The organism is Streptacidiphilus melanogenes, from assembly GCF_000787835.1.
Taxonomy (GTDB): domain Bacteria; phylum Actinomycetota; class Actinomycetes; order Streptomycetales; family Streptomycetaceae; genus Streptacidiphilus; species Streptacidiphilus melanogenes.
Genome location: NZ_BBPP01000054.1, coordinates 1 through 45,164 on the forward strand (window position 1 = coordinate 1; position 45,164 = coordinate 45,164).

Sequence of the window (45,164 nt, forward strand, 5' to 3'; positions counted from 1 at the left end):
GCTTGATGACGGGCCCTCAGAAGGCGGCGCGGACCTCGCCGACCGGGGTGCCGCCGCCGAGGAGCGGCGAAGCCGCGATGCGGGCGAGGGTGTCGTCCTCGGTGGTGACGCCCATGCGGCGCAGGGCGCCGGCGAGGACGGGGCCGAGGGCGCGCTTCGCGCCGTCGTCGATCTTGAAGGCGAGGGCGCGGCCGTCCGGGAGGGCCACGGCCTGGACGGACTCCGCGCCCATCTTGGCCATCGCGCCGGGGACCGCGCGCATCAGCCAGGTGTCGATGCGGCGGGTGCCGGCGACGTACTCGGGGTGGGCGCGCATCGCGTCCGCGACGCGGCGCTGGGGGGTGCCGGGGTCCGCGAGGACGTGCGCGCGGAAGGCGCGCGCCAGGCCGACCAGGCTGACGGCCATCAGTGGCGCGCCGCAGCCGTCGACGCCGACGGCGGCGACGGACTCGCCGCTCAGCTCCTCCAGCGTGGTCCGGGCCTCCACCTGCACAGGGTGGTCCTCGTCGAGGTAGCTCGCGGTGTCCCAGCCGTTGCGGACGCAGGCGGCGAGCATCGCCGCGTGCTTGCCGGAGCAGTCCATCAGGATGCGCTCGCGCTGCCCGCCGGCGCGTATCCAGGCCTCGGCCTCCTCCTCGTCCAGGGAGAGCGAAGGCGGGGTCAGGAGAGCGGACTCGTCGAGGTCGGCCGAGGCGAGGATCTTCCGCACGGCGTCGAGGTGAAACGTTTCCGCAGAGTGGCTCGCCGCGGCCAGGGCGAGGAACTCGCCGTCCAGCTCAAGGCCGGTCCGCAACACCGCCGTGGCCTGCATGGGCTTGTTGCTGGACCGCGGGAAGACAGGACGCTCGGGGCTGCCGAGGGCGAAGTCGACGGAGCCGTCGGGGGCGAGGACGACCAGCGAACCGCGGTGGTGGCCCTCGACGAAGCCGGACCGGACCACCTCGGCCAGGACCGGCAGGTCAGCGGCGGCCGAGGCAGTCGCGGATGCGGATGCAGTGGGAGCAGACATGTGGGTGTGCCTCGGTGCCTTCCAGGGAGCCCGCCCCCGGTTGGAGATCACCCACCGGAGAGCAGGTCGTCGACGCGTGCTTCCCCTTCACGGTACCTGCGGGCGATCTCCGCGCTGCACTCGTCCACCGTCCGCTGGAGACGGTGACGTCGCCGCGAGATGCCGCGTTCGTGTGCGGTGAGCCGACGGCAGGCGGCGACGAGCTGCTCGTCGCTCTGTCCGGTGAGGTCCGCGAGCCGGGCGTCGCCCATGAGTTCGTCCGCGAGCGCGCCGTACTGGCGGCTGCTCGGCGTCGAGACCGTGAGGTGCCGGGCCGAGTGACGGACCTGGGACGGGATGTCCGCGAGGATCTCCGGCAGGTGCTCCAGCAGCGTGTCCGCGGGCTCCTCGGCCAGCGCGCTGCGGCGATGGAGCTCGGCGCGCAGGATGTCGACCCGGCCCTGGAGCAGCCGGCGCAGGTAGGAGAGGTCGGCCTCCTCCTGCTGGGCGTCCCGCCGCAGTGTGCGCAGCTCGTCCATCTTCAGCCCGGCGAGCATCTTCGGCCCGGCGGGGCCGGGCGTGACGGGGCCGGCCACGGAGGGCCCCGGCCCGGGCGGTGCAGCGAGCTCGTCTTGGTGTCCCACGGGTGCATCGTGCCACCGTCGGTCGAAGGTTCGTCGACGCCTGCACCCGATCGGGCCCGTGGCGAATCTCGGTGATAAATACGACCGCCGCATATCCCCAGCGCACGGCCCCGGTGACGCCGCGGTGGGGGCGCGCGGACACACAGCGCGCGCCCCACGAACCGGCGCTCTGCGGGCGTGCCGGAGAATGGGGGCATGCGTGCAGTGGCTCAGCGGGTGACCGAGGCAAGCGTGACCGTCGACGGCGAGGTCGTCGGCTCGATTCTGGGACCGGGCCTGTGCGTCCTGGTGGGCGTGACCCACGAGGACACCCCGGAGCAGGCGGCGCTGATGGCGCGCAAGCTGTGGTCCCTGCGCATCCTCGAGGGCGAGAAGTCCTGCTCGGACCTGAACGCCCCTCTGCTGGTCATCAGCCAGTTCACCCTCTACGGCGACGCCCGCAAGGGCCGCCGCCCCACCTGGAACGCCGCAGCGCCCGGCCCGGTGGCCGAACCGCTGGTCGACGAGGTCGTCACCCAGCTCCGCGCGCTGGGCGCGACGGTCGCCACGGGCCGCTTCGGCGCGGACATGAAGGTGTCACTGACGAACGACGGCCCGTTCACCGTGCTGCTGGACTTCTGAGGTCGGAAGCGCGCGAGGAGCCGTCCCCACCGCCCCGTGTCGTGGCGGTCAGGCCTCGACGATCAGCTCTTGGGACGCTGCGACCTGGCCCGCCAGGAGGGTGGCGTCCGGGGCCGTGTTGCGCTTGACCAGGCCGAGGGCGATCGGGCCCAGCTCGTGGTGGCGGACCGCCGTCGTGACGAAGCCGACCGGGCGGCCGTCGGGGCCGTCGGAGGCGAGGCGGACCGGGTCGCCGTGGGCGGGCAGGGACTCCTCGCTGCCGTCGAGGTGGAGGAAGACGAGGCGGCGCGGGGGGCGGCCGAGGTTGTGCACGCGGGCGACCGTCTCCTGGCCGCGGTAGCAGCCCTTCTGCAGGTGGACGGCGGTCTCCAGCCAGCCCAGCTCGTGCGGGATGGTGCGGTGGTCGGTCTCGAAACCCAGGCGGGGGCGGTGCGCCTCGACGCGCAGCGCCTCGTAGGCCCACAGGCCGGCCGCGGGCCCCAGGCCCACGACCGCGTCGGTCAGCGAGGCACGCGGCACGAACAGGTCGCGGCCGTCCGCGAGCCGGCGCTCGGCCGCGGCCTCGGGGACGGCCGGCCCCTCGGCTCCGGCCGCGAAGACCACGGCGTACTCCTCGGTCGCGTCGGTGATCTCGACCTGCGCGAAGAACTTCATCTTCTGCAGGTAGGCCACCAGCTCGGGCGTCGTCCCCGGCTCGACGTGGATCCACACGGTGGCGCCGTCGTCGACCAGGTAGAGGGCGTGCTCGATGTGGCCGTTCGGGGAGAGGATCAGCGCCTCCGTCGCGCGGCCCGGCGGGAGCTCGCTGACGTGCTGCGTCAGCAGCAGGTGCAGCCAGCTCAGCCGCTCCGGGCCGGAGACGGTCACGACGCCCCGGTGCGAGAGGTCGACGAAGCCGTGGCCGGAGGCCAGCGCCCGCTGCTCACGGAAGAGGTCGCCGTAGTGCGCGGCGACGCCCGCATCCACGCCGTCGGCCGGGACCGCACCGGGCAGGCGGTCGAGCAGCGGGCTGCGGTAGGCGGAGTCGGTCGTCGTGTCGCTGGGAGTGGTCACGCGTGGTTCTCCTGAGCCTGGTCGGCCTGATGGGCGTGATCGGCCTGGTCTGCCCGGTCGGCCTGGTGCTGGGCCTTCGCCGAACAGGCCGCGCAGCGACCGAAGATGGCGAAGTGCTTCATGTCAGTGTCGAAACCGTGCGCGCGCCGCAGGGATTCCACGAACGGTTCCGCCAGCACCACGTCGGTCTCGATCACCGTGTCGCAGTCGCGGCAGACGAGGTGCATGTGCTGGTCGCGGCTGGCCAGGTGGTAGGTGGGCGCGCCGTGCCCGAGGTGGGCGTGGGTGACCAGGCCCAGCTCCTCCAGCAGGTCGAGCGTGCGGTAGACGGTGGAGATGTTCACGCCTGCCGCGGTGCGGCGCACTGCGGTGAGGACCTCCTCCGGGGTGGCGTGCTCGAGCTCGTCGACGGCCTGGAGCACGAGTTGCCGCTGCGGCGTGAGCCGGTAGCCGCGCCGGCGCAGGTCGGTCTGCCAGTCGATGCCGCTGCCGCTGCTCACAAGAAACAAACCCCTGTCTGGTCCGCGAACACGTGAGTCCCGTACCCCCGAGTCTAGGGGGGTACGGGACTCACGCCGTCGGAGCAGCGTCCTCGGCGGACGAACCTCAGCGGAAGAAGGCGATGCCGTCGTCCGGAAGGTCCGCGATGTCCTCGATCAGCTTGGCGGGGCTGAGCACCTTCTTCAGCTGCGCGGACATGTAGGGCCGCAGCGGGACCTCGGCGGCGGCCTTCTCGCCGACCCACATCAGGTCCTCGTTGACGTAGCCGTACAGGCGCTTGCCGCCGGTGTACGCGGGCGCGCCCTCGATACGGGCCACCGCGTCCGTCGCGATCTCGATCTGGGGCTTGCCGTCGGCGAGCTCGCCGTACCAGATCTCGACGGTGCCGTCGTCGCGGACGGAGGAGAACTCGATCTCACGCACGCCGGAGGTGCCATGGGCGTTGCCGGTCACCCGCCAGAAGCCGTGCTCGTTCTCCAGCGGCCGGACCTTCTCGCCCTGCTCGTCCAGCACCCAGGTACGGGAGCGGAACTCGAGGAAGGGACGGCCGTCGTGCCGGAAGACGATCTCCTGGCCGAAGTTGCACTTCTCCTCGCCGGGGCTCGCCTGCCCGGGCAGCGGCTCGAAGACTCCGGCGCCCTCCCAGGTGCCGAGGAGGAAGGCGAGGGAGACGACGTCCTTGTGCAGGCCGGAAGGGATCTCGATCATGATCAGCGCTGGCCCTGGTAGAGCTTGGTGACGGAGTAGTACGCGAACCACACGATGGCGACCGCGATGACGCCGAGAAGGGTGTCGAAGAAGATCTCAAGGCCAGACATTGCGCGTCCTCACCAGTGGGGAAAGCATTCCTGCGCGGCAGTCTAGTGGCCCGGCCACGCCCACTCACGGTGAGGCCCGCCATACGAGAGACGGCGGTTCGGCCAGTGGACGGCGCTCAGTGGGACCGGGGCTGCCGCGGGCGCCGCGGCCCGGGGACGTGACGGCTCACCGACGGGTCGTCCCACCACACGTCGTCGGGACCGCGCCGGTTGGCGACGATGGCGGCGACGGGCGGGATGACCATGGCCACCAGGCTCATCACGACGGCCGCCGGCACCGACCACAGGCGCACCACGTTCCACGCCAGCAGGATCAGGACCACACAGATCCCCATCAGGGCGTAGTACCAGTGCCGCCGTCGTGACTGCATGCCTTCAGTCTTCCCGCGCAGGCCGTTCCGGAACGCCCGGGAACGGACGAGCCCCCTCCCGTCGTGGCCGGGAGGGGGCTCGCGGTGCCCGTTCAGGCGTCCGTTCAGACGGTGATGGCGACCTCCGTGAACTGGCCCTGCTGGGCCACGACCGCGCGGTCGACCGTGGCGCCCGGGACGAGCGCGCGCAGCGTCCAGCTGCCCGGGGCGGCGAAGAAACGGAACTGGCCCGTCGCCGAGGTCGGGACCTCGGCGGTGAACTCGCCGCTCGCGTCCAGCAGACGCACGTAACCGTTGACCGGCTCGCCGTCGCGGGTCACCGAACCCTGGATGATCGTCTCGTTGGCCACATCAACTCCTGCCAGCTCGGGCCCTCCGGCCTTGGCTCCACACATGTTCCTGCTCTCCTTGCTTCGCTGGGCGTGGCCTGCTCAGTTGGAGCCGAGCTCGATCGGCACGCCGACGAGGCTGCCGTACTCGGTCCACGAGCCGTCGTAGTTCTTGACGTTGGTCTGGCCGAGCAGCTGGTGCAGCACGAACCAGGTGAGCGCGGAGCGCTCGCCGATACGGCAGTAGGCGATGGTGTCCTGCGCCAGGTCGACGTTCTCGGCCTCGTAGAGGGCGCGCAGCTCGTCGTCCGACTTGAAGGTGCCGTCGTCGTTGGCGTTCTTGGACCACGGGATGTTCTTCGCGGTCGGGACGTGGCCCGGACGCTGCGACTGCTCCTGCGGCAGGTGCGCGGGGGCGAGCAGGCGGCCGGAGAACTCGTCGGGCGAACGGACGTCGACGAGGTTCTTGTTGCCGATCGCGGCGACGACGTCGTCGCGGAAGGCGCGGATGGAGGTGTCCTGGGCCTGGGCCTTGTACTCGGTGGCGGCGCGCTCCGGGACCTTGGCGCCGTCGACCAGCTCGCGGGAGTCCAGCTCCCACTTCTTGCGGCCACCGTCGAGCAGCTTGACGTCGCCGTGGCCGTAGAGCTTGAAGTACCAGAAGGCGTAGGAGGCGAACCAGTTGTTGTTGCCGCCGTAGAGGACGACGGTGTCGTCGTTGGCGATGCCCTTGGCGGAGAGGAGGGCCTCGAAGCCGGCCTGGTCCACGAAGTCGCGGCGGACCGGGTCCTGGAGGTCCTTCTTCCAGTCGATCCGCACGGCGTTGCGGATGTGGTTCTTGTCGTAGGCGCTGGTGTCCTCGTCGACCTCGACCACGACGACCTTCGGGTCGTCCAGGTGGTCCTGAACCCAGTCGGCGCTGACCAGTACGTCACTACGGCTCATGGGAAAACTCCTCCGGGGCAGTTGCGGAAGGTTGGGGGGCGCCGCGCGCGCCGACGGTCCGGAGGGAAGTCCGGATCGTGGGACATGCGGCAAGAGTTTTTCAGGAACGCCGCTCGGCGGTGCGGAGCAGCGCGGGGATGTGCGCGAAGGTGGGCTGGGAACCGCCCGGTCAGCGCATTCGACAGAGGCAGGCAGCGACGCGACACAGGTCTACTGCCCGCCGCTTCGTGAGATCCGCCTGTCGCTTCATGGCAACGATGCTAGGGAACGGGTCGGGCACTGTCACCAAAGTATTGAATAGTGAGACAGATCGATCCGACATGAGAGACAGATCTGCCTTTGCAGGCGTCGCGAGGCTCCACGGGGCCGGTCGGGAGGGCCCACTCCCGCGCTGCGGTGCGCGGGAGTGGACAGTGCGTCTCGACATGTGGATACGGTCGAGCGAACCGGCTGGTCCTCAGCCGTTGAGGCTGACCTGGGTGCCGGACGCCGTGACGGAGACGCCGTCGGCCTCGGCCTGGATCGAGTCCAGCTTCAGGCCGCTGGGCAGGCCGGCCACCGGCACCGACGGGGCGAAGATGGTCGCCCCCAGGTCGAGCAGCGGGTTGCCGGTGTCCAGGTGGTTCAGGCCGATGTTGTTGCCGCCCACGACGGAGATGTCCGCGGTGCCGTGGATCGACTGGCCCTCGATGCTCGTGCCGACCTTCACCTTGCCGGGCTGGCCGCCGTAGGCCACGGTCGTGCCGCCGGGCAGCGCCGCGTTCAGCGATTCGTAGGTGATCAGCACGGTGCCGGTGGCGTGGTCCGCGACCGCACTGGAGTAGTCGCTGGAGATCTTGACGCCGGTCAGGTCCGCGTCCAGCGAGGCCAGCTCCACCTTGCTCTGCGGGTCCTTCACGTCGTTGGCGTGGACCTTGATCTCGTCCAGCTTGGAGCCGATCAGCTGGGTCAGGAACGGGAAGCCCTCGATGGTGACGCTCGGCTTCTGCGCGAGGCCGCGCGCAGACTGGATCTTGGACGCGGCCTGGTCCTCCGCGAAGCGAACGGCGACGCGGTCGACCGCCACGAAGACGCCGAAGAGCAGCACCAGGACTATGAGCAGGCGACGCAGATTGCGCATCGGGTGTCGGATCCCCTCGGTTGCTCTGTCGATGATCGGATGATCCCTGAATGGGACGCGGGGCCGGGCGATGTGGTTGCCCGACCCCGCGCCCACCGGACTCAGCGTGGGACTCAGCGCGCGATGAGGTACACCATCGGCGCGGCGACTGCGAGCGGCAGGGCCACGCCGGCCGTCATGTGGACGAACCGCGACGGGAAGTCGTACGCGGCGACGCGGCGCCCGATCAGGGCGCAGACGCCCGCACCCAGACCCAGCAGCAGCCCCTCGGTCAGCCCCAGCCCCGTCGCGGCGGCCAGTCCGGCGCCCACGAGCAGCCCCAGGAACCCACCCGCGGCGAAGCCGACCACGGGCGGCTTGCGCAGGACGGCCGAGACCGCGGCGCTCACGCCCGCTGCGAGGGCGCCCGCCAGCACGGCCTTGCCCGAGCCTACGGCGAGGAACCCGCCCACGAGGACGGTGACCACCGTGGCGGACGCGCAGACGGTGAGCGCGTAGAAGCGCTCGTCCGGATTGCTGGGCCGGAAGATCTGCAGGATCAGCACCAGCATGAAGAACGCGCCCAGCGTCCCGGCGATGATCGCGGGCCCGCTGGAGTGCGCGGACGCGGCGAGGATCGCCGCGTCCGCGACGAAACCGCCCAGCGCGGCCAGGGCGATGCCCTGCCGCGCGGGCCACATGCCGTTCAGCCGGAACCACCCGGCGGCCGTCACCGCCTGCAGCAACGCCACCGGCATCACCAGGCCGAACTTGCCCGCGAGAGCGGCGACCCCGATCAGCGCGCCGAGCCCGAGCGTGATCACCCCCGGCTGCAGCCCGGGGTCGATGATCGGCGACCCGGTCCGCGCCGCCTGCGGAGCGGCGGGGGTCGCTGTCACGACCGCGGCGGGCGCAGGGCCGGGACCGGTCGGCTGCGCCCCGGCAAAGGCCTCCCGCAGCGAGCCGCCGCCGACCTCCAACGGCGACTGCCCGGGCGCGAGGATCGCCCCGACGTGCACACCCTCGGGCGCTCCCCGCCCCGGCCCGGTCGGCTCGGCCGACGCGAACGCCTCCCGCAGCGACCCCGCGCCTGCACCGAGCGGCGGCTGGCCGGGGGCGTAGCCCTGGGGCGGGTTGGGGCCGGAGAAGGCCGCCTGCGGCGCGGACGCCTGCCCCTCAGGGCCCAGCGGCTGCTGACCGAATCCGGCACTCCCTGCGGGCGCCGAACCGACGCCGGCGAAGCCGGCCTGCCCGGGGGCCCCGGCCCCGGGCGCACCGAACGGCGCCTGGCCCGCGGCGTAACCGTCGGCCGGGTTGGGACCGCCGAACGCGGCCTGCGGACCGGGAACCTGCCCGCCAGGGCCCAACGGCTGCGCCGCCGCAAAGGCCTCACGCAGTGAGCCGCCTCCGGCGGGACCACCGGCTTGGGGCGCGCCGAACGGCGCCTGGCCGGGGGCGTAGCCGTCGCCCGGGTTGGGGGCCTGCTGCGCGGGCGCCTGCCCGTCAAGGCCCAACGGCGGCTGACCCGCGGCGTGACCATCCACCGGGTTGGGACCGACGAACGCGGCCTGCGGACCGGGAACCTGCCCGTCAGGGCCCAGCGGCTGCGCCGCCGCGAAGGCCTCGCGCAGTGAGCCGCCTCCGGCGGGACCACCGGCTTGGGGCGCGCCGAACGGCGCCTGGCTGGGGGCGTAACCCTGGGGCGGGTTGGGACCTGGGAAGGTCGCCTGCGGCCCGGACGCCCGCCCGTCAGGGCCCAGAGGCGGCTGGCCGTAGGCAGGAGCCCCCGCAGGTGCCGAACCGGCGCCGGTGAAGCCCGGGGGCTGCACCGACGGGAAAGGCTCGTGCTGCGGGCCGGTGCCGGCTGCGAAGGCGTTCGGGGCGCCCGGGGACCCGCCCTGGGGCGAGCCCGGCTGCCCAGCTGTGGGAACGCCGCCGACGGGTCCGCCGAACGGCGGCTGGCCGGGGGCGTAGCCCTCGGGCGGCGTCGGAGCGGTGAAGGGGGCCTGCGGCGCGGGTGTGTGGCCGTTCGGGCCCGTGGGCCGGCCGGGAGCGTAACTCTGGCCCTCAGCGGGGCTCGGCGGCTGGGCCGGGGGGAAGGCGCCGTGTGCGGGAACGCCGTGAGGCTGCGGCGCCGGGGCCGGGGCCCAGGTCGGCGGGGGCGCGGCGGGGCGCTCCCAGCCATCGGGCCAGGCCGAGGGCTGAGCCGAGGGCTGAGCGGACGACTGAGCGGCGGGCTGGGCCTGCGGGGCCGCCGCCGGGTCGGGGAGCTGCGGGACTTCGGCGGTGCCGTACTTCGCCTCGATGTGACCGAAACGCGACTGGCCCGCGGCCGAAGGGTCCTGGACCGGCGGCAGCAAGGCGGTCTCCGCAGCGGAGCCGGAGGGGCCGGACGGATACGGCTCCGGGGACGCGGGCGGCGGCATCGGAGGCAGGTAGGCGGTGCGTTCCTGGTCGCCCTCGGCCGGGTCGATCGGGAAGCCCGAGTAGTTCTGCTGGTAGTCGCTCATGGCGTCGCTCATCCTCCCGCGAACGGGGGGAGGACCTCGACCGTGCCGCCCTCCGTGAGGGCGACCTCGGCGTGGTCACGGCTGCCGACCTGCGCGCCGTCGACCAGGAACGAGCAGTGCGCGAGCACCTGCGCGAAGCGCGGGCGTTCGGCGTGGCGGGCGCGCGCAGCGTCCAGCGCCTCCGCGAGCGTCGCCGCCGCGTACGGCTCCTCGGCCGTGCCCGCCTCGGCCTTCGCGGCCGCCCAGTAGCGGATCACGCCGTTCTTGACTGTCTCCGTCGCACCTTGCATGCGGGCCATCATCGCCAATCACCCGCGCAACCGTCACGCGCGGCAGGTCAGCGCCCTTTCGCGCCCTCCCGGGTTGCCTCCTCGCGCCCCTCCTTGCGCCCGTCCTCCAGCACCTCCTCGTGCTGCACCGTGACCCACCGCGCGACACGCTCCAGCAACGGCTCCGGCGCGGCGTTCTCCGCGTGGCCGAAGCCCGGCTCGATCCACAGCTCCGACTTCGGCGAGGACGCCGACGCCGCCTGCGCCAGCGAGCGCGGATGGTCCAGCGGGAAGTACGGGTCCGCGTCGCCGTGGACGACGAGCAGCGGCACGGTGAGCCGCGCGGCCGCCGCGACCGGCGGCAACGGCACCTCGGTCCACTCCTTCGGATCGATGCGGGTCTTCAGTCCGACGCGGCCGACCACCCTCCCGAGCGGCCGCATCACGACCCAGTGCAGCCGCCGCATCGGCACCGTGCCCTGGTAGTACCAGCGGGCCGGCGCGCTGACCGCCGCCGTCGCGGTGACCCCGCCGCTCAGCGCCGCGTGCCGGACGGCCACCGCGCCGCCCATCGAGAAGCCCACCGTGACGACGCGCGCGAAGCCCAGCGACCGCGCCCAGGCGACGGCAGCGTCCAGGTCGAGGACCTCCCGGTCGCCCACCGTCGACAGGCCGCCGGAGCGTCCGTGGCCGCGGAAGGAGAACGTGACGACGCCGCCGTACCGCGCGAAGACCCGTGCCGCGCGCCGCAGCGCGGGCCGTTCCACCGCCCCCGTGAACCCGTGCGCCAGGACGACCGCCACGTCGTCCGACGCGCCGTCACCCGGCGGGAGGTACTCGGCGTGGAGAGTGACGCCGTCCGCCGTGATCAGCTGCGCCTGCGCCGGGTAGCGCCAGGAACGGGAGGTGTCCATGAGACGGACAGCACTCTTCGCTGGGGCGTCCATGTGGGCTATTCTCCTAGTCAAGAGGGATCCGGGCAGTGTCGCCCCCGGGTCCTTTTGTGCTTTGTGAACGCGAGATACGGACGTTCGTGCGAGAGCCGGACGTTACCGGCTGCGCCCGACGACGTGCGCCGTCGGGGTACACCGAAGTGCCACCGGCCCACCCGGAAAGGGGACTAACCGGGTATGAGTTCGCTGCTGCTGCTGACCAACGCCCTCCAGCCGTCGGCGGAGGTGCTGCCCGCCCTCGGGCTGCTGCTGCACAACGTCCGCGTCGCGCCCGCCGAGGGCGCGGCTCTCGTCGACACCCCCAGCGCCGATGTCATTCTCGTCGACGGCCGCCGTGATCTGCCGCACATCCGCAGCCTGTGCCAGCTGCTGCGCTCGACGGGGCCCGGCGCGCCCGTGGTGCTGGTGGTCACCGAGGGCGGCCTGGCCGCCGTCACGGCCGAATGGGGCATCGACGACGTCCTGCTCGACACCGCCGGCCCGGCGGAGGTCGAGGCGCGGCTGCGCCTCGCGATCGGACGCCAGTCCGTCGTCGCCGACGAGAGCCCGATGGAGATCCGCAACGGCGACCTCTCCGTCGACGAGGCCACCTACAGCGCCAAGCTCAAGGGCCGGGTGCTGGATCTGACCTTCAAGGAGTTCGAACTCATCAAGTACCTCGCGCAGCACCCGGGCCGCGTCTTCACCCGAGCCCAGCTGCTGCAGGAGGTCTGGGGCTACGACTACTTCGGCGGCACCCGGACGGTCGACGTCCACGTCCGGCGCCTGCGCGCCAAGCTCGGGCCGGAGCACGAACAGCTGATCGGAACCGTCCGCAACGTCGGCTACCGCTTCGTCGTCCCGGACAAGTCCGACAAGGGCCGCTCGGGCGAGTCCGGGCCGTCCGAACCGGAGACCGCGGCGGCCGAGGCCGACGTCGAGCTCGAGGTCTGACCCCTGTCCCCGACCACGGTGCTGTGCGCGGCCGACGCGCACAGCACCGTCACAGACGGTTCGTGGACCGAGGGCGACTGCAGCCCTCTGGTCCGGACATGCCGTCCTGCAAGTAGAATCCGCCCATGCCCAAGGTGACCCGCGACGATGTGGCCCGACTGGCGGGGACCTCGACCGCGGTCGTCAGCTACGTCATCAACAACGGACCGCGTCCCGTCGCTCCCGCGACGCGCGAGCGCGTTCTCGCCGCCATAGCCGAGCTCGGCTACCGCCCCAACAGCGTCGCCCAGGCGATGGCCAGCCGGCGGACCAACCTGATCGGCATGGTGGTGCCCGACGCACGCCAGCCGTTCTTCGCCGAGCTCGCCCATGCGGTCGAACGCGCCGCGTCGGAACGCGGCAAGATCGTCCTGATCGGCAACTCCGACTACACCGGGGACCGCGAGATCCACTACGTGCGGGCCTTCCTGGGCATGCGCGTCTCCGGCCTGATCCTGATCTCCGAGGGCCCCTCGCAGCGTGCCGAGGAGGAGTTCGCCGCGCACAGCGACGCACGCGTGGTGCTGCTGCACCGCCGCCCGGACAACTCCGACGACATCGCCGTGGTCACCGACGACATCGGCGGATCCCGGATGGCCGTGGAGCACCTGCTGCACCACCACGGGCACCCGTACGTGGCCTGCTTCGGCGGCCCCGTGAACGCGCCCGCGCCCGGCGACCCGGTCGTCGACCACATCGAGGGCTGGCGCCAGGCCATGGCGGCCGCCGGCGTCTCCTCCGAGGGCCGCCTCATCGACGCGCCCTTCGACCGCTACGGCGCCTACCAGGTCGCCGTCGAGCTGCTGGGCACCCCGGAGGGGGAGCGTCCGACGGCGCTGTTCTGCTCCACGGACGACCAGGCGATAGGCGTGCTGCGCGCCGCCCGCGAGGTCGGGCTGACCGTCGGGCGGGACCTTGCCGTGATCGGCTTCGACGACATCCAGGAGGCGGCGTTCTGTGATCCGCCGCTGACCACGATCGCCTCGGACCGGGACTCGATGGCCAAGGCCGCGGTCGACCTGGTCCTCGACGACTCGCTGGCCGTGCCGGGCTCGGAGACCCCGCGCATCCGGAAGTTCCCGAGCCGCCTGGTGGTCCGACGCAGCTGCGGCTGCTGAGACCGCCGTTCGGGCGTCCGCCAGCCGGGCGGCTTGCCGCCCCTCTGGACGGGCTCGACGGGCGCTCCACGGGCGTTCCCAGGGGCCTCAGAAGGCTCTCGCCGGGTTCTGCCCCGGTTCTGACAGTGCTCTCAGGGACCTCTCATGTGCGCGGCCGACGGTATAGCCATGACCGAGACGCCCCGGAACCACGCAGACGACCCGTACTCCTCGTCCGTGCCGCCGCTGCCCGGCTACCAGCCGACGGCGCACGAGACCCAGCCCCTCGAGGGCACGGTCCACCCGTCCTACGCTGCGCAGCAGGCGCCCCGGACGCCCCAGGCGCCGGAGCAGCCCCAGGGCTCCTACTACTTCAGCGCCGAGCAGCCGCAGGCAGGTGCCTACGCTCAGCCGCAGGCCGGCTCCTTCGGCCAGCCGCCGGTCGAGCCGCCGGTCGACCCCGCGGGCGCCGCGTGGCCGCCGCCGGAGCAGCCGCAGCCGAAGCGCCGCATGAAGCGGCCGGTCGCGCTGGTCGCCGCCGTCGCCGTGCTGTCCGCCCTGGCGGGCGGGGTCGCCGGCGGTCTCATCGGCGAGAAGACCGGCGACCACGCCTCCTACGCCACCAACGCGGTGGTGACCGGCGACAAGTCCAGCGGCACCAGCGACGTGGCCACCGTCGCGAAGGCCGTCTCCCCGGCCGTCGTCCAGATCACCGTCGACAGCGGCAACAGCGAGGACCTCGGCACCGGCATGGTGCTGACCTCGACCGGTCAGATCCTGACCAACTACCACGTGATCTCCGACGCCGCGAACGGCAACGGCGGCACCATCAAGATCTCCTTCAGCAACGGCAAGACGGCGACCGGCACCATCGTCGGCACCGACGCGTCGCTCGACGTGGCCGTGATCAAGGCCGAGGGCGTCAGCGGACTGCCCACCGTCTCCCTCGGCGACTCCAGCCAGGTGGCCGTCGGCGACCAGGTCGTGGCCATCGGCAACCCGGACGGGCTGACCGGCACGGTCACCTCCGGCATCGTCAGCGCGCTGAACCGCCCGGTCAAGGTCGACGTCAGCCCCAGCACCGTCCAGGGCAACGGCGGCTTCGGCCTCCCGTTCTGGCAGGGCGACTCCAACCGCTCCTACCAGGGCAACTCCTCGCAGACCGCGTCCTACAACGCGATCCAGACCGACGCCTCGCTCAACCCCGGCAACAGCGGCGGCCCGCTGCTGAACTCGCAGGGCCAGGTCGTCGGCATCAACGCGTCGATGTACAACTCCAGCAGCAACTCCGGCGGCAGCTCCGGCTCGGAGGCCGGCAGCGTCGGCCTCGGCTTCTCGATCCCGATCAACGCGGCCAAGGCGGTACTGCCGCAACTCCAGTCCGGCCAGAGCATCAACAGCTGACGCCGTTCATGGCAGACAATTGCCTCACGGCATGACGTAGCAACCACAGAGCTTCGAGGAGCAACGGGGATGACAGCCACCGAGTCCGACGCGCCGGCCCGGGTCCTGGTCGTGGACGACGAGCCCGCGCTGCGGGACGCGCTGGAGAGCAGTCTGGCCTTCGAGGGCTACGAGGTGCTGACCGCCTCGGACGGCCTCGAAGCGCTGGACGCGGTGGCGGCGGAGCAGCCCGACCTGGTCCTGCTCGACATCATGATGCCGCGCATGGACGGCCTCACGGCCGTCCGCCGGCTCCGCGGCCGCGGGGACACCGTCCCCGTCCTGATGCTCACCGCACGCGACGCCGTCGGCGACCGCGTCACCGGCCTCGACGTCGGCGCTGACGACTACCTCGCCAAACCCTTCGAACTCGACGAACTCCTGGCCCGCGTCCGCGCGCTGCTGCGACGTTCCGCGATCGCCTCCGCGTCCGGCCCCTCGCCGGACGCGGACGAGGTCATGACGTTCGAGGACCTGGTCATGAACACCACGACCCGCGAGGTGACGCGCGCCGGCAAGCACGTGGAGCTGACGCGCACGGAGTACATGCTCCTGGAGATGTTCATGGCCCACCCGCGCCAGGTTCTGACGCGGGAACAGATCCTCAAGGCGGTCTGGGGCTTCGACTTCGAGCCCTCCAGCAACTCGCTCGACGTCTACGTCATGTACCTCCGCCGCAAGACCGAGGCCGGCGGCCTCCCGCGCCTCGTCCACACCGTCCGCGGTGTGGGTTACGCGCTGCGTGCGTCATGAAGAACCGCTGGCGCCGGCTGACCCTCCGCGGCCGGCTGGCGACGATGACGGCTGCCGTCGTCACCATCGCCGTGGTCCTGTGCTGCGCGTTGAGCTGGTACGCGGCCAAACAGCAGATGCTCGGCCAGGTGAAGGACACTCTGCAGCAGTCGTACGCGCACCCCGGGGGCGGTGAGCGCCTGACATTCTTGTGCAGCACGAGTAGCGGCCCCACCGGCCACGGCTTCGAACCGACCGACACCACGCCAACCCTGATCTTCGCGAGCGGACTCAGCTGCCCGTCCTCCGATCCCCGCGCCGTCAAGATCACCCCCAGTGATGTCGCCCTCGCGAACACCGGCACTGGGGGCCCCAACGCTCCGCACACCTTCCGGGAAGGCCGGACGGTGGGGGGCACGCGTGTGATGATCTACACGGTCAGCTACGGCCCGCAGGTCGTCGTCAGCGCGAACGGCACGGAGGTCACGGCCGATGTGGCCGTCGCCTTCGCACAACCGCTCGCCCCCGTGGACCACGCGCTCGCGGAACTCGGCCTGCTTCTGCTCCTCATCGGGCTCGTCGTCATCGCCGGAGCGTTGATAGCTGCGTGGTACGTCGCCCGCACCGGACTGAAGCCGGTCGACAGACTCACCGCGGCGGTCGAGCACATCGCCCGCACCGAAGAAGTCGGCACCACCATCGATGTGAACGGCGACGACGAGATCGCGCGGCTGTCCACGTCCTTCAACTCGATGTCCACCGCGCTCGCGTCCTCGCGCGAGCGGCAGTCGCAGCTGATCGCCGACGCCGGGCACGAGCTGCGGACACCGCTGACCTCCCTGCGCACGAACGTGGACCTGCTGGTCCGCAGTGAGGACACCGGGCGGCCGCTGCCGGAGGAGACCAGGACGAGGCTGCTGCGGAACATGAAGGCGCAGATGGGCGAGTTGTCGACGCTCATCGGTGACCTGCTGGAGCTCTCCCGGCCGACGCGCTCCACGGGCGCCAGGCCGCTGGAGGTCGTGGCGCTGCACGACATCGCCGCCCGCGCGCTGGACCGGGCGCGGCTGCGCGGGCCGGGCCTGGAGTTCACGGTGTCCGTGGAGCCCTGGTACGTGCGCGCGGACGCGCACGCCCTCGAACGGGCCGTCATCAACCTGCTGGACAACGCGGTGAAGTTCTCGCCGGCCGGGGGCACCATCGACCTGGGCCTGCACTTCGGCACCCTCACCGTCCGCGACCAGGGTCCGGGCATCCCGGAGGAGGACCTCGCCCACGTCTTCGAGCGGTTCTGGCGCTCCCCGGCCGCGCGGCAGATGCCGGGCTCGGGTCTCGGGCTGGCGATCGTCTCGCAGACGGTGCAGGACTGCGGCGGCGAGGTCGCCCTCTCCAACGCCCACCCCGGCACCCTCGCCACCATGAAGCTCCCCGGCGCGCCGACCCCTCCCCCGGAGCTCCCGTCCACTATCTGAAATGTTCTGTCCCACCATATGAATACTGGGCCATCATGCTGACATGTCCTCAAGTCAGCGTGAGGCTCACGCGTCCCCAGCCGCCACGACCGCCCCGCAGACCTCCCGGCGCTGGGCGATGCTCGCGCTCGGGACCGCCGCGCAGACCGCGGCGTGCGCGTTCCTGTACGGGATGCCGTACCTGATCCCCTCGCTGCGCGGCGCGGAGGGGCTGACGCTGGCGCAGGCCGGGGTGATGGTCGCGTGTCCGACGGTGGGGCTGCTGCTCGCGCTGTACGCGTGGGGCGCGGCGACCGACCGGTACGGGGAGCGGTGGGTGCTGGCGGGCGGGCTCGGCGCGGCGACGGTCGCGCTGGGTGCGGCGCTGCTGGTGCACGGGCTGGTGTGGCTCGGGGTGCTGTTCGCCGTCGCCGGTGCGGCGGGGGCGAGCGTGTCGGCGGCGAGCGGACGGGTGGTGCTGGGGTGGTTCCCACCCCGGCAGCGCGGGTTGGCGATGGGCGTGCGGCAGACCTCGACGCCGCTGGGGATGCTGGTCGCGGCGGTGGCCATGCCGCCGATCGCGGCCGCGCACGGCCTGCACGGGGCGGTGCTGTTCGTCGGCGTGCTGTCCGGGGTGATGGCGGTGCTGACCGCGCTGTTCGTCGTCGACCCGCCCCGGCCTCCGGCGGTCGGGGCCGCGGACGGCGGCGAGAAGCCGCCGAGTCCGTACCGGGGCGCGACCCTGTGGCGGATCCACGGCGCGAGCGCGCTGATGGTGTGGCCGCAGTTCACCGTCGGCGCGTTCGGGCTGGTCTACCTCACCGACGTGCGCCACTGGCCCGCGGTCGCGGCCGGACAGCTGATGGCCTGCGGCCAGGCGCTGGCAGCGGTGTGCCGGATCGGCGCGGGGCGCTGGTCGGACGCGGTCGGCAGCAGGCTGAAGCCGATGCGGTGGCTGGCGGCGGCGGTCGGCGTCCTGGGCGCGGGCCTGGCGGTGGCGGGCGACAGCGCGGCGGGGGTGACGCTGCTGGTCGTCCTGTGCGGGCTCTCCGCCAGCACCAACGGACTGTCCTTCACCTCCGTCGCGGAGCTGGCCGGCTCGCGTTGGGCGGGTCGCGCGTTGGCCGTGCAGAACACCGGGCAGAACCTGACAGCGTCCCTGTGCCCGCCGGTCGTCGGCGCCCTGATCACCGCCGCGGGCTTCGGCCCGGCCTTCGCCGTCGCCGCGGTCTGCGCCTTCACCTCGATCGCCGCGCTGCCCCGCGGCTAGCCGGAGCCCGCGGCCGGTCACGGCACGCGGTCTGTCGCACACGTTCAACTCCCCTATGGTCGAACGTATGGACACTGCGGAGCGTGAGGAGATCGCCGCGCTGCTGGAGCGCGCGGCGGAGGCGGACGGGCGGCAGGCCGTCTCGGAGCAGGGGAGGCTGGCCCTGCGCAGTGGGCGGGCGGACGTGAACCACCTGACCAGCAGGGACGAGCACGGCGTGCTCCTCGGGTACGCGCAGATCGACGCCGACTGGGCCGCCGAGCTGGTGATCGACCCGTCGCGGCGGCGCGAGGGGTACGGGCGGGCGCTGCTGCGCCGGACGCTGAACAGCGGCGCGCGCCGGATGTGGGCGCACGGCGGCCATCCGGGCGCCGGGCATCTCGCGGCGGAGTTCGGCCTGGAGCTGGTCCGCGAGCTGCGGCAGCTGCGCCGGACCGGGCCCGCGCCCGTCGTGCCGCCGCTGCCCGAAGGCGTCACCGTGCGGACCTTCGAGCCGGGGCGGGACGAGGAGGCGTGGCTGAAGGTGAACGCCGCCGCCTTCGCGCACCACCCGGAGCAGGGCTCCTGGACCCGCCGCGACGTCGAGGAGCGCGAGGCGGAGGCGTGGTTCGACCCGGACGGCTTCTTCCTGGCCGAGCGTGAAGGCGAGCTGGTCGGTTTCCACTGGACGAAGGTCGAGGGAGGGCTCGGCGAGGTCTACGTGGTCGGGGTCAGCCCGACCGAGCAGGGCAGCGGGCTCGGCAAGGCCCTGACGGCGATCGGACTGCGCCATCTGGGCGACGTTCGCGGGCTGCCGACCGTGATGCTCTACGTCGACGCCGATAACCCGGCCGCTCTGCGGGTATACGAAAGGGCGGGGTTCACGGTGCACGAGGTGGACCTGATGTTCGGCGTGCGCGGCTGAGCCCCTGAGGCGCCGCGTCGGTCGTTCCGGCGTCGAAAAAGGCCTGCAGACGAAGCACAGGCGACCGCCTCAGCTTTCCTGCAGGCCACGCTGTATTTACCTTGAGTTCAAATGCCGTTGCAAAGATCACGAAATGCGATCCGTCCCGTCACCGCGGCGGCGGGCGGATGACGCCGCGCAGGAGGAGCCACAGACCATGACCGCCCAGCCTGCCTCGTCACCCTTCCCCGCCAAGCCGGGCCCGTCCGCCAGCGTGGCGGGCGCCGCCCCCGGTGCCGTCCTCGTGCCCGAGGACATGACCCTCCCCGACGGCTTCGACGCCGAGGCGCTGCCCGAGAACCGGTTCCTGGACCGGGAGCGCAGCTGGCTCGCCTTCAACGAGCGTGTGCTCGAGCTCGCCGAGGACCCGGAGACCCCGCTGCTGGAGCGCGCCAAGTTCCTGGCGATCTTCGCCAGCAACCTGGACGAGTTCTTCATGGTCCGCGTCGCCGGCCTCAAGCGCCGCATCGCGACCGGCGTCGCCCAGCGCAGCGCGAGCGGTCTGCAGCCGCGCGAGGTGCTCGACCTCATATGGACACGGTCCCGCGAGCTCATGGCCCGGCACGCCGCCTGCTTCCACCAGGACGTGATGCCCGAGCTTTCGGCCGAGGGCATCGAGCTCGTGCGCTGGGGCGAGCTGAGCGACAAGGAGCAGGCGCGCCTGCTCGCGCTGTTCCGCCAGCAGATCTTCCCGGTGCTGACCCCGCTGGCGGTCGACCCGGCGCACCCGTTCCCGTACATCTCCGGGCTGTCGCTCAACCTCGCCGTCGTCGTGCGCAACCCCGTCAGCGGGCACAAGCACTTCGCCCGCGTGAAGGTGCCGCAGTCGCTGTCGCGCTTCCTGGAGGCCTCGCCGAACCGGTACGTCCCGCTCGAGGACGTCATGGGCGCGCACCTGGAGTACCTGTTCCCGGGCATGGAGGTGCTCGCCCACCACGCCTTCCGGGTCACCCGCAACGAGGACCTGGAGGTCGAGGAGGACGACGCCGAGAACATCCTCAAGGCGCTCGAGAAGGAGCTGATGCGGCGCCGCTTCGGCCCGCCGGTGCGCCTGGAGGTCGAGGAGTCGATCGACCCGTACGTGCTGGACCTGCTGGTCCGCGAGCTGAACATCTCCGCCGCCGAGGTGTACCCGCTGCCCGGTCCGCTCGACCTGACCGGCCTGTTCGCGATCGCGGGCGCCGACCGGCCCGAGCTGAAGTACCAGCCGTTCGTCGCCGGGACCGCCCGCGGCCTCACGGACGTGGAGTCTGCCTCGCAGCCGGACATCTTCGCCGCCGTCCGCGAGCGGGACGTGCTGCTGCACCACCCGTACGACTCGTTCTCCACCTCGGTGCAGGCCTTCCTGGAGCAGGCCGCCGCCGACCCGCAGGTGCTGGCGATCAAGCAGACGCTGTACCGCACCTCCGGCGACTCGCCGATCGTGGACGCGCTGATCGACGCCGCCGAGTCGGGCAAGCAGGTGCTGGTCCTGGTCGAGATCAAGGCGCGCTTCGACGAGCAGGCCAACATCAAGTGGGCCCGCAAGCTGGAGGAGGCCGGCTGTCACGTCGTCTACGGCCTGATCGGGCTGAAGACGCACAGCAAGCTCTCCCTGGTGGTCCGCCAGGAGGGCGACACGCTGCGCCGCTACGCGCATGTCGGCACCGGCAACTACCACCCCAAGACCGCCCGCCTCTACGAGGACCTCGGCGTGCTGACCGCCGACCCGCAGGTCGGCGCGGACCTGTCCGACCTGTTCAACCGGCTCTCCGGGTACTCGCGCCGCGAGTCCTACCGCCGCCTGCTGGTCGCACCGCGCTCGCTGCGCCAGGGGCTGGTCAAGCGGATCCACGACGAGATCGCGCACCACCGGGCCGGCCGGCCCGCGCGGATCCAGTTCAAGGTCAACTCGATCGTGGACGAGGCCATCATCGACGCCCTCTACCGGGCCTCGATGGCGGGCGTGCCGGTGGACGTGTGGGTGCGCGGCATCTGCGCGATCCGGCCGGGCGTGCCGGGGCTCAGCGAGAACATCCGGGTCCGCTCGATCCTCGGGCGCTTCCTGGAGCACTCGCGGATCTTCCTGTTCGAGAACGGCGGCGATCCGGAGGTCTGGATCGGCAGCGCGGACATGATGCACCGCAACCTGGACCGCCGTATCGAGGCGCTGCTGCGCGTCACCGACCCGGGTCACCGGGCCGAACTCCAGGGCCTGCTGGAGCTCGGCATGGCCGACGACACCTCGTCGTGGCACCTGGGCCCGGACGGCGTCTGGACCCGGCACGCGCACGACGCCGACGGGCGGTCGCTGCGCAACGTCCAGGAACTGCTCATCGACTCCCGCCGCCGCTCCCGGCGCGGCGATGACAGCTGGGGCACACGTGCGGGCGCCAGCTGACACCACTCCCACCTCCTTACCCACGCCCAGGCAAGTGGCCGGGCCGAGCAAGCAACGGGGACTGACCGAATGACGACCGAGAACGAGACGCCCCTCGCCGGGGCCTCCTCGGCCGAGGGTCTGCTGGCCGCGGATCTGGCCGACCAGGCCGGGCGCTTCCTGCGGGCCCTGCCCGACGTCGACCTGGGCACACTGCGCCGGGTCGACGGGGCCCTGCACGGGTTCGGCGCCCTGCTGGAGCCCATATGGGCCGAGACCCTGCGCGGCGACCTGGCCGCGCTCGTGGTCACCCTGGGCCAGGAGCGCGGCTACACCCGGCGGCTGGCCCGGCTGCTCGCCGCGGTCGACTCGCTGACCTGCACCGACGCGAGCGTGCCGACGCCGCGCACGGCCGCCGACCCGATCGGGCCGGCGGAGGCGGTCGTCGGCGGGCTGCTCGCCCACCACCCCGGCGCTCCCAAGGCGCGGGCGATGCTGGAGCGCCAGCTGACCCTGGCCCGGTCCCGCAGCCACACCGCGGCCCTGCAGGAGCTGGGCTCCTCCCGCTTCCACTCGCTCGCGGACCGGATGACGCTTCTCGTCTCGGACCTGCCGCTGCGCGACCCGGTCGCGAGCAACCCGCCCGAGCACCTGCTCGGCCACGCCGCCCGGATGGGCGAAGCCCTGGAGCTGACCGTCTCCCGGCTGCCGCTGTCTCGCGCGGTGCAGCCGTACAACGGCGACGCCCTGCACCGCGTGCCGGTCCCGGCCGCCGAGCCCACGCCCTCCGCCGCCCACGAGGACGCGGCCTGGACGCGGGCCGGCGCCGCCGTGCGCTACGCCCGCTACGCGCTGGAGGTGTGCCGGCCGCTGCTCGGCGAGCGCACCGATCAGCCGCTCGCCGGTCTGGCGGAGCTGGCCGGGCATCTCGAACAGCAGCAGGAGGCCGCCGACGCGGCCGAGGCGGCGGCGCTCGCGGCGCGCACGCCCAGAATCACTCCGGCGACGGCATACGTGCTCGGAGTGGTGCATGCTGATCAGCGTCTGGAGGTGGAGGCCGCGCGTCACGCCTTCAGCGTGTCCTGGCCCGCATTCCACAGCTCCGGATGGCTCACCGACCCATGGCTCGCCCGATCGACCTGACCGGCCACACCCAGAAGAACAAGAAGAAGACGAAGCACGAGGATCGGGCGCCGCGCAGCATGGAGTTGATCAAGGCCGCGGGGGTCGTCCTGTGGCGCGAGAAGGCCCACGGCCTCGAACTGGCCCTGGTGCACCGGCCCAAGTACGACGACTGGAGCTTCCCCAAGGGCAAGCTGGAGCCGGGCGAGAAGCACCGCGAGGCCGCCCTGCGCGAGGCCCGCGAGGAGACCGGGATGACGGTGTTGCTGGGCCGTCGCCTGCCCACCCAGCACTACCTGTTCCGGGACCGCATCAAGCGGGTGCGCTACTGGTCGGCCACCCTGCTGACCGGTCGCTTCGTCCCCAACCGCGAGGTGGACGCGCTGCGCTGGCTGCCGGTCGCGCAGGCGCGGGCCCAGCTGAGCTACGAGCACGACCGGGGCCTGGTCGACGCGCTCCTGGAGCAGCTCGGCCGCTGATGGGTGAGACTGGTGGGACGTGCGCGACGCGCATCCCGGCTGTGCCCTGAACGTGCTCTTGCCGTGGCGAAACCGTTACTACTGGTCTGCGTATCCCGGTGTCCGACACAGGTTCACTTTCCGTTCATTTGCGCAGGCTGAACGCTTCACTTGGTCTGCCTAACTTCAGTGTCATCCGGAGGCCGAACGGCCCTCCTGCCATCAGTGATGAACCGCTGCCCCCCTTCCTCCCCGCGGGCGGCGGACCCAGGAAAGGGACACCAAGTGAAGCTCCAGCGCAACGGCCGCACCAAGGCCCTCGCCATCGGCGCCCTGGCGGTCGTCAGCTCGCTGACGCTCGCGGCGTGCGGCTCCGACAACAACAGCAACGCCTCCTCCAGCAGCAGCCCGGCCGCCGGCGGTTCCTCCGCCGCGGCGAGCAGCATCGCCTGCTCCGGCGCCACCGGCCAGCTGCTCGGTGCGGGCTCCACCGCCCAGGCCAACGCGGTGACCCAGTGGGTCAAGGACTTCCAGGCCGCCTGCTCCGGCGTGACCGTCAACTACCAGGCCACCGGCTCCGGCGCTGGCATCACCTCGTTCCAGTCCGGCAAGGTCGCCTTCGCGGGCTCCGACGCCGCCATGAAGCCGGCGGACGTCGCCAAGACCGAGGGCACCGCCTGCAAGAGCGGCGGCAAGGGCATCAACATCCCGATGATCGGTGGCCCGATCGCCATCGGCTACAACCTGCCCGGTGTCTCCAACCTGGTGCTCGACGCCCCCACCCTGGCCCAGATCTTCACCGGCAAGATCACCAAGTGGGACGACGCGGCCATCAAGAAGCTGAACCCGACGGCCACCCTGCCGAGCCTGCCGATCCAGACGTTCCACCGTTCGGACGGCTCCGGCACCACCGCCAACTTCACCGCCTACCTGGCCGCCGCCGCCCCGACCGACTACACCCTGCAGCCGAACAAGCTGTGGGCGGCCAAGGGTGGCCAGGCCGCCAACGGCTCCGCCGGTCTCGCGGCTCAGGTCAAGCAGGTCCAGGGCTCGATCTCCTACTTCGAGCTGTCCTACGCGACCCAGCAGAACATCACCACCGCGCAGATCGCGACCGGCGCCTCCGCCCCGGTCGCCGTCTCCACCGACGCCGCCTCCAAGGCCATCGCCGACGCCAAGGTCACCGGCACCGCCCCCGACCTGACGCTGGACCTGACCTCGGCGTACACCACCAAGGCCGACGGCGCCTACCCGATCGACCTGGTGACCTACGAGATCGCCTGCGACAAGGGCAACGCCCCGTCCACCCTGCCGACGCTGAAGGCGTTCCTGAACTACATCTCCAGCACCGCCGGCCAGAGCTCGGTCGCCAGCCTCGGCTACTTCCCGCTGCCGGCGAGCCTGCAGGCCCAGGTCAAGACCACGATCAACGGCCTGTCCTAAGGTCCCGCGGCTCGTCCGCGAGCCTTCTTGAGACCTGAGAGGTTGCGGGGGCCGGCGTCCGACGCCGGCCCCCGCGCCACTGGGACAGATCCTTCGCAATGAACCGTCACCGAGCCTCGAACGCTCACTCACGTCCGGTGCACCGCCGCCAGGCGCAGACCCAGCAGGGTCCGCGCCACCAGACCGGAGATCTCATGGAAACCCCACGCGACACAAGCGCACCCCCGAGCGACCCGCAGCCCAACCAGGGCGCCGCCTCCGCAGCCTCCCACCTCGCCGGCTCCTCGCCGCAGCGGGGCCGTTCGTCGTTGTCCGACGGCGGCAACACGGGCCGACGCGGCGACGCGATCTTCAAGCTCGCGTCCAGCGGCAGCGGCATCGCGCTTCTGGTGATCATGGCTGCCATCGCGGCCTTCCTCACCGTCCGCGCGGTCAGCGCGATCAGCGCCGACCACGGCAACTTCCTCACCACGTCCGACTGGCAGACCCAGGCCGACCCGATCACCTTCGGCATCGCGGCCATCGCGATCGGCACGCTCATCAGCGCCGTCGTCGCCATGGTGATCGCCGTGCCGGTCGCGCTCGGCATCGCGCTGTTCATCTCGCACTACGCGCCGCGCCGCATCGCCCAGGCCCTCGGCTACGTCGTCGACCTGCTCGCCGCGGTCCCCTCGATCGTCTTCGGTCTGTGGGGCGCGCTCTTCCTCGTGCCGCACATGATCGGCGTCAACGCCTGGCTGAACCAGTACTTCGGCTGGACGTACATCTTCCACCAGAACGAGCCCGGCACTCAGCCGCGCAGCCTGTTCACCGTCGGCATCGTGCTGGCGATCATGATCCTGCCGATCATCACCGCGGTCTCCCGCGAGATCTTCCTCCAGGTGCCCCGCGCCCACGAGGAGGCCGCGCTCGCGCTCGGCGCGACCCGCTGGGAGATGATCCGCACCGCCGTGATCCCCTTCGGCCGCTCCGGCATCATCTCCGCGTCGATGCTCGGCCTCGGCCGCGCGCTGGGCGAGACGATGGCCGTGGCGACGGTGCTCTCGCCGTCCTACGTGATCAACCTGCACATCCTGGACCCCGCAGGCTCGACCATCGCCCAGACCATCGCCAACCAGTTCGGCGAGTCCCAGGGCACCGGTCGTGACGCACTCATCGCCGCCGGTCTGGTGCTGTTCGTGATCACCCTGCTCGTCAACGGCGCCGCCCGCCTGATCATCGCCCGTCGCAAGGAATACTCGGGAGCTGACGCCTGATGAGCAGCCTCGCCACCACGTCCCAGCTGAGCTCCTCCCTGACGGAGCGCCGCCTGCCGCGCTGGATGCCGGCCGTCAACCTGGCCCTGGCCGCACTGCTGGCCGTCGCCATCGGCGCCGGGTTCAACCTCAGCAGCAAGCCCCAGTGGCTGCTGATCGCCGCGATCCTCTACGTGGTCATCCAGTACGTCACCTCGGCCGTCGTCGAGGGCCGTCGCCACGCCAAGAACTACGTGGCCACCAGCCTCGTCTGGGTCGCCTTCCTGCTGGCCCTGCTGCCGCTGGTCTCCGTGCTGTGGATGACCATCAGCAAGGGCATCGGCGTCATCAACGCCAACTTCCTGACGCACTCCATGAACGGGGTCGCGATCAACCAGGAGGGCGGCGGCCTCTACCACGCCCTGATCGGCACCCTGGAGCAGGTCGCCATCGCGTCCCTGCTCGCCGCGCCGATCGGCATCCTGACCGCTGTCTACCTGGTCGAGTACGGCCGGGGCAACAAGCTCTCCAAGGCCGTCAGCTTCTTCGTCGATGTCATGACCGGTGTCCCGTCCATCGTGGCGGGCCTGTTCATCCTGTCCTTCTGGATCATCATCCTCAACATGCCGTTCACCGGCTTCGCAGGCGCGCTGGCACTGGCGATCCTGATGCTGCCGGTGGTCGTGCGCTCCACCGAGGAGATGCTCAAGCTCGTCCCGAACGAGCTGCGTGAGGCCTCCCTGGCCCTCGGCGTGCCGAAGTGGCTCACCATCACCCGCGTCGTTCTGCCGACCGCCCTCGGCGGCATCGTCACCGGCGTGATGCTGGCCGTCGCCCGCATCGTCGGTGAGACCGCACCGATCCTGATGCTGGTCTTCGGCGCCGACACGATCAACATGGACCCCTTCAACAACCCGCAGTCCTCGCTCCCGCTCTTCGTGTGGACCGAGTACTCGAGGGGCACCGACCAGTCCCAGGCCCGCGCCTGGGGTGGTGCCCTGGTCCTGATCGCGGTGGTCATGATCCTCAACCTGGTCGCCCGCGGCATCGCCCGCTGGAAGGCCCCCAAGGGCGCCACGCGCTGACGTGCGCTTCCCGGCAACCCGGCATCCAGAAGACTTGTAGAAAGCGAAAGACACATCATGGCCAAGCGCATCGACGTCAGCGGACTGAACGCGTACTACGGCAATTTCCGGGCCGTGGAGGACATCTCCATGACCATCGAGCCCCGCACGGTGACGGCCTTCATCGGCCCGTCCGGCTGCGGCAAGTCCACCTTCCTGCGGACCCTGAACCGCATGCACGAGGTGATCCCCGGGGCCCGCGTCGAGGGCAAGGTCATGCTCGACGACGAGAACCTCTACGGCGCGAACATCGACCCGGTCGCGGTTCGCCGCACCGTCGGCATGGTCTTCCAGCGGCCGAACCCGTTCCCCACGATGTCGATCAAGGAGAACGTCGCCGCCGGCCTCAAGCTGAACGGCGTCCGCAACAAGAAGGTCGTCGACGAGGCCGTCGAGCGCTCGCTGCGCGGCGCGAACCTGTGGAACGAGGTCAAGGACCGCCTGGACAAGCCCGGCGCGGGCCTCTCCGGCGGTCAGCAGCAGCGTCTCTGCATCGCCCGCGCGATCGCGGTCGAGCCGCGGGTCCTGCTGATGGACGAGCCCTGCTCCGCCCTGGACCCGATCTCCACCCTCGCCATCGAGGACCTGATCGGCCAGCTCAAGGAGCAGTTCACGATCGTCATCGTGACCCACAACATGCAGCAGGCCGCGCGCGTCAGCGACCGGACGGCGTTCTTCAACCTGGCGGGCGTGGGCCAGCCGGGCCGCCTGATCGAGATCGACTCGACGGAGAAGATCTTCTCCAACCCGTCGGTCCAGGCCACCGAGGACTACATCTCCGGCCGCTTCGGCTGACGGCTCCCGCCCCGAGAACTCCTCCGCGGCGCTACTAGGCGGTGCCGCCGCGGAGGGTCAACAACGAAGGGTCCGACTCCCCCTCCGGGGGAGTCGGACCCTTCGTTGTGCGCTGCCTTCGGCTCCGCCGCGTGGGCGCGACCCCGTCCAGGTTCGCTCGGGCAGGCAGTTGCACCAGGCAGGGGCGGCGAACTGCGCGACAAGCCACTCACCCACGTGGAGACCCGAATGTTCGGGGCCATCCGCTCAGGGTGGTTGCTCGCGTTCTCGCGCCCTTGGTGGTGCCCCGGGGCGCGGCGCCTAGCCGACGATCGCCCAGCTGAGCCAGTAGACCAGCGCCGCGACCACGCCCGCTGCCGGGAGGGTGATGAACCAGCCGAGGACGATGTCCTTGGCGACGCCCCAGCGGACCGCGCGGACCCGCTTCGTCGCGCCCACGCCCATGATCGCGGAGGTCATGATGTGGGTCGTGGAGACCGGCACCTTGTAGACGTAGGACGTCACGTACAGGACCAGCGCCGAGACGGACTCGGCCGCGAAACCCTGCGGCGGATCCAGCTCGATGATCCTGCGGCCCAGCGTGCGCATGATGCGCCAGCCGCCCGCCCAGGTGCCCAGTGCCATGACGACGGCGGTCGAGATCTTCACCCAGGTCGGGATGTTCGATCCCGAGTAGTGGCCGGAGATGGTCAGCGCCATCACCACGACACCCATGGTCTTCTGCGTGTCCTGCAGACCGTGGCCGAGCGCCATCGCCGCCGCCGAGACCGTCTGCGCCATCCGGAACCCGCGCTTGGCGCGATGCGGGTTGGAGTGGCGGAAGATCCACAGGACGCCGAGCATCACCAGGAAGCCGAGCGCCAGGCCGGCGACCGGCGAGGTCAGCATCGGGATGATCACCTTGTCCAGCAGGCCCGACCAGAAGACGGTCGTCCCGCTCGCCAGTGCCGCGCCCACCATGCCGCCGAACAGCGCGTGTGTGGAGGACGACGGGAGGCCGAAGTACCAGGTGACCAGGTTCCACACGATCGCGCCGATCAGCGCGGACCACAGCACGACCATGCCGTTGCTGCCGGTCGGAGTGGCGATGATGCCCTTGCTGACGGTCTGCGCGACGCCCTCACCGAGGAACGCGCCGAGCAGGTTCATCACGGCCGCCATCAGCAGCGCGGCCCTGGGGGTCAGCGCCCGCGTCGAGACCGAGGTCGCGATCGCGTTCGCGGAGTCGTGGAAGCCGTTGGTGTAGGCGAAGCCGAAGGCGACAGCAATGACCAGGACCAGTCCGAAGATGTCCACGAGAGGTTCAGGACTCCTTGACGGCGATGGTCTCCACCGTGTTCGCCACATGTTCGAACGCGTCGGCGGCCTCTTCGAGGACGTCGACGATCTGCTTGAGCTTCAGCACCTCTATGGCCTCGTACTGGCCGCTGAACAGGTGCGCGAGCAGCTTCCTGTGGATCTGGTCGGCCTGGTTCTCCAGCCGGTTGATCTCGATCCAGTACTCGGTGAGGTTGTCCATCGTCCGCAGGTTCGGCATCGCCGCCGCGGTCAGGTCCGCGGCCCTGGCCAGCACCTCGATCTGCTGCTCGACGCCCTTGGGCAGGGTCTCCACCTCGTAGAGCACCGTCAGGTCGACGGCCTCCTCCATGAAGTCCATGATGTCGTCGAGCGAAGAAGCCAGCGCGTAGATGTCCTCACGGTCGAACGGCGTGATGAACGACGAGTTCAGCTGGTGGAAGATCGCGTGGGTCGACTCGTCGCCCGCGTGCTCCGCCGCGCGCATCCGGTCGGCGATCTCCGCCCGCGCGGCGACGTCTGCGCCGAGCAGTTCCAGCAGGAGCTTGGAGCCAGTGACGAGGTTGTTCGCCGAGGCGGCGAACAAGTCATAGAAGCTCGTCTCCCGAGGGGTCAGACGAATACGCACAAAAGTCTCCGAAGTACAGGGGCGGACGTAGCGATGCTAGGCGCTGCGTCCGCACTTTGCGCACACCGGGGTGTTACCGCTGACACGGAGCAACGGAAATCATCCTTGCGTACGCACTGGCACAGCGGTCACCCTCAGGTGCCGACCGCGCCGATATTCGATATCCACCCGTGACCGGATCGAGCCCGTCCCACCTACCATGGGGGGCATGGACGCCGTGGAAGCCCTGGCCGCCGAAGAGACGCAGCACGCCGAGACGACGCACTCGGCGCCCAGCGGACCTCACGGGTACAGCGCACGCAAGGACGACCACGTCAAGCGGCTGCGCCGGATCGAGGGCCAGGTCCGCGGCCTGCAGCGGATGGTCGAGAACGACACCTACTGCATCGACATCCTCACCCAGGTCTCCGCGAGCACCAAGGCGCTCCAGTCCTTCGCGCTCAGCCTGCTGGAGGAGCACCTGCGGCACTGCGTCGCTGACGCCATGGAGAAGGGCGGAGCGGAGGCCGAGGAGAAAGTCGCCGAGGCGACCGCGGCGATTTCCCGGCTGCTGCGGTCCTGATCACCTTCTCGGATCAAAGGCCCTGGGGCGGGTGCTCCCCGCTGATCCGCTGCTGCGGGACCCGGGGCATCTTGGGGTCCCGCTCCACGCGGAGGATGGTGTCGATCCGCTCCTCGGTGAGCCGCTCGCCCGGGGTCGCGGCGGCCGCGATGATGAGATCGCTGTACATCTCGATCTCCGACAGGGCGACCAGGTCGTCCGCAGCCACGCGTGCCACCTCCTCACCGCCGACGGGGAGTCAACTCCTTACAGAGTAGGCACCCCGTGCCGGGCGTGCATGGCACGTCTGGGCCATTTTGCACGCGGCGGCTGCGCACTCCTTGCGGGCGCGACGGCCCTGCGCTACTTGGCGCTGGCCGCCGCACTCGGCCCGACCACGTCCGCGTCGGCGGGAAGCGCGACCTGGACCGGCGTGCCGAAACCGGAGAACTCGCTGGTGGAGGTCACCACGACCTGGTCCTTGGCCGCCGTCGACCCGGGAACGTTGGAGAAGGTGAAGACCTCGACGACCTTGTTGATGCGGCCGTGCTCGTCCAGCCAGACCTCGTAGGGCACCTTCTTGACAGTGAAGGTGTGCGCGGCGAGCGCCAGCCCGGCACTGGCGGGGCCGCCGGTGGCCTTGGCCGCCTCGGTGAGATCCAGCGTGCCCTTGTAGTGCTGGAGGACCACGCCGTTCACCGTGGCCGAGCCGACGAGCTCGGCCGTCTGCGCGCCGCGCAGCGCGTCGGCGGCGCTGGCCGGATCGGTGGCGCCGCTGCTGACCAGGTTGCCGTCGCCGAGCTGCTGGACCTGGAGCTTGACCCACTTGCCGACGGGCACCTTGGCGCCGGGGTTCTGCAGGTAGACCACCCCCGGGCCGACGATCTCCGTCAGCTTGCCCGCCGGGGTGGCGCTGCCGGCCGGGACGTTGATCTCCAGCCGACCGAGGTGGTTCGAGTAGTCGTAGACGCCCGCGCCGTGCAGCGTCATCTGCTTCTTCCCCGCGACCGTGTGCAGGGTGGTGACGTCCTGGATCGAACCGTTGTGCCCGGTGATGTCGGCTGCGGCACGCACCGCGGAGAGCGGGTCGGCCGCCAGGTGGTCATCCGCCGGGTTCACCTTGACGGTCTGGGCGTCGTTGCTCGCGCCCGTCTGCCCCGAAGAGGAGCAGGCGGCCAGGCCGAGGACCGCGGCGACCGAGGTCACGGCGGCTGCGGCGTGGAAGGCGCGGCGGTACGGGCGAGACATACGGTCCTCCTGGGCACGGCGTGCGCGGCGTGGCGTGCGCGCAGTGCCCAACGAGCCGCCCGCCGGGCGGTTACGGCCGTCCGGCCCAACCGGTGTCTGAGCTGTCCGGGTTACCGTTGATTCGTGACCCACGACGCGCCCCAGGCGATCCCGCACCAGCGGGCCGAGGGGGTTCCGGAGCACATCACGTCCGTAACGGAGAACGGCGCTTTCGCCGTCGCCCGCTGCAGCTGCGGCTGGTACGCGCCCGCCCGGCGCTCCCGGGACCGCGCCCGTCGCGACGCGGACGAGCACCACCCGAGAACGGCGCTGTAGCCGTCCGCGCGGACCCCCCGCCGGTGCGCTTGTAGGGATGTCTGCAACCCTCCCGGGGGAATGCACGTCTACTCCCGCGTAACCATCACTCGGGGCGGTAGAAGGATCAGCATGGGCGACCAGGGAACCACGCGTCGGAGCCTGCTGCTCGCGGGCGGGACGCTCGCCGCGGGCGTGGGCATCGCCGCCTGCGGCGCGAAGTCCGGGCCCGCCGCGGCCGCCACCGCCTCGGCTCGCGCCGGCACCGGCGTCACCACGGCCGCGCGCACCGTCTCCGGCAGCGCCCCCGACTGGACGGGCCTCGCCCACCGGCTCTCCGGCCGGTTGATCCGCCCGGGCCAGGCCGACTTCGGCGAGGCCGCGGAGCTCTTCCAGCCGCGCTTCGACAGCGTGCGGCCGGCTGCCGTCGCCTACGTCGCGAACGCGAAGGACGTCGCCACCTGCATCGCCTTCGCGCGCAGCTCCGGGGTGCCGATCGTGCCGCGCAACGGCGGGCACAGCTACGCCGGCTGGTCCACCGTCAGCAACGGCCTGGTCATCGACGTGGGACAGCTCGGCACGGTCAGCGCGAGCGGCGCCACCGCGAGCATCGGCGCGGGTGCGCGACTGATCGACGTCTACACCCGCCTCGCCGCGTCCGGCCGCACGATCCCCGCAGGCTCCTGCCCGAGCGTCGGCGTCAGCGGTCTCACGCTCGGCGGCGGCGTCGGCGTCACCGGTCGGGCCAATGGCCTGACCTGCGACAACCTCATCGGCGCGGAGATCGTCACCCCCGACGGCCGGATCCGCGAGGTCAGCGCCCAACAGGACGCCGACCTCTTCTGGGCGCTGCGCGGCGCGGGCGGCGGCAACTTCGGCGTCGTCACCCGCCTCGACTTCAGAACCCACCCGGCCGACGACTGCGCCTACGGCTTCCTGTCCTGGCCCTGGTCCCGCGCCCGGCAGGCCGTGGAGGCCTGGCAGCGGTGGGCGCCGAGCGCACCGGACAGCCTCTGGGCCAACCTGCACATCACCGCCTCCTGGGACGGCAACCTGCGCGTCCAGTCGACGGTCAACATGCTCGGCGGCTCGCGCACCGAGCTCGCCAACCTGATCGACCGGCTCGCGGAGCGGCCGACCAGCGTCTCCCTGCACAGCGCCTCGTACCTGACGACCATGCAGGTCATGGGCGGCGTCGCGGGCGAGTCCGGGGCCCAGGCCCACCTGCCCGGCGTGCTGCCCGGCCACAACCGCGCGGGCCGGGTGGTGCGCTCCTCCTACGGCGCGCGCTCGGACTTCTTCACCCAGCCCCTGACGGGTGCGGGCGCGGCCGCGGTCGTGGCGGCGGTGGCCCGCTACCGCAGCTACGCCCCCAAGGGCGGCGACGCGGCCATCGCCTTCGACGCCCTGGGCGGCGCGATCAACCGCGTCGGCGCCGGGGACACCGCGTTCGTCCACCGCAACGCGCTCTTCCTCGCCCAGTACACCGCGGACTACCCCGCGGGCGTCACCGGCGGCTCGGCGGCCTCCCAGTCCTGGTCCTGGATCAACAACGCCTGGACCACAATGCGGCCGTACGCGAGCGGCGAGGCATACCAGAACTACATCGACCCCGGACTGCACGGCTGGGAGCAGGCCTACTACGGCGCGAACGCCACCCGCCTGCGCCAGGTCAAGCGCACCTACGACCCCCAGGGCCTCTTCCGCTTCCCCCAGGGCATCCCCCTGACCTGAGGGGGCGGCGGTCTGCCCTGCCGGGCTCGGCCGCGCCCTGCTTTCCCACGAGGTCGGGCAGCCCCGGGCACTCGCGAGAGCGTCGGCCGACGTCGGCCTCCGCCAAGGGCACCGCTTCGCGAGAGCCTGAAGGCGGGCCGATCCCGGCCTACGACCGAGGGCCGCTGCTGCCTTCAGCCAGGGGCGGCGTGCCGCGGCGCGGTGCCGCGGCCTACGCGGCCAGGTGGTGCGGCGGTTCCTCCGTGCCGGAGGGCTGGGGCGTTGCGGTCGCGGCGCGGCCGCGGGAGGCGTTGGGCGCGGCGACGACGAGCGGTCGCAGCGCGGTGCGGGTCAGGGCGTGGGTAAACGGCGTCAGGACGGCCATCGCCACGGGCGCGAGCAGCAGCACCGTCGCGGTGCCGAGCGCGTAGCCGCCGAGCACGTCGGAGGGGTAGTGCACGCCCATGAAGACCCGCAGGAACCCCTCGACGAAGGCCAGGCCGATACCGATGCGGCCGAGCCTCCGGTCGACCAGCATCAGGCCGACCGCCAGCGCCATCGTGAACGTGGCGTGGTCGCTCGCGAAGGACCCGTTCGCCTGATGGCTCATCAGCAGGTCCACCTGGCCCGGGTGGGAGACGAAGGGTCTGGGGCGCTGGACCATCGCCCGCACGGGCACGTTCAGCAGCAGCGCCAGACCTGACGCGAGGCCGGCCCACAGCACGCCCGCGACGGCGACCGGCGCGTCCTTGCCGCGCCGCGCCCACGCCCATGCGAAGACCAGCAGCAGCACCGAAGCGAGCGGGACCCCGTACTCCCCCATGAAGGCCAGTGCGGTGTCCAGGGCGTGCGGAAGGCTCTTCGCCAGGCCGTTGACCATCGACACCAACGACCAGTCGAGGCTTCCACCGCCGTCTGCCAGCAGCGTGACCACCCCGTACACCTCCGCGCATTCCTCAGCCCACAGCCGTAGAGCAACCCCCGTTGCGTCGTTGCACCAAGGTCAAGTGTGCTCGCCTGACAGCGGGCACAACGGAACGAATGCCCCAAAGCGTTCCGATCACCCAGGAAGTTATCGGAATGTTGCCCTTCGCTCACGGGTTGGCCACAACCGACACACGAGAACCATCAACGCGGCGTCATTGTCCGTTCGCGATGGTGCCGTTGGCCTGAACCGTCGGCAGCGCCGCAGCGCCGTCGGTGGTGACCCGGGTCGCGCCGAAGTAGTCGCCTTCGGAGTCGATCGAGTCGTAGCGGATCACCGCGCCCGTGTGCGGGGCGTTGATCATGTAGCCGCCGCCGACGTAGATCCCGACGTGGTGGATCTGCGAAGGGTCGTGCGGGTCGTGCGAGAAGAAAACCAGGTCGCCGGGCTGGAGCTGGTCCCGGCTGGGGTGCGGGCCGGCGTACCACTGGTCGGCCGCGACCCGGGGCAGCTTGATCCCGACGCTGGCGTACGCGGCCTGGGTGAGGCCGCTGCAGTCGAAGCGGTAGCCCTGGGAGGCCAGGCCCTCACCGCCCCACAGATAGGGGGTGCCGAGCTTGCTCTGCGCGAAGTAGATCGCCCCGGCCGCCTGGGAGGAGAACGCGACCGTCGTCGCGGCCGTGAAGGACTGGGCCAGCTTCTTGATGTTCTGGACGTAGTGCTGCGTCTCCGCGATCGCCGGCACGCCGCCCGCGCTGATCACCGCGTAGGGACCGGCGTTGTAGGCGGCCAGCATGTTCGAGGTGCGGTCGCCCGGCACGCTCGCGGTGTCCTTGGCGAGCTGGCAGTCGTAGGACGCGGCGGAGGGGATCGCGTCGGCCGGGTCCCACACGCTGGGCGTGTGGGTGTGGGTGGGGTCGATCCCGTAGATCTTCCAGGTGGCGGGCATGAACTGCGCTATCCCCTGCGCGCCGACCGGGCTGACCGCGCCCGGCGCGAAGCCGCTCTCCTGGTAGAGCTGCGCCGCGAGCAGAGGCGGCGTCAGTTCCGGGCAGAGGTTGCCCCACTGCTGGATCAGGCCCGTGTACGCCGTCGGGACCGTCCCGGGCGCGAGCGTGGTCGCGCCCTGGGCGGCGGCCTGGTTGATGTTCCCCGCCGTGATCATCACGGCCATCACGAAGGACCCGAACAGCCCGACCAGCCCGACCGCGACCCCGCCGCCGAGCAGCGCGGTACTGCGTCGAACCGCCATCGGGGGCCTCCTCCCGGCCGTGCGGGGCACCAGGTCACGTGGTGTCATCCGTCAGTGTCTGCGCCAGCGTTGCCGCTGACAATCACCGGTGATACAGACAGTAAGCGGTAGGGTCGATCGAGCGACGTCAGGACGTGATCGGACCCCTGCACGAGTCGATCAGCGCGAGTCGAACGGCCTCATCGTGGCAGTTGTGACGAGGGCCTCGTCAGGGAACCTTCAAGAAGTGGCCAAGTCGACATCGGATCTGGCCAAGAATAGGGCTGGGCCCTTCGCCACGGCCGGGCGCTGGGCTTTGAATGATGATCAGGTGGGTGGTTGTTGTGTATCTCAGTGCTGGCAAGGGTGACATCAACACCATCATCGGTGGCATCGCGCCCAACTGGGGCCCGTTCGCCAATCTGGGCAACCAGGCCCGGACGATGGTGGAGGTCGTGATGGCGGTGGCCATCCTCGGCTGTCTGGCGATCGCGATCTGGGGCGCGGCCAAGCAGCGGATCGGCGCGACGGCGCTGCGGGACACGTTCAGCGCGGAACAGGGCAAAGGGCTGATCATCGCTGGACTGACCGGCGTGTTCATCATCGGTTCACTGGGAACGCTCTTCACCATTGTCTATGGGATGGCGATCTGATTAGCGACCTGATCCGCCGTCTGCATCCGGTTCCCGCTCACCACTTGTCCACTTCGCGTGGACTAGCCCGAAATGACTAGTCCGGTTCGGTGAATCCCCGCCCACGGGCCACCGTCCGGGTGACACAGTTGACGCACGCCCTCCCGGGCGCGCGCCCGCTTGCCCGCCTGCCCGCCCACCCTCGTCCCAAGGGGGCTGCCGTGTCCGTCTCCGACGACCAGCCGCACACGCGGACCCGCCTCCCGGCGGGCGAGCAGCCGGCGCTGGGGCCACAGGCCCCGGGTTTCCGCCGACTGCGCCTGCTCGGCGGAGTCTTCGTCGTCGTCTTCCTGCTCGTCGTCGCGGTGGCGGTGGTCAACCGCACCAACAGCGGCAACTCGAACAGCAGTACGGGCAGCGGCACCACGAACGGCAAGTCCAACGACGCGGGCGCACAGTCCGCCCCCACCTCCCCGACGGGCACCCAGCCGGTCACCACGACCAGCAACGGCATCGGCGTCCAGTACCCCCACACCAGCGAGGGCGCGCAGAGCGCCGCCGCAAACTACTCGGTCGCCCTCGGCTCCAGCGACATGTACGCGACCCAGTCGCGCCACGCGATCGTGTCGACAATCGCGGACGCTGCAAACGTGGCCACGCTGAACAGCCGCTTCGACGCCTCCTACGATGCCGAGGCCACGCGGTTGGGGCTCGACAACGGCAAGGCTCCTGCTGGGCTGACTTTCGTCTCGCGCACCGTGCCGGTCGGCACCAAGATCGATGCCTTTGCCTCGGATGCCGCCACGGTTGAGATCTGGAATACCTCCATCGGTGGTCTGGCGGGCCAGGGATCGCAGCGGCCCATCACTGAGTACTGGTACACCCTGACGCTGAAGCTCCAATGGTCGGGCAGCGACTGGAAGGTCACCGACTTCTCCCAGGTGGACGGGCCGACGCCCATCAGTGGCACCCAGGCCGTCTCCAGCTACGGCGACATGGCGAACGCCGTCAACCAGTTCGGAGGGTTCCGCTATGCCCGTTGACCTCCGCAGGGTGCTTCCTGTTGCCACAGCGTTGTCCGGCCTGCAGGTGCTGCTGCTCGCGGGAGCGGCAGCGGCGGCCCCTGGCCCCGCCGCTTCGCCGTCTGCGAGCGCTTCGCCCACGCACTCCTGCAACGGACTCTTCGGCCTCGCCAAGCAGATGTGCGAGCAGGGCCAGAACACCAACACCACCCCCGGCGGCCTCCCCAGCTCGCTCGACCCCGTCCAGTCCCTGGCGAACAGCTGTGCCAACGCCGCCGCCTGGATCGTGCGGAAGCTCTCGGACGGGATCGACAGCACCACCAACGTCGACTTCACCAACACCGCGTTCCTCAAGCAGTACGCGATCGTCTTCGGCGCCGCGACGTTCCTGACGCTGCTGCTGTGGCTGCTCGCCGTCATCAAGCGCGCAGCGCGCGGTGTGCCGTTGCACACGGCGTTCAGTGAGGCGATCGGGTTTCTGTGGTTGACCGTGCTCGCCTCCGCGTTCACGCCGCTGATCCTCTACACCGTCGTCAGCGCCACCGACGGCGTCACGGAGGGCATCGCCGCCGGGACGAAGACGGACACCGTCACCTACCTCGGGACCTTCGCGGACACGCTGACCTCGGGGAAGATCGGCGGTGGGCCGATCATCCTCGTGGGGGTCAGCCTCATCGCCATCGTCGCCGCCGCGGTCGTCTGGCTGGAGATGTTCGTGCGGGCCGCGATGCTCTACGTCGGGGCGCTGCTCGGCACCGTCGTCTACGCGGGCATGGTCGACAAGCAGCTGTGGAAGCACGTGCGCCGCTGGGCCGGGCTGATGATCGCGGTGATCCTCATCAAGCCCGTCATCGTCATCGTGCTCGGGCTCGCCGGGGCCGTCGCCGCCTCCGCCGGGGCCAACGACGCGTTCGCCACCGTCACCTCCGGTGTGGCGATCCTGGTGCTGTCCATCTTCGCCAGCTCCGTCATCTACCGCTTCGTGCCCGGCTTCGGCGACGACATGGTCGCGATGCGCCGCGCCCGCGCCCAAGCGGTCAGCGCCGGCCGCGCCGTGGTCAACGGCCCCGCGAACTTCATGAAGCAGGGCATCAGCACCCACGCGGGCCGCGACGGCGAGAACGGCGGGGGCGCAAGCAGCGGAGCTGCCGGAGGCGGGAGCGTCGCGCCCGGCATCGCCGCGCACGCCACCCGCAACGCGCCCGCTCCCTCCGCTCCGCCCGCGCAGGGCGGCAGTCCTGACCAGGCGGCCCGCGCCACGCGTACCACCAGCACGTTCGCCAAGGGAGGCGGAAGCCAGCCGTGACCACCCCACCCGTCGGGCAGTACCGGCGCACCTACCTCATCGGCAAGGCCAAGCCGAACGCGGTGATCGGGCGGAACCGCGAGGGCGGCGAGGTCTTCCTGATCATCTTCTGCGCCTTCGTCGGCATGATGTGGGGGATCCTCGTCCCGGTCCTCCTCATCCGGCTGATCGGCCTGATCGGGTTCCCGGCCCTCGGCTTCGCGATCGTCTACCTGCCCTACCGCAAGCGGACCTTCTACAAGTGGGCGGAGATCAACCGCAGCTACAAGCGGATCGCCCGCTCCCCCGCCGCCGCCTACCGCTCCTCCGCCATGGAGGCCGGAACGCGGCTGGCCGGCGACGAGGTCGAGATCGGCCCGCCTCCCGGCATCGGGCGGATCCGCTGGCTGGCCGCGCCCTTCGGGCCGGACGAGGTCGCCGTCCTGCTCCACCTCGACCGCCGCACCGTCACCGCCGCGATCGAGATCGAGGGCCCCGGCGTCGGCCTGCGTGACAGCGAGGACCAGGAAGCCCTGGTGGAACGGTTCGGCACGCTGCTGCGCCACGTCGCCAACGGCGACGGCTTCGTGACGCGCCTGCAGATGCTGGCCCGCACCCTCCCCGCGGACCCCGACGCGCACGCCAAGGACGTCGCCCGGCGCGGCGACGACGAGTCGCCGCAGTGGCTCAAGGACTCCTACGACCAGCTGCAGGCGATGGTCTCCACCTCCTCCGAGCAGCACCGCGCCTACCTCGTCGCCTGCATGCACTACACCCGAGAGCTCGCCGCCGAGGCGCAGGCCATGGGCCGCACCGCGCACAGCCGCGCCCGCGGCGACGAGGGCCTGGCCGCCGTCATGGCCCGTGAGCTCACCGACATCTGCGCCCGCCTCGCCGAGGCCGACATCCGGGTGCGCCAACCGCTGGGACAGGCCAGGCTCGCGTCGCTGCTGCACTCGATGTACGACCCGGACCACCAGATCGACCACATCCAGGCCATGTCCCGGCGCAACGCCTGGCCCGCCGAGCTGGACGCGACCAACCCCAACTACCTCCAGGCCAAGACCCGCGAGTCGGTCACCCGCGAGCCCTGGTGCCACGCCACCGCGTGGGTCAAGGAATGGCCGCTGACGCCCGTGGGCGTCAACTTCCTCGCGCCGCTGCTCGTGCACACCCCCGACGTGATCCGCACCGTCGCCGTCACCATGGACCTCGAGCCCACCGACGTCGCCATCGAGCGGATGCTGACGGAGAAGACCAACGACGAGGCCGAGGCCAGCCGCGCCGCCAAGATGAACCGCACCATCGACCCGCGCGACCTGGCCCACAGCGGCCGCGTCGACCAGCGCGGCGAGGACCTCGCCTCCGGCGCGGCCGGGGTGAACCTGGTCGGGTACATCACCGTCAGCTCGCGCTCCCCCGAGGCGCTGGCGCGCGACAAGCGCACCATTCGCGCCTCTGCCGGCAAGAGCTATCTCAAGCTGGAATGGTGCGATCGGGAACACCACCGCGCCTTCGTGAACACCCTGCCCTTCGCCACCGGCATCCGCCGCTGACCCCCGCCCCGATCGCCCGATCGCCCGAACCACAGGAGGCCGGCCATGGCGCCACCGCTCGGAGGCTTGACCGAGGGGTTCACCAGCTTTCTCTTCGGCAGGATCGAGACGACCCGACTGCCGGTGCGCACCTCCACCGGTCAGGCCCAGGCCGTCTACCTGCCGACGGCCGCGCCAGGCCTGGGCGACTCCGGCGTGATCATCGGTCGTGAGGTCTACAGCGGCAAGGGCTACGTCTACGACCCCTTCCAGCTCTACGGCCAGCAGCTGCCCGCGCCGCACTGGCTGGTGCTGGGCGAGTCCGGCAACGGCAAGTCCGCGCTGGAGAAGACCTACGTGCTGCGGCAGCTGCGCTTCCGCGACCGCCAGGTCGTCGTTCTCGACGCCCAGGGCGAGGACGGCGTCGGCGAGTGGAACCTGATCGCGCGGGCCCTCGGGATAACGCCGATCCGGCTCGACCCGCTGGCCGCGCTGGACGGCGGCGTCAAGCTCAACCCGCTCGACCCCGCCATCACCCAGACCGGCCAGCTGGCGCTGCTTCGCACCATCATCGAGGTGGCGATGGGGCGCGGCCTCGAGGAGCGCGCCGGCTTCGCGCTCAAGGCCGCCCACGCGCACATCAACGCGACGGTGACAGACCGCCAGCCTGTCCTCGGCGACATCATCGACGCGCTGCGCTCCCCCAACACCGACTCGATCGACGCGCTCGGCGTCTCGCTGGAGGAGATCCAGACCTGGGGCCTCGACGTCGCCCTGGTCCTTGACCGTCTCGTCGACGGCGACCTGCGCGGCATGTTCGACGGCCCCACCACCGACGGCATCGATCTGGACGCGCCGCTCATCGTCTTCGACCTCTCGCACATCGACCGCAACTCGATCGCGATGCCGATCCTGATGGCGATCGTCGGCGTCTGGCTCGAGCACACCTGGATCCGCCCCGACCGCAGGAAGCGCATCTTCCTCGTCGAGGAGGCATGGCACATCATCAACTCGCCATTCGTCGCCCAGCTGTTCCAGCGACTGCTGAAGTTCGGACGACGCCTGGGCCTCTCCTTCGTCGCCGTCGTCCACCACCTGTCCGACGTGGTCGACGGCGCGGCCGCGAAGGAGGCGTCGGCCATCCTGAAGATGGCCTCGACCAGAACGATCTACATGCAGAAGGCCGACGAGGCACGCGCCACCGGGCGTGTGCTGGGTCTGCCGCGCTGGGCCGTGGAGATCATCCCGACGCTCTCACCCGGCATCGCGGTCTGGGACGTCAACGGCAACGTGCAGGTGGTGAAACACATCATCACCGAGTCGGAGCGGCCGCTCGTCTACACCGACCGCGCCATGACGGAGGACGCCATCGCCGAACGCACGCGCGCCTCCCGGCAACTCGCGGACGACCCGGCGGCCTGATGTCCTCCTCGCCCTCCCCCTCCGCGCCCCGGCGGCCGCAGCAGCAGCCGTCACCGTCGTCGTCTCCGTCGTCACGGCGGTGGCAACAGCCGGGGCAGCCGCAGTCGCAGCCACCGCAGCGGCCGGAGCGGGGCATCCCCGACGGACTGATCGTCGGCCTGCTGGCCGCGCTGCTCGGCACCACGGCACTGGTCTGGGGCTCGACCGCACTCGGCGGACTCGTCTCCCACGGCCGCTTCCCACACCCGCTCCCGTTCCTGTCGACAGCGGGCGCGATCCGCCACCTGGCCACCGACCCCAACGACCTCCCGGGCGCCTGGCCCGGCACGCCGACGGCCTCCCTGCCGTCGGCGCCGGCGTTCTGGTTCACCTTCTTCGCGCTGCTGGCCCTCGTCCTCCTGCTCCTCCTCTCCGCCGCGACAGCCCGCGCGAAGCGGCGGGCCGCACACGACGCGCGCGAGCGCGAACAGGCGGAGGCGGGCGCCGTCAGCGTGCCGGGGGCTGCCCCGGGTGCGGCTGCGGGTATCGGTGCGGATGCGGGTGCGGCAGGGATGGGCGGCGCCGCAGCGGCCTTCGGTCCGCCGGGCCAACGCCGCGGGCCGACCCCCGCCGACCACCAGACGTCCGTCCCCACCGGCCGCACGCCTCCCGGGCCCACCGCTCCCGGCCCGGGCGTCGCGGCCTCGGGGGTTCCCGGCGCGGGCGTTCCCGGCGCGGGGGTTCCCGGCGCGCCGGGCGGGGCAAGCCCGTCGGGCTGGTCAGGTGGGCAGGGCTTGCAGGGATCGGCAGGCGGGGGCCTCTCCGGCGCCGTCCCGCCCGCGCAGCCCTATGGCACCACCGACGGCGGTGCGGCGCCCTCACCGTGGGGTGCAGGTCCGCTCGGAGCGCCCGGGGACCTGCCGCCCACGGGACATCGCCCCGAGCCGCAGTGGCTTGACGCCGCGCCCGCCGGCAGCGCCGCTCTCGGGACCGCGCCGACCTGGGCCACCGCCGCAGGACTCGGCACGGCGACCGGGCCCGCCGCTGACGGCCGCGTCGTCCCGCAGGCGGCGGGCAGTCGGGCACCGAGCGTCCCATCGCCCTCCGGACTCGGCGACGCCCTCCCCACCGAGGGGGTGGCCACTGCTCCGTCAGGTGTCAACGTGCCGCGCCCCGGCGGGTCGACGGCGGCCGGATGGTCGCAGCGGGCCGCGGCTGCCGCGGACCACCAGGCACCGCAGGTCTTCGCGCTGCCCGAGACCGGGACGATGTGCGTCTTCGCGCCGGAGGCCGGGGTTGCCGGGCGACGGGCGCTGATGAGCGCCGCCGTCGCGGAGGCGGCGAGCGCTCCCCTGGTCGTCGTGACCGCGGACGCGGAGCTCTGGGACGGGCGTCCCCCGCACCGGCGCGCCGCGCGGTTCGACCCGCAGCAGCTGACCGATGACGATCCCGACGCCCCACGCGGGCGCTGGGCCCCGCACAGCGCGTGCACGGAGCCGGTCATCGCCACCGCACGGGCCCGCGCGCTGCTGCTGCCCACCGTGCGCCCGGTCGCCGGCGCTGAGGAGCAGTCCGTCCGCAGGCTCGCCGAGACCCTGCTGCGCTGCTGGCTCCGGGCCGCTGCCCTCGACGGCCGCCCGTTCCGCCACGTCGCCCGCTGGGCCGGCGGCTCGACGGGCGGGGGATCCGGAGCGGGACGTCAGGAGGCCGTGGCCGTCCTGCAGTCCGCCGCGACTCCGGTCGACGCGGCGGCCGGCGAGGAAGCCTGGGCCGGTCAGCTCCAGGCGGCGCTGCTGCAGCCCGCACCCGCACTGGACGCGGCCCTGGGCCGTGTCCGCGCCGCGCTCGGTGCGGTCGCCGAACTGCACGTGCTCGCCGCCTGCACCCCCGAGTCCCCGGCGACCGCACTCGACCCGGCGGCACTGCTCGAGGACGGCGCCGCCGGCAGCCTCTACCTCCTCGGCCGTGCCGGCGACGGCCGCCTCCGTGAGCCCGACAACGGGAACGCCGCGGCTGTCCACAGCGCTATGCCGCTGCTGTCCGCACTTGTGGACGACGTGGTCCAGCGTGCCTGGAACACGGCCGGAAAAGCGCACAACGCGATGACCGCGCCGGCCCCCGTCTTCGTCCTCGACGACATCGCCGCAGTGGCGCCCTTTCCGACATTGCCGCAGCTCATGACCGATGGCGCCACTCACGGACTGCGCGCGGTCACGCTGTTGCGCTCACCCGAGCAGGCCCGTGCCCGCTGGGGCGAACGCGCTGTCCACAGCCTGTGGACAAACGCCGACCACTGCGCCGTCCTCGGCCCCCTCTCCCCCGCTCCGCTCGCCGCGCTTCTCGCCTCCCTCGGCGCCGCCGAGCACAGCGCCCAGCAAGCCCTGGGGCCTGACGAGCTGCTGGTGCTGGCGGGACGTCAACGGACTGCCCCGCCGCAACGTTTCCGCATCGGCCAGACCCGGGGCTGAACCCGGCCCCTGCCCAGTCACACCCCCCTGCCGTACGCTCAGTGGTCCTGACAACTCCGACGAAGGACCCCAACAGAAATGAGCAACAACGGGGGCTGGTGGCAGCCGCCCACACCGCCGGGCCCACCGGGCGGACCACCGTACGGACCGCCGCCGTACGGGCCTCCGCCACCCGGCGGCCAGTGGGGCCCGAACGGGCCCTTCGGCTACACACCATGGGGCCGGCTCCCGATGGCCCCCAAGCCTGGCGTCATACCACTGCGCCCACTCAACGTCGGCGAGATCACCAGCGCGATCTTCACGACGATCCGCTACAACTTCCTCGCGGTCTACGGCCCTCCGCTGCTCACCGGTCTCGGCTGCCTCGCGATCTTCGGGATCTTCGGCGCGATCGAGTGGCCGCCGTTGCACAGCTTCTGGGTCGACGCCCGCGACAACGTGAACGTCGAGGGCTGGCACCCCAGCCACTCCGAGATCGCCAACGCGGCGTTCGCCTTCGGCGGCATCTTCCTGCTGTTCTTCCTCTGCTCCTTCGCGATCTACGTCGCCGCGAGCCTCGGCAGCGTGGCCACGCTGCGCCACGCCGTCGTGGGCCGTCGCGTCGGTCTGCGCCAGGCCGCCTCGGAGAGCCTCCCGAGCCTCTGGCGGCTCCTCGGCGCCCTGCTGCTGGTCCAGTTGCTGTGCGTGATCCCGATCATCGTGGTCGTCAGCCTGGTCCTGCTGCTCGCATTCAGCACCGGCTCCGTGGCAGTCGCCGTACTGCTCAGCATCCTCTGCTACCTCGGGGCCATCGCCGGGATGATCTACGTCCAGATCCGCCTGGTCCCGCTCAGCGCCACGGTCATCCTCGAGGGCAAGCGCCCGGTCGAGGCGATCAAGCGTGCATGGCGACTCAACGAAGGCGCCTGGTGGCGCTCCCTCGGCGTGACCCTGCTGGTCGCGCTGATCGGCTCGGCATTCGAGTTCGTCGTGAACCAGGTTCTGTCCATCTTCTCCGTGGGCGTGGTCGGCCTCGGCGCCAACACCAACGCCGACCCCACCAGCCCCACCTTCGCCCGTGACCAGCTGATCTCGATGATGGCCCTCTACGCCGTCATGCTTCCGGTCGGCCTGGTGCTCAGCCTGGTGACGAGCCCGCTCATCCCCATGGCTCACGGCCTGCTCTACATCGACCGCCGCATCCGGCGCGAGAGCCTCGACATCCAGCTCGCCGAGGAGGCCGACGTCCCCTTCGCCGGCGCTGCGCCTCCGCCCCAGGCGGGGCCGGTGGATCCCGTCGGCCCGGTGGATCCGATGGACTCCCCCGCGGAGTGAAATGACTGAGGCCGGAAGACGTGACAACGTCTTCCGGCCTCAGTCATTTCTGCTTGCTGCTGCGGGGGCTCCCAAAAGCCCCCGGA

44 protein-coding genes are annotated in these 45,164 nt (G+C 71.4%); 25 read left to right on the forward strand and 19 right to left on the reverse strand.

Features of this window, described 5'->3' with window-relative positions:
- Positions 1-16: 16 nt before the first annotated feature.
- Together TR49_RS34935 and TR49_RS34940 are read right to left on the reverse strand one after the other, a co-directional pair.
- Positions 17-1,009: an asparaginase gene (locus TR49_RS34935; RefSeq protein ID WP_042389361.1), complete on the reverse strand. Its 993-nt coding sequence runs from the start codon at positions 1,007-1,009 to the stop codon at positions 17-19.
- Between the two features lie 47 nt (positions 1,010-1,056).
- Positions 1,057-1,632, reverse strand: a complete 576-nt coding sequence (locus tag TR49_RS34940; RefSeq protein ID WP_084725740.1) for an RsiG family protein — start codon at positions 1,630-1,632, stop codon at positions 1,057-1,059.
- Positions 1,633-1,827: 195 nt separating this feature from the next.
- Between TR49_RS34940 and dtd the strand changes: the two genes are divergently transcribed.
- Positions 1,828-2,253, forward strand: a complete 426-nt coding sequence (gene dtd / locus TR49_RS34945; protein ID WP_042389369.1) for a D-aminoacyl-tRNA deacylase — start codon at positions 1,828-1,830, stop codon at positions 2,251-2,253.
- 48 nt (positions 2,254-2,301) lie between these two features.
- Here dtd and ygfZ read toward each other — a convergent pair whose 3' ends face one another.
- The 11 genes from ygfZ to TR49_RS34995 all read right to left on the reverse strand — a co-directional run bounded on the left by ygfZ (position 2,302) and on the right by TR49_RS34995 (position 11,062).
- Positions 2,302-3,306: a CAF17-like 4Fe-4S cluster assembly/insertion protein YgfZ gene (gene ygfZ / locus TR49_RS34950; RefSeq protein ID WP_042389370.1), complete on the reverse strand. Its 1,005-nt coding sequence runs from the start codon at positions 3,304-3,306 to the stop codon at positions 2,302-2,304.
- Positions 3,303-3,806, reverse strand: a complete 504-nt coding sequence (locus TR49_RS34955) for a Fur family transcriptional regulator (RefSeq protein ID WP_084725741.1) — start codon at positions 3,804-3,806, stop codon at positions 3,303-3,305. Before TR49_RS34955 ends, ygfZ begins: the two co-directional genes overlap by 4 nt.
- Positions 3,807-3,912: 106 nt before the next feature.
- Positions 3,913-4,515 carry a heme-binding beta-barrel domain-containing protein gene (locus TR49_RS34960; protein WP_042389376.1) on the reverse strand — a complete coding sequence of 201 codons (603 nt, stop codon included), beginning with the start codon at positions 4,513-4,515 and terminating at the stop codon, positions 3,913-3,915.
- 226 nt (positions 4,516-4,741) lie between these two features.
- Positions 4,742-4,996, reverse strand: a complete 255-nt coding sequence (locus TR49_RS34965) for a DUF3099 domain-containing protein (protein ID WP_042389379.1) — start codon at positions 4,994-4,996, stop codon at positions 4,742-4,744.
- Between the two features lie 104 nt (positions 4,997-5,100).
- Positions 5,101-5,391 (reverse strand): DUF1416 domain-containing protein, encoded by a 291-nt coding sequence (locus TR49_RS34970; protein WP_042372358.1) that lies wholly within the window; start codon positions 5,389-5,391, stop codon positions 5,101-5,103.
- A gap of 36 nt (positions 5,392-5,427) precedes the next feature.
- Positions 5,428-6,270 (reverse strand): sulfurtransferase, encoded by an 843-nt coding sequence (locus TR49_RS34975; protein WP_042389382.1) that lies wholly within the window; start codon positions 6,268-6,270, stop codon positions 5,428-5,430.
- A 169-nt stretch (positions 6,271-6,439) separates the two neighbouring features.
- Positions 6,440-6,697 carry a putative leader peptide gene (locus TR49_RS46895; RefSeq protein ID WP_369405360.1) on the reverse strand — a complete coding sequence of 86 codons (258 nt, stop codon included), beginning with the start codon at positions 6,695-6,697 and terminating at the stop codon, positions 6,440-6,442.
- Between the two features lie 30 nt (positions 6,698-6,727).
- Positions 6,728-7,390: an LmeA family phospholipid-binding protein gene (locus TR49_RS34980; RefSeq protein ID WP_042389396.1), complete on the reverse strand. Its 663-nt coding sequence runs from the start codon at positions 7,388-7,390 to the stop codon at positions 6,728-6,730.
- Between the two features lie 113 nt (positions 7,391-7,503).
- Positions 7,504-9,879 (reverse strand): hypothetical protein, encoded by a 2,376-nt coding sequence (locus TR49_RS40605; protein WP_052434911.1) that lies wholly within the window; start codon positions 9,877-9,879, stop codon positions 7,504-7,506.
- An 8-nt stretch (positions 9,880-9,887) separates the two neighbouring features.
- Complete coding sequence (locus TR49_RS34990) at positions 9,888-10,169, reverse strand: MoaD/ThiS family protein (RefSeq protein WP_174501633.1); 282 nt, start codon at positions 10,167-10,169, stop codon at positions 9,888-9,890.
- A gap of 47 nt (positions 10,170-10,216) precedes the next feature.
- Positions 10,217-11,062 (reverse strand): alpha/beta hydrolase, encoded by an 846-nt coding sequence (locus tag TR49_RS34995; protein ID WP_063770252.1) that lies wholly within the window; start codon positions 11,060-11,062, stop codon positions 10,217-10,219.
- A gap of 216 nt (positions 11,063-11,278) precedes the next feature.
- Here TR49_RS34995 and TR49_RS35000 point away from each other — a divergent pair, with 216 nt between their 5' ends.
- The 14 genes from TR49_RS35000 (at position 11,279) to pstB (ending at position 27,545) form a co-directional block, all read left to right on the forward strand.
- Positions 11,279-12,034, forward strand: coding sequence for a response regulator transcription factor (locus tag TR49_RS35000; RefSeq protein ID WP_042389400.1), 756 nt, complete (start codon positions 11,279-11,281; stop codon positions 12,032-12,034).
- A 125-nt stretch (positions 12,035-12,159) separates the two neighbouring features.
- On the forward strand, positions 12,160-13,191 hold the full coding sequence (locus TR49_RS35005; RefSeq protein WP_042389403.1) for a LacI family DNA-binding transcriptional regulator: 1,032 nt from the start codon (positions 12,160-12,162) through the stop codon (positions 13,189-13,191).
- 168 nt (positions 13,192-13,359) lie between these two features.
- Positions 13,360-14,574, forward strand: a complete 1,215-nt coding sequence (locus TR49_RS35010) for a S1C family serine protease (RefSeq protein ID WP_084725743.1) — start codon at positions 13,360-13,362, stop codon at positions 14,572-14,574.
- Positions 14,575-14,643: 69 nt separating this feature from the next.
- The gene (locus tag TR49_RS35015) at positions 14,644-15,366 is read left to right on the forward strand and encodes a response regulator transcription factor (protein WP_042389408.1); all 723 of its coding nucleotides are present in this window, start codon (positions 14,644-14,646) and stop codon (positions 15,364-15,366) included.
- On the forward strand, positions 15,363-16,817 hold the full coding sequence (locus TR49_RS35020) for a sensor histidine kinase (RefSeq protein ID WP_042389411.1): 1,455 nt from the start codon (positions 15,363-15,365) through the stop codon (positions 16,815-16,817). Before TR49_RS35015 ends, TR49_RS35020 begins: the two co-directional genes overlap by 4 nt.
- Positions 16,818-16,860: 43 nt before the next feature.
- A complete protein-coding gene (locus TR49_RS35025; protein ID WP_042389413.1) occupies positions 16,861-18,066 on the forward strand; it encodes an MFS transporter in 1,206 nt (401 codons plus the stop codon).
- A gap of 67 nt (positions 18,067-18,133) precedes the next feature.
- The gene (mshD, locus tag TR49_RS35030) at positions 18,134-18,970 is read left to right on the forward strand and encodes a mycothiol synthase (protein WP_236653665.1); all 837 of its coding nucleotides are present in this window, start codon (positions 18,134-18,136) and stop codon (positions 18,968-18,970) included.
- Positions 18,971-19,166: 196 nt separating this feature from the next.
- Positions 19,167-21,389 carry an RNA degradosome polyphosphate kinase gene (locus TR49_RS35035; protein ID WP_042389419.1) on the forward strand — a complete coding sequence of 741 codons (2,223 nt, stop codon included), beginning with the start codon at positions 19,167-19,169 and terminating at the stop codon, positions 21,387-21,389.
- Positions 21,390-21,458: 69 nt separating this feature from the next.
- Positions 21,459-22,511: a CHAD domain-containing protein gene (locus TR49_RS35040; protein WP_042389422.1), complete on the forward strand. Its 1,053-nt coding sequence runs from the start codon at positions 21,459-21,461 to the stop codon at positions 22,509-22,511.
- The gene (locus TR49_RS35045; protein ID WP_439654153.1) at positions 22,490-22,969 is read left to right on the forward strand and encodes an NUDIX hydrolase; all 480 of its coding nucleotides are present in this window, start codon (positions 22,490-22,492) and stop codon (positions 22,967-22,969) included. The genes TR49_RS35040 and TR49_RS35045 overlap by 22 nt, the downstream gene beginning before the upstream one ends.
- Before the next feature lie 264 nt (positions 22,970-23,233).
- The gene (gene pstS, locus TR49_RS35050) at positions 23,234-24,391 is read left to right on the forward strand and encodes a phosphate ABC transporter substrate-binding protein PstS (protein ID WP_042389424.1); all 1,158 of its coding nucleotides are present in this window, start codon (positions 23,234-23,236) and stop codon (positions 24,389-24,391) included.
- 194 nt (positions 24,392-24,585) lie between these two features.
- A complete protein-coding gene (gene pstC, locus TR49_RS35055; protein WP_084725746.1) occupies positions 24,586-25,647 on the forward strand; it encodes a phosphate ABC transporter permease subunit PstC in 1,062 nt (353 codons plus the stop codon).
- The gene (pstA, locus tag TR49_RS35060) at positions 25,647-26,711 is read left to right on the forward strand and encodes a phosphate ABC transporter permease PstA (RefSeq protein WP_042389428.1); all 1,065 of its coding nucleotides are present in this window, start codon (positions 25,647-25,649) and stop codon (positions 26,709-26,711) included. Before pstC ends, pstA begins: the two co-directional genes overlap by 1 nt.
- 57 nt (positions 26,712-26,768) lie before the next feature.
- Positions 26,769-27,545, forward strand: a complete 777-nt coding sequence (gene pstB / locus TR49_RS35065) for a phosphate ABC transporter ATP-binding protein PstB (RefSeq protein ID WP_042389432.1) — start codon at positions 26,769-26,771, stop codon at positions 27,543-27,545.
- A 300-nt stretch (positions 27,546-27,845) separates the two neighbouring features.
- On the opposite strand, the gene TR49_RS35070 is transcribed toward pstB, so the two are convergent.
- Both TR49_RS35070 and TR49_RS35075 read right to left on the reverse strand, forming a co-directional pair.
- Positions 27,846-28,841, reverse strand: a complete 996-nt coding sequence (locus tag TR49_RS35070) for an inorganic phosphate transporter (protein ID WP_042389436.1) — start codon at positions 28,839-28,841, stop codon at positions 27,846-27,848.
- Between the two features lie 7 nt (positions 28,842-28,848).
- Positions 28,849-29,469: a DUF47 domain-containing protein gene (locus TR49_RS35075; protein ID WP_042389438.1), complete on the reverse strand. Its 621-nt coding sequence runs from the start codon at positions 29,467-29,469 to the stop codon at positions 28,849-28,851.
- 208 nt (positions 29,470-29,677) lie between these two features.
- On the opposite strand from TR49_RS35075, the gene TR49_RS35080 reads away from it, so the two are divergent.
- Positions 29,678-30,031 carry a metal-sensitive transcriptional regulator gene (locus TR49_RS35080; protein ID WP_042389441.1) on the forward strand — a complete coding sequence of 118 codons (354 nt, stop codon included), beginning with the start codon at positions 29,678-29,680 and terminating at the stop codon, positions 30,029-30,031.
- Positions 30,032-30,044: 13 nt separating this feature from the next.
- Here the strand turns inward: TR49_RS35080 and TR49_RS35085 are convergent, their stop codons facing one another.
- Both TR49_RS35085 and TR49_RS35090 read right to left on the reverse strand, forming a co-directional pair.
- Entirely contained in the window at positions 30,045-30,239 is a 195-nt protein-coding gene (locus TR49_RS35085) for a hypothetical protein (RefSeq protein WP_042389443.1), read from the reverse strand.
- Between the two features lie 134 nt (positions 30,240-30,373).
- Positions 30,374-31,258 (reverse strand): SCO4651 family lipoprotein, encoded by an 885-nt coding sequence (locus tag TR49_RS35090; protein WP_042389446.1) that lies wholly within the window; start codon positions 31,256-31,258, stop codon positions 30,374-30,376.
- Positions 31,259-31,381: 123 nt separating this feature from the next.
- On the opposite strand from TR49_RS35090, the gene TR49_RS35095 reads away from it, so the two are divergent.
- Together TR49_RS35095 and TR49_RS35100 are read left to right on the forward strand one after the other, a co-directional pair.
- Complete coding sequence (locus tag TR49_RS35095) at positions 31,382-31,573, forward strand: hypothetical protein (RefSeq protein WP_042389449.1); 192 nt, start codon at positions 31,382-31,384, stop codon at positions 31,571-31,573.
- A 111-nt stretch (positions 31,574-31,684) separates the two neighbouring features.
- On the forward strand, positions 31,685-33,286 hold the full coding sequence (locus tag TR49_RS35100) for an FAD-binding oxidoreductase (protein WP_084725745.1): 1,602 nt from the start codon (positions 31,685-31,687) through the stop codon (positions 33,284-33,286).
- A 211-nt stretch (positions 33,287-33,497) separates the two neighbouring features.
- Here the strand turns inward: TR49_RS35100 and TR49_RS35105 are convergent, their stop codons facing one another.
- Together TR49_RS35105 and TR49_RS35110 are read right to left on the reverse strand one after the other, a co-directional pair.
- Positions 33,498-34,208 carry a phosphatase PAP2 family protein gene (locus TR49_RS35105; RefSeq protein WP_152627615.1) on the reverse strand — a complete coding sequence of 237 codons (711 nt, stop codon included), beginning with the start codon at positions 34,206-34,208 and terminating at the stop codon, positions 33,498-33,500.
- Positions 34,209-34,404: 196 nt separating this feature from the next.
- Positions 34,405-35,442, reverse strand: coding sequence for a C40 family peptidase (locus tag TR49_RS35110; RefSeq protein ID WP_042389455.1), 1,038 nt, complete (start codon positions 35,440-35,442; stop codon positions 34,405-34,407).
- A gap of 323 nt (positions 35,443-35,765) precedes the next feature.
- On the opposite strand from TR49_RS35110, the gene TR49_RS35115 reads away from it, so the two are divergent.
- From TR49_RS35115 to TR49_RS35145, 7 genes are all read left to right on the forward strand, one after another.
- Positions 35,766-36,074 (forward strand): DUF8827 family protein, encoded by a 309-nt coding sequence (locus TR49_RS35115; RefSeq protein WP_042373303.1) that lies wholly within the window; start codon positions 35,766-35,768, stop codon positions 36,072-36,074.
- Between the two features lie 200 nt (positions 36,075-36,274).
- Positions 36,275-37,096, forward strand: coding sequence for a hypothetical protein (locus TR49_RS35120; protein WP_042389460.1), 822 nt, complete (start codon positions 36,275-36,277; stop codon positions 37,094-37,096).
- The gene (locus TR49_RS35125) at positions 37,086-38,381 is read left to right on the forward strand and encodes a hypothetical protein (protein ID WP_042389464.1); all 1,296 of its coding nucleotides are present in this window, start codon (positions 37,086-37,088) and stop codon (positions 38,379-38,381) included. Before TR49_RS35120 ends, TR49_RS35125 begins: the two co-directional genes overlap by 11 nt.
- Entirely contained in the window at positions 38,378-39,916 is a 1,539-nt protein-coding gene (locus TR49_RS35130; RefSeq protein ID WP_042389466.1) for an SCO6880 family protein, read from the forward strand. The genes TR49_RS35125 and TR49_RS35130 overlap by 4 nt, the downstream gene beginning before the upstream one ends.
- A 45-nt stretch (positions 39,917-39,961) precedes the next feature.
- On the forward strand, positions 39,962-41,317 hold the full coding sequence (locus TR49_RS35135) for an ATP-binding protein (protein ID WP_042389476.1): 1,356 nt from the start codon (positions 39,962-39,964) through the stop codon (positions 41,315-41,317).
- Entirely contained in the window at positions 41,317-43,764 is a 2,448-nt protein-coding gene (locus TR49_RS40610; protein WP_052434912.1) for a TraM recognition domain-containing protein, read from the forward strand. The genes TR49_RS35135 and TR49_RS40610 overlap by 1 nt, the downstream gene beginning before the upstream one ends.
- 231 nt (positions 43,765-43,995) lie before the next feature.
- Positions 43,996-45,078 (forward strand): hypothetical protein, encoded by a 1,083-nt coding sequence (locus TR49_RS35145; protein WP_042389479.1) that lies wholly within the window; start codon positions 43,996-43,998, stop codon positions 45,076-45,078.
- Positions 45,079-45,164 lie beyond the last annotated feature (86 nt).

Coding starts and splice junctions, on each gene's coding strand:
- TR49_RS40605 (WP_052434911.1), bottom strand. CDS start 9,879: ATGAGCGACTACCAGCAGAACTACTCGGGCTTCCCGATCGACCCGGCC.
- TR49_RS35005 (WP_042389403.1), top strand. CDS start 12,160: ATGCCCAAGGTGACCCGCGACGATGTGGCCCGACTGGCGGGGACCTCG.
- mshD (WP_236653665.1), top strand. CDS start 18,134: ATGGACACTGCGGAGCGTGAGGAGATCGCCGCGCTGCTGGAGCGCGCG.
- TR49_RS34970 (WP_042372358.1), bottom strand. CDS start 5,391: ATGTGTGGAGCCAAGGCCGGAGGGCCCGAGCTGGCAGGAGTTGATGTG.
- TR49_RS40610 (WP_052434912.1), top strand. CDS start 41,317: ATGTCCTCCTCGCCCTCCCCCTCCGCGCCCCGGCGGCCGCAGCAGCAG.
- TR49_RS35000 (WP_042389400.1), top strand. CDS start 11,279: ATGAGTTCGCTGCTGCTGCTGACCAACGCCCTCCAGCCGTCGGCGGAG.
- pstA (WP_042389428.1), top strand. CDS start 25,647: ATGAGCAGCCTCGCCACCACGTCCCAGCTGAGCTCCTCCCTGACGGAG.
- TR49_RS35035 (WP_042389419.1), top strand. CDS start 19,167: ATGACCGCCCAGCCTGCCTCGTCACCCTTCCCCGCCAAGCCGGGCCCG.
- TR49_RS35025 (WP_042389413.1), top strand. CDS start 16,861: ATGTCCTCAAGTCAGCGTGAGGCTCACGCGTCCCCAGCCGCCACGACC.
- TR49_RS35145 (WP_042389479.1), top strand. CDS start 43,996: ATGGCCCCCAAGCCTGGCGTCATACCACTGCGCCCACTCAACGTCGGC.
- TR49_RS34990 (WP_174501633.1), bottom strand. CDS start 10,169: ATGCAAGGTGCGACGGAGACAGTCAAGAACGGCGTGATCCGCTACTGG.
- TR49_RS35100 (WP_084725745.1), top strand. CDS start 31,685: ATGGGCGACCAGGGAACCACGCGTCGGAGCCTGCTGCTCGCGGGCGGG.
- pstB (WP_042389432.1), top strand. CDS start 26,769: ATGGCCAAGCGCATCGACGTCAGCGGACTGAACGCGTACTACGGCAAT.
- TR49_RS35040 (WP_042389422.1), top strand. CDS start 21,459: ATGACGACCGAGAACGAGACGCCCCTCGCCGGGGCCTCCTCGGCCGAG.
- dtd (WP_042389369.1), top strand. CDS start 1,828: ATGCGTGCAGTGGCTCAGCGGGTGACCGAGGCAAGCGTGACCGTCGAC.
- TR49_RS34965 (WP_042389379.1), bottom strand. CDS start 4,996: ATGCAGTCACGACGGCGGCACTGGTACTACGCCCTGATGGGGATCTGT.
- TR49_RS34975 (WP_042389382.1), bottom strand. CDS start 6,270: ATGAGCCGTAGTGACGTACTGGTCAGCGCCGACTGGGTTCAGGACCAC.
- TR49_RS34980 (WP_042389396.1), bottom strand. CDS start 7,390: ATGCGCAATCTGCGTCGCCTGCTCATAGTCCTGGTGCTGCTCTTCGGC.
- TR49_RS35080 (WP_042389441.1), top strand. CDS start 29,678: ATGGACGCCGTGGAAGCCCTGGCCGCCGAAGAGACGCAGCACGCCGAG.
- TR49_RS35110 (WP_042389455.1), bottom strand. CDS start 35,442: ATGGCGGTTCGACGCAGTACCGCGCTGCTCGGCGGCGGGGTCGCGGTC.
- TR49_RS35020 (WP_042389411.1), top strand. CDS start 15,363: ATGAAGAACCGCTGGCGCCGGCTGACCCTCCGCGGCCGGCTGGCGACG.
- TR49_RS35125 (WP_042389464.1), top strand. CDS start 37,086: ATGCCCGTTGACCTCCGCAGGGTGCTTCCTGTTGCCACAGCGTTGTCC.
- TR49_RS35015 (WP_042389408.1), top strand. CDS start 14,644: ATGACAGCCACCGAGTCCGACGCGCCGGCCCGGGTCCTGGTCGTGGAC.
- TR49_RS35045 (WP_439654153.1), top strand. CDS start 22,490: ATGGCTCGCCCGATCGACCTGACCGGCCACACCCAGAAGAACAAGAAG.
- TR49_RS46895 (WP_369405360.1), bottom strand. CDS start 6,697: ATGTCGAGACGCACTGTCCACTCCCGCGCACCGCAGCGCGGGAGTGGG.
- TR49_RS35090 (WP_042389446.1), bottom strand. CDS start 31,258: ATGTCTCGCCCGTACCGCCGCGCCTTCCACGCCGCAGCCGCCGTGACC.
- TR49_RS35010 (WP_084725743.1), top strand. CDS start 13,360: ATGACCGAGACGCCCCGGAACCACGCAGACGACCCGTACTCCTCGTCC.
- TR49_RS35135 (WP_042389476.1), top strand. CDS start 39,962: ATGGCGCCACCGCTCGGAGGCTTGACCGAGGGGTTCACCAGCTTTCTC.
- TR49_RS34935 (WP_042389361.1), bottom strand. CDS start 1,009: ATGTCTGCTCCCACTGCATCCGCATCCGCGACTGCCTCGGCCGCCGCT.
- TR49_RS34960 (WP_042389376.1), bottom strand. CDS start 4,515: ATGATCGAGATCCCTTCCGGCCTGCACAAGGACGTCGTCTCCCTCGCC.
- TR49_RS34995 (WP_063770252.1), bottom strand. CDS start 11,062: ATGGACACCTCCCGTTCCTGGCGCTACCCGGCGCAGGCGCAGCTGATC.
- pstC (WP_084725746.1), top strand. CDS start 24,586: ATGGAAACCCCACGCGACACAAGCGCACCCCCGAGCGACCCGCAGCCC.